We start from the raw sequence: 57,671 nt of genomic DNA on the forward strand, positions 1-57,671 counted from the left end.
TGGTCCATCAATTAGGAACGATGCCCATAATGTAGGATTCTCTTTCAGAAAACGACCTGAAAAATGACGGCTAGGCAAACAATGAATTGTCATATCTGCATTGATGGTATAATCTTCATCCCAATCCAATTCGATGATTCTATTGGCAGGATATCCCCAATATTCCAGATATTCACCTACACCTAATGGACATACCACCTTATTTACTTTAGACTGAAGTTGTGTTACTGTACCATAATCCAAATGGTCCCAATGATCGTGAGTGATGACAAGATAATCAATACTCGGCATATCATTTGGAGAATAGATATCAGTCCCCTTGAATGCTTTGAACATAAGTGACATGGGGAACTGGCTTGTTAATACTGGATCCACCAAAAATCGTTTTCCACCCACTTGAAGCAAATAAGATGAATGACCGAACCATACAAACAAATCTTCCTGAATAGATAGTTTAGACAAATCTGTTTTTACAGCTTTTATAGGTTTGTCCGGCGTTAATCCATCTGGTTTCTTACTGGTAATAAACGACAGCATCAGCTGCCATTTACTTTTATCTGATGCCATTTTGGGGGTAGGCTCCAAATTGGCAAACTTACCATTGTGGTAGTGGGGAGACTGGCGAATGCGTTCCAAACGTGCCCCTTGTGGAAGTCGTCCAAAACTTGGATGCTGCAATACTGAGAATATACCTATTGCTATTACCGATAAGCTACAAACAAAAATTATCATTTTCTTATGTTTCATACTTACTTTAATATCTTGTACTGGTTATCATCAACTGCTTCCAGCCACTCATTGCCTGCATCATTACCAACTTTTGTTGTATAAGTAAGATGCTGGAACCAAGAATCCTTAGCGGCTCCATGCCAATGCTTGGCCTCTGCTGGGATAGAAATAACAGTTCCCGGAATCATCTCAATCGCCTCCTTTTCCCATTCCTGATACCATCCACGTCCGGTAACACATATAAGCACCTGTATGCTATTGTGGTGAATGTGCCAGTTGTTGCGGCAAGCGGGTTCGAATGTTACATTAATAGGGCCACCATTATTGGCATCCATAGGAGCAAGATAGCTCTTTCCTATGAAATATTTGGCATATCCATCATTGGGTTCACCGATAGGATAAGGCGTTGACATCTGGAATTCTTCCTTTGTCTGAGTCTCTGATGTCCAGACCTCCTTGGCTATGTTGAAGACTGCCCATGCTTTTGGCCAGCCTGCATAGAAAGCAGCATGTGTAATAACTTCTGCAAGCTCTGCACGGGTAACGCCATTTGCCTTGGCGGTCATTAAATGATATTTCAAAGATGAGTCGGTGATCCCCTGAGCCATCAGGGAGAGTATTGTAACCAATGAGCGGTTGTGAAGGCTCAATTTGTCTTGGCGATTCCACACTTCTCCAAAGAGGACATCATCATTCAGATGTGCAAATTCCGGAGCAAATTCTCCCAGTGCCGCACGTCCGGCAGTCTGCTGAACTTCTTTCTTCATATTTGTCTGTGCATTTACGCTGGATACTGCTATATACATCACCAGCAATATTGTTATTAATTTCATTCGTAATTTACTTTTCATGTTCAAGCTCGTAATCACGAGAACCTACGTTTAGCCTTTGAGTCCAATTTGTAAAATACATGATCTGCTATAGTCTGACGATGCTTGTCTGTTGTTTATCTGTTTCTGACATTCTTCAATCGTTATTATTTCAAGTTCGTTTTGTAGAATTGTTCAATCTTATCAAAAGGAATGATGTTTATCTGGTCGTACAAGTCTGTATGGCTGGCTCCAGGAATAATAATCAGTTCCTTGTTGTATCCCTTCAATTTCTTGAAAGCATCTTTGCTGAAATAGCAAGAATGTGCTTTCTCACCATGAATCATCAGCACAGCATTACGGATTTCATCGCTGTAGGTTAATATAGGCATATTCATGAACGACAAGGAATGCGTCTTGTTCCAACCACCATTGGAGTTTAGGCTACGGGCATGATAGCCACGTGGGGTTTTGTAATATGCATGATAGTCTTTTACAAACTGAGGCGCATCAGCTGGCAGTGGATCGACTACACCACCACTCAAGGCATAGCTGCCATTCTTATAATCCTCGGTACGCTGTGCATTGAGTTGTTTGCGAAGTTCATATCGGGCATCGGCATCCATGGAGTCAAAATAGCCTTTTGCATTCACACGGGTCATGTCATACATGGTGCTGGTTACAGTAGCTTTGATTCTTGTGTCGATAGCAGCAGCATTGAGAGCCATTCCTCCCCAGCCACAGATACCCAAAATACCGATTCGTTCTGGATCTACATTCGGCTGAACGGAAAGAAAGTCTACAGCTGCACTGAAATCTTCGGTATTAATATCCGGAGATGAAACATAGCGAGGCTGACCTCCACTTTCTCCTGTATATGAAGGGTCGAAGGCGATAGTAAGGAAACCACGTTCAGCTAATGTTTGAGCGTATAAGCCCGATGATTGTTCTTTAACCGCACCGAAAGGACCACTGACAGCAATAGCAGCTAACTTGCCTTGTGTATTCTTAGGTGTATACATATCGGCAGCCAAAGTAATGCCATAACGATTATAGAACGTTACTTTCTTGTGCGATACTTTATTGCTTTGTGGAAAAGTTTTATCCCATATTTGTGTCAATTGTAATGTTTCCATTTTTACTGCTTTATTGATATTTTTTTGTGCAGTGGCTGTCAGGCTCATAGCCATTATCACGACACTTAATGTTGTTTTGATATTCATTTGTTATTTATTTTTTTGTCAAATGTGATGGCAATATCTCTTGAGCCTACAGCTGTAGCTACTCCTTGCGGATTATCCAGTTTCCCGATTCGGGTATAGCTATAGGAAGAGCTGAAGCTTTGATAGAACAGTACTATGCCTTAAGAACCATATAGCATAATGTCGCTTCCGTGAATGGTTCCAGGATAATAGGAAGATGTGGATCTTATTTCTACAGGAAATCTCTCGGTCTAAAGAAAACACGTCATTGACAATACCAATACTATTTTACTGAATAGTCTTGCCCAATTCATAAGCCTCTTTCAATGCAGAGTGCCCTTCAATGTCGCCTTTACTATTTACACCACCGGCAAAGACAACCTTCTTTAGTGTTGCTTTCCCAAAACAATCTACCCATCCTTGAGTAGCTTTTACGGTTCCTTCCACTGTGCTTGGCTCATCTTCTGCAGCTGTGGCCAACAGATAAATATCTCTGAACTTGTAGTCCATTGAATAGAGTGGATTGGCTCGGTCAATCATCGTCTTCATCTGTCCGCTCACACAATAGTAATAGATAGGGGTTGCCCATACAATCACATCTGCCTGAAGCATCTTTTCACGTATAGGTTCTGCATCATCCTTGATAACGCAGCGATGCGTTTGCTGACAAGTCATACATCCACGGCAGAATTGGATGTTCTTTCCAGTGAGGCTGACTTCCTCTACATGGTTTCCTGCTTCAATGGCACCTTTGATAAACTCATCGGCCAAATGGTCGGAATTGCCACTCTTGCGAGGGCTCGTTTTAATCACGAATACGTTCTTCATCTTTATCTTTTTATTTGAATTGTTGTTGATAAGCTGCCGGAGTAACTCCGTAGCGTTGTTTGAAAAGTCCGCTGAAATGAGTGCGATTTTTGAAACCTACCTCATAATAGACAGTAGATGGCTTTACTTTGGTATCCCGAAGCAGGTGACAAGACAGTTCAAGTCGCTGTTCTATGAGCCATTTCTGAGGGGATAGGTCGCTGATTTTAGAAAAGTCACGCTTGAAAGTAGCAAGACTTCTGCCAGTATAGGATGCGAACTCTTCCATAGTCAAGTCTTCCATGTAGTGTTTTTCCATAAAAGCGAGTAGGTCAATCTTCCAACTTTCGTAGAAATCGAATAGCGTTGGATACATTCGCTCATCAATATCCAATAAGCACTTTATGGCTTCGTTCTGTTTCTCTCTAATCGTCTCTTCATCAAGGTCAATTCCTTGATCAGCGTAAGGTTTGAGGGACATGAACAGACTATCCACCTTTATATTATGTGGAAGTGGAACGCCCGGAGAATAGATTGGATGAGAATCCATAGGCAGCCGTTTGCCTGTCAGATTCTCGCTGAAAAAATCACGAAGTAGCTTATTGTCAAGCGCTATGGCAATGGAACGGAATGGAGTGTCTCCATCTGACATTTTTTTCATTCCTGCCAAGCAGTTACGATGCCAGAATATATAGTCACCAGCATGAGCTTTGATATGTTCGGTTTCCGTTTCAATAGTCAGAATACCTGAATAAACCATCATCAGTCCATGAGTCGGCAACCTTTTATCGCAGAACATATCATGCGTTATTTCGCTGAAGAAAATCGCATTGTTACAATTGCGTATGTTTATTGAATCAGTCATAATTCTGTTATAAATAATACTTTATGCTGCAATATTACTTCTTTCCTTTTCTAAAGATGTCGCTCTGAGGTTCAATTATTGTCTCTGCCTGTTTTTTTAACAGAATAATCGGACTTATTGGGTAAAGTTATATGACCGCTCATGTGATCGGTTCCAACTTTTATTATGTTTTCTATCTATGACCGTACCTCGTATTCATTCCTTACATTCTGTTTTAATTGAATTATATTATTTGTACTCTCTTAAATAATTCAAGTATTTGTACGATAATACAAGCATTTGTACAATAATCATTTTAGCTATGATGACACAAATATAAATTTGCAGTATAAATATAATATTAGAAAAAAGAGGCATATTATTTAAAATTCTGTACTAATATTGAGCAGTTTAAATTTGACTCTGACTATTGTACGATAAATATCATAATAAATAATCTATGAAAAAGAAATTTAAATTTTTAGTTTTATTTTTTTGCACTTGTCTTTCAGTATCTACATCAGCAAAAGATCTTTTCCCTGATGGCTCTATAGTTCCTGATTGGTTCCGACAAACAGAACTTACAGACATAAGTAAGTTAGGTAAACAGTATCGTATTACAGATTATGGTGTAGTAAATGATAGCTCTTTACTTCAGAAAGATAAGATTCAATCTGTAATAGACAAAGCTTATCAGAATGGCGGAGGAGTTATCATAATACCAAAAGGTACTTTTTTGACCGGCTCATTATTCTTTAAACCTAATACGCATTTATATATAGAGAATGGTGGTAAACTTAAAGGTAGTGATGATATTAGTGACTTTGATATTCTAACAACTCGTATGGAAGGTCAGACATTACAATATTTTGCTGCTTTAGTTAATGCTGATAATGTAGATGGATTTACGGTATCTGGAGAAGGATGCATAAATGGTAATGGTTTACGTTTTTGGAAATCTTTTTGGTTGCGTAGGAAATTCAATCCTAAATGTACTAATATGGATGAAATGCGTCCAAGACTTTTATATATTTCTAATTGTAAAGATGTTCAAGTATCAGGTTTGCATCTAATGAACTCTCCATTTTGGACAACTCATTTTTATAAGTGTGAGAATGTAAAATTATTGAACCTAGATATAACTTCTCCTTCAAAACCTGTACGTGCTCCAAGTACTGATGCAGTTGATATCGATGTTTGTACTAATTTTCTTATAAAGAATTGTTATATGAATGTTAATGATGACGCTGTCGCTTTAAAGGGTGGTAAAGGTCCTAATGCCGATAAAGATGAAAATAATGGTGCTAATCGTAATATCATAATAGAGGATTGCAAATACGGTTCAACTTGTCATAGCACGTTAACTTGTGGTAGTGAATCTATACTTAATCATAATGTAATCTTGCGTCGTTCTACATCATATGGAGCTTCCATTATTCTACATCTAAAAATGCGTCCTGATACACCTCAACATTATGAATATATTCTTGTTGAAGATATCAAAGGAAGTGCAAAAGTTATGTTAAGTATTAAACCATGGAATCAATTCTTTGATTTAAAAGGAGAAAAGGATATAAAATTATCTTATGCCAATGATATAGTATTAAGAAATATTGAATTGGAATGTAATAATGCTTTTGGAGTAGAGAAATCTGATCAATATAAACTTTCAAACTTTGTTTTTGAGAATATGGATATAAAAACCGAAATTAATGAAGTTGACAAATTGAAAGTGATAAATAACTGTACTTTAAATAAAGTAATAGTTAATGGTAAGAAATATAAGTAATTGACTGTTCAACCACAGACACATCTTTAGATGAAAATGGGTGTTTTACACTCGGCATACCTGACTTTAGTGATAAGGAATCTTTTTTTATAGAAGCATTCAACAAGAAAGGAGAGGAAGATGTGTATACCTATAGGATAGAAAGCGACACACTGCTAGGGATGATGAATTGGAATAGGGTACTAGAAATATCTGTTGGGCATGATATAAGGCTGTCAGATTCAGGAACGTTTGGGTTCGATAAAATAAATGATATCCCGGAAGTGGTGATTGAGGCAAAGGTAAAAGCTGAGAAATATGTTCCTACAAATAGATTCTATTCAACACGTTATATAGATGCTGAACAAATGGAAAAGTCCGGCATACAAGATTTCAAGCAGTTGATACAGAAATTTTATGGCTTTATGAATTTGGTTACTACTATTGATAAAAAAACAGGAACTATATCATATAGGCTGAATAATAATAGAGGTTTCTCAACTTTTGGCAAGTCTAATGGCATTAAAATATTGCTTGACGGAGTTACTATCACAGCAGACGAAGCAATGAATCTTAATATTAACGAAATAGAAACAGCTGAACTTTTGGCACCTTGGCAGACAATACGATTGATGGGTGGGGTTGGAGCTATGGATGGTGCTTTTGTTTTGAAAACTAAAGGTGTGAAGCGACAAAATATACCAGCGAAAGGTATTTTCTATACTCCTATAGGCCTGTCTAATTTAAGGTGTATGAAACAAAATTGGGAGTATCGTATGCCCCAAAAAACTGGTACATATAAGATAATTATAGATGTTCTTTCTGCAAAGACTGGTATCGGTACTTATGAAAAAGAGATTCAAGTAACAGATTAGTTTATTCAAAGCATTATAAAATCCACGACATATACCACTTATGCCTGCAAATAAACTTATTGATTTTAATATTATACAAAGTTCTATAATACTTTAGCGTCATGACCCTTGTTTATTATAATATTCTGCATTGTACTAATTCTATATTAAGTAAAAGAATTAGAAGATTTTTTCCTTAAATATAAGTTGGCAATAAATTGATATAGGTTCTTACAAGGATAAGTATAAATAATAAAGACTCAATCCGTTACTTTGGTGATTTAGAGGATCAACTGTTTTCATTGTTCTGAAAAATGAATCATGATAAACTATTCAACCGATCATGATTAGTTGGTCAACCGATCATGATTCATTGATAGACCGATCATGATTGGTTCATTATCCGATCATGACAGATTTTGCGACACAGATTAATCGAGCGTTTTATTAATAACCTTCAGATTTATAGTAAATTAAGGCTAGAAAATTACTTCATTTAATCTCTTAGAACTATCTTGCAAAAAAAATAAATAAAATTTATTTCAAATTTTATGTCACAAAAATAGTATCCCCACGTATATAGTGTAGAAACAAGAAAAAATGAATATTCAAGAGTTCACGACAGAGGTAGAGTGTTTACGGCCTGTACTTATAAAAGTTGCTCAGAGATACATCAGTAATAGCAATGTAGCAGAGGACATGGTGCAGGATACATTTCTTAAGCTGTGGCAGATGAATGATGAACTAAAACCACCGATGACATCGCTGGCGAAAGCTATAGTTCATAATCTGTGCATGGACTATCACCGTCATAACAACTCTTTAAATATTGTCCAGGAGAATTCTATTGGAGATATAGAATATGAAAATGATGATCATGAAAGGATTGAAAAACTAATCAAGGTGGTTAATTCCTTACCTGGATTGCAGCAGAATATTTTAAGACTACGCCATATGGACGGTATGAGCATGGAAGAGATTGCAAAACTTATAGGAAGTAATGAGGTGGCTGTACGTAAAGCATTAAGCAGGGCACGTATGGCAGTGATGAAAGAATATGTTAAAGTCGATTGATATGGAAAATTATAATATAAGAGAATTGGTAGATAGATTCCTTCAAGCCGAAACAACGCTTGAGGAGGAGGAGAGATTATATGAATTCTTCCAAAAAGATACATTGCCTGAAGATTTGATGCAATATAAAGAGATGTTCATGGCTTACTCAGTGTTGAGGTATGATAAGAATAGCTTACACAAAGGGGAAGAGGTTGACCAGAGTGCAGTAGTCTCTATTGAGAATGATGGCAATTCTGATAAATCAGGAAAAGGCAAAAAGAGAATTTTTAGTTTATATAAGAAAATTTGTATTGGAATAGCAGCCTCTCTGCTAATAGGAGTTTTAGGTTTTTCAGCATACCGACATTATGAAGTGAATAGACTTGAAAAATTGTATGGTGGTAGTTATATGATTATCAACGGGGTAAGAATAGATGACCTGACAAAGATTGAGCCTGAGATTAAGGAAGGTATAAACAAAGCTGCAGCGATGGAAAAACTATGCGACTTGAAGGCAAAGCAGGATGATATAGAGAGTCGTATGATAAATAGTATCAACGACAAAAAAGAAAGAGAATATATACAGAAATTATTGTGTGATTAATAAAGTTATGATATGAATAAATTGTTTCAAATTGTTTTTTTGCTGTTTGGTTTCTGCCTGAACTCGTTCGGGCAGAACTCAATAGACGAACTGATTGGAAAATATTCTACTATGGGTAACTCGACTTACAGCTCAATAGTTAAACGTGACCCGCAGACTAAGAAGGTGGTGAGCGTATACAACGAACTAAAGTTGAGTAACAGTTTCTCAGGGGAAGCACATCGATTCAAAAAAGCTTTTGAAGATGAGGCTAAAAATGCAGATTCACAAGAGAAGAATGTAAAAGGAAATACCGTAAACTATCTTCTTAGATATGAGAATGAGAATCAGGCCAGACTATATATGATGGAGTATGATTCAAATCGTGGGTTTTTAACTAATATCACTGTTTCTATAATAATTAAAAATAAGAAAAGATGAAAAAGTATTTATTGACACTATTACTTGCTATATTTTGTATACAAGGTTCTGTAGCTCAGTCGGACTCGTCTATGTCTAAGAAAATTGACAAAATGGCTAAAAAAATAGAAAAAGAGGCTTTGGAATTTTCTCAAAAAGATATTAATCTCAATATAGATATGAATGAGATATCCAAAAATATTAAGGAGAGTTTATCCGGTCTTAATAATATAAGTGACTTTATGGATAATGACCTAAACAATGAAGTGAGTAAGGAAGAAAGAGTAGAGAAAAACTATGATCTTAAAAACTTCACCTCAATTAAATGTAGCGGAATAGCAAAGATTATCTATACACAAGGAAATAAATATGAGGTAAAGGTAAAAGCTACAAAATCGTTTATGGATAATCTTACCATTAAAGTTGAGAATGGAGCCTTAATTATTGACCTTAAGAAAGGGGACAAGACTAATTTATCAGGCAAAAATTTCATTGAGAATTTAGAGATAAACGTATCTTCTCCAACACTTCAATCTGTATCTATAGGAGGTGTTGTAAAATTCTCATCCAAAGCGATAAAAGGAGATAGCTTCGAACTTAATGTAAGCGGTGTTGGTAGGGTGGATTGTCCTTCATTAGACTTTGCCAAGTTTGTATCAAAGGTATCGGGTGCCGGATCTCTTAATGTAGCATTTAAAGGTGAAAGTGCTTATATCTCCAACTCTGGAGCTTCAAGATATACATTAAATGTTGATTGCAAAGAACTTACAGTAAAAAATTCAGGTGCTGGCAGTATGAAGATTTCGGGTACAGCTGATAAGACAGATATAAATTCTTCAGGTGTGTCAGATATAAATATATCGGAATTGAACAAATTCTAATAAAGTAAAACGCTTTTCATAAATCTTTATATAATTAAAAATCCCTCATAGACTTAACGTTTATGGGGGATTTTGTATATAGTAATAAGTGAATAAATCATTTACTTTATACCGTTTCTCTTAAGAAGTGCATCTATTGTTGGTTCACCGCCACGGAAACGTTTGTATAGTGTCATTGGATGTTCTGTTCTTCCCTTCTCCAAGATGTTGGTACGGAAAGATTCTGCAACCTTTTTGTTGAATATACCTTTCTCTTGGAATACTGAGAAAGCATCAGCATCGAGTACCTCAGCCCATTTGTAGCTGTAGTAACCTGCCTGATATCCACCACCAATGATGTGACCGAATGAACTTGCCAAACAATCTCCTTCAACAGGCTCTATTATGCGTGCAGGAGCCATAGCTTTTCTTTCGTATTCAGCTACATCTTCTGTCAATGGTTCTGTACGAGTATAGAGTGCCATATCCAATAGTCCGAAACTAATCTGACGAAGACATCCGTAAGCTACGTTGAAGTTTTCTGAATCCTTGATACGCTGAATCATCTCTGTAGGGATAAGCTCTCCGGTTTTATAGTGACGAGCGAATGTGTTAAGGAATTCAGGTTCACTTGCAAAGTTCTCCATAATCTGTGAAGGGAGCTCAACAAAGTCCCAATATACATTAGGGCTTGCAAGTGATTGATATTGTACCTTTGAGAACATACCATGTAGAGCATGTCCAAACTCATGCAAGAAGGTCTGTACTTCATCGTAAGTGAGTAGTGATGGAGTGTCGGCTGTAGGCTTAGTGAAGTTGAGGACAATCATCACCTGTGGACGAGAGTCAACACCTGTCTTTGAATCAATCCACTGACCTTTCAGTCCGTTCATCCATGCACCCTGACGTTTTCCTTCACGTGGATGGAAATCGGCATAGAATACAGAAAGGAACTTTCCATCTTTATCAAAGACTTCGTAAGCCACTACATCTTTATGATAAACAGGGATGTTCTTGTTCTCCTTGAATGTGATGCCATATAGCTTGTTTGCCAATTCAAATACACCCTTCTTTACTTGACTAAGTTCAAAATATGGGCGAAGCATCTCATCGTTGATATTAAACTTTTCAGTCTTAAGTTTTTGAGCATAATAGCTAAAGTCCCAAGGCATAAGTTCAAAATCATTTCCTTGCTCTTTGCGTGCATAATTTCTGATCTCTTCTACCTCTTTCAATGCTGTAGGCTTGTAAGCCTCAAGTAACTGGTTCTCCAGTTTGTAAACACCGGCACTGTTCTTTGCCATACGCTCTTCAAGATTGAAGTCAGCGAAGCTCTTATAGCCCAGTAACTGAGCAGTATATAGCTCATTGTTTACAATAGTGCGAACCAAGTCCAATGTGTTGTTCTCATTGTTCTGTGTATTTTTGGTCACATTGGCCATGTATATCTTTTTGCGTAGTTCTCTGTTGTCAGCATATGTCAGGAATGGTCCAAAACTTGGATATTGAAGGGTGAAGATCCATCCCTCTTTACCTGCAGCTTTTGCCTCTTCAGCAGCTGTTGTAATAACATTCTCTGGGAGACCTTTAAGGTCATTTTTGTTTGTTATCAACATCTGGTAATCATTTACAGCTTTTAGCATCTTCTCATCATATTGCAGAGAGGCAATACTCTGATTTTTTGTTATCTCACGATACTTAGCTTTGTTCTCTTCGCTTAGGTTTGCACCACTGCGAGTGAATCCTTTATATGTATTCTCAAGAAGTGCAAGCTGCTGTGTGTTTAGCTTTTCTTTCTTGCGATTGTCATATACTGCTTTTACACGAGCAAAAAGTTTCTCATTCAGACTGATGTTATTGCTGTGCTCGCTTAATAGTGGCATAAGGACTTGTGCCAGTTTCTGCATCTCGTCGTTTGTCTCTGCACCCATAAGGTTGCTGAATACGCTTGCAACTTGTGTCAGAAGCATTCCACTATTATCAAGTGCCAATATGGTGTTCTTGAAATTAGGTTTCTCCGGGTTATTTACAATGGCATCAATCTCAGCATATTACGTTTTATACCTTCACGGATTGCAGGCTCATAATGCTCATTTTTTATTCTATCGAATGGAAATGTTTCATGAGGGGTATTATAAGCCTGGAAGAAAGGATTTACAGAATCTTTGTTATCCATAGCGTGACTCATTGTGAGTGATAGTGAAAATAGAAAAAATGGAATAAATAACTTCTTCATATTGTAAGTTAATTTTTATTTAGTTTTATCAATGTTAATCTTTTGCCTATTAATTCTTATGGTCGTCAAAATTATAATATTCTTTTAGTTCAGACAAATAAAAATTACATAACTATTCATGAAAAGATTCATGAATAGTATGGTTTCTTATAAAGAATGCCATTATAAGAAACGTGTTATGATTCGTTTGAATTAAAGTCTTGACAGCTTTTTCATCTTGTCAAGTTCGGTGTTGTAATCATTCACGATCTCTTGGATAACCTCTCCAACACTTTTTATTTCATGAATAGTTGATGCTATCTGTCCAATCTCAAGTTCTCCTTCGTAAATATCTCCTTCGAAGATACCCTTTTTGGATCTACCTTTTCCAAGTATTTCACGGAGTTCATCAACAGTAGCACCTCTATCTTCTGCCTCGGCAATCTTCTGATAAAACTCATTCTTTATCACACGTACAGGAGTAATTTTTTTCAGAACTAACTGTGTATCTCCCTCATTAAGTCGTAAGCATCTGTCCTTAAAGGTGAAGTCGGCAGAGCTCTCTTCTGTCAGATCAAATCGGGTACCCATCTGTACACCGTCGGCACCGAGTGCCATTGCAGCGAGCATGCTTTCACCAGATGCTATTCCTCCGGCAGCAATGACAGGTATAGAGACACATTTCTTTATTTGTGGTATAAGACACATTGTTGTGGTCTCTTCACGGCCATTGTGTCCACCTGCTTCAAAGCCCTCTGCAACTATTGCGTCGACTCCGGCCTCTTCACTCTTTATAGCAAACTTACTGCTACTTACCACATGAACAACAGTTATGCCGTTATTATGGAGTTTCTCAGTCCATGTCTTTGGGTTGCCTGCAGATGTAAATACTATCTTAACACCGCTATTTATTACGATATCAACTATTTTTTCAATCTCAGGATAGAGTAATGGTATATTTACTCCGAAGGGCTTGTCTGTCGCTGATTTACATTTATTGATATGTTCCTGAAGAGTTTCCGGATGCATAGAACCTGCACCAATGAGTCCTAATCCTCCATTGTTGCTTACTGCTGCAGCTAACCTCCAGCCACTACACCAAACCATTCCACCTTGTATTATAGGGTACTTGATTTTAAAAAGGTTGCATATTCTGTTCATAATAGATAAAAGATTTTCTTTAATAACAAAGATGAATACTTTTTTGTTGGAATTGCTATCAAAGAAGCAAAAAATACATAACATCTCACATCTGTTTATTAAAACGTGCTTAAAATCCATATATTTGCACAATTATTTTCGAATAGTAATAATTAAGAAATTTAGTAGATGTTACTACAGCTGTTTTTTGTTTTAGTTGCCATTATATTGGGAGCGAGGCTTGGTGGAATAGGTTTGGGTGTGATGGGTGGAATAGGGTTAGCCATACTCACTTTTGTTTTTGGCTTGAAACCAACTGCACCACCAATTGATGTGATGCTGATGATTGCTGCTGTAATATCTGCTGCATCTGCCATGCAGGCTGCCGGTGGACTTGACTATATGGTTAAGATGGCAGAAAAGCTACTAAGAAGAAATCCGGATAGAGTAACTATACTTAGTCCATTGGTGACATACTTCTTTACTTTCCTTGCCGGAACAGGTCATGTAGCTTATTCTGTACTACCTGTTATAGCAGAGGTTGCACGTGAGACGAAGATTCGTCCTGAACGTCCTCTTGGTATTGCAGTTATTGCTTCTCAACAGGCTATTACGGCAAGTCCCATATCTGCTGCTACAGTTGCACTTCTAGGCCTACTCTCAGGATACAATATCACCCTTTTTGACATATTGAAAGTATCTATTCCGGCTACTTTGATTGGCGTTATTGTAGGTGCAATCTGCTCAATGAAGGTGGGTAAGGAGCTTATGAAGGATGAAGAATATCTGAAACGCATTGAGATGAAGATGATTGAGGAGCGCGAAGTAAAAATTAATGAAGTAAAGGATAAGTTCAAGGCTAAGATTTCGGTACTTATCTTTATTGCAGCTACCTTCCTTATTGTACTCTTCGGCTCACTGCCATCTCTTCGACCATCATTCGACGGAATAGCACTCGACATGCCTTCACTAATAGAAATATTGATGTTATCTGCTGCTGCTATTATTCTGTTAGTGACAAAGACTGATGGTATCAAAGCAACTCAAGGTAGTGTGTTCCTTGCAGGAATGCAGGCTGTGATAGCAATATTTGGTATAGCATGGATGGGAGATACCTTTATCAATGGAAATATTACAGAACTCACAGCATCTATTAAGGATGTGGTACAGTCAATGCCTTGGCTATTCGGGCTGGCACTATTTGTTATGTCCATTCTTCTCTACAGTCAAGCTGCTACAGTGAGAGCAATAGTTCCATTAGGCATTGCTCTCGGAATATCTCCATACATGCTTATAGCACTCTTTCCAGCTGTGAATGGTTACTTCTTTATTCCTAACTATCCAACTGTGGTTGCTGCAATAAACTTTGACCGCACAGGCACAACAAGAATAGGTAAATGGGTTCTTAATCACTCATTTATGATGCCTGGACTTGTAGCAACAATTGTTTCTATTATTGTTGGATTATTACTGATACAGCTATTATTCTAAATTTGCTCAACAAATTCTTCAGGATTTGTTTTCTTCTCTTTGCGGAAGATTTTGTCGATTATAAGTGCTATAGAACCATCGCCTGTAACATTACAAGCGGTGCCGAAACTATCCATGGCAATATAGAGGGCAATCATCAATGCCAGTTCACTCTCACCGAAGTGCAGCATTGAAGCCAATATTCCAAGGGACGCCATTATAGCTCCTCCAGGTACTCCCGGTGCAGCAACCATTGTTATTCCCAACATAAAGATGAATCCTGCAATCATTGGAAAATCGTAAGGTAGTCCTTGCATAATCATAAGAGCAAGGGCACATGCTACAATCTTTAAGGTACTACCCGAAAGATGTATTGTTGCACATAGAGGTATAACAAAACCTGCGATATCTTCATTAACACCATTTTTTATTGTCTGCTTCAGTGTAACAGGTATTGTTGCAGCTGATGATTGTGTTCCAAGTGCTGTAAAATAAGCAGGTAGCATTTTTAATAGTAGTCTAAGAGGGTTTCTCTTAACTATTACTCCGGCAATAGTGAATTGCAGGAGCAGAACAAAAATATGAAGTAGGAAAATTATTCCTATAATCTTAATAAATACGGTGAGTACGCTGAATACCTGTCCCGAATATGCCATATTAAGGAAAATACCGAGTATATATATTGGTAAAAGTGGTATTATTATGACTTTTATAGTCTTCATAACAATCTCTCTGAAGTCATTAAAAACATTTTTCAGATAGTCAGTACTTAAATAGGCTATACCGATACCTAGTGTAAATGAGAGAATAAGTGAGGTCATAACATCCATGAGAGGTGGAATGGATACAGTGAAAAATGGCACTAAATCGTTGGCCTTACTTATATCTGTCATCGATGTTCCAGGTTTTATAATTGATGGGAATATTGCATCACTGGTTGCATAAGAGATGAAACCTGATAGCAAAGTCATAGCATAAGCAAGTATCGTAGTAATGACCAACATACGTCCTGCCTCCTTACCAATATCTGCTATAGCAGGTGCAACAAGACCTACTATGATAAGAGGTATCATAAACCCAAGGAACTGACTGAAGAGCGAGTTAAATGTTACGAAAATTTTAATAACTGTTTCCGGAAGAATGTTTCCAAAAATAATACCTAAAATAATTGCAATTATAATTCGAGGCAGAAGCCCTATCTTGATTTTTTTCATTTTACAAAATTAATGGAATAAAATTAATTAAAATTCATAATTATAGAACAAAATTGTAAATAACAATGTTATCATTTAAAATAGCACAACTATGGAAAAATTGGATATTGCACTTTTAGGACTAGGTGTCATGGGTCAGAATTTGGCTCTAAATATGGACCGCAATGGTTGGAAGGTTGGTGTTTGGAATAGACATACATTCGAACCTTTTGATAGACTTGCTGAGTTTATTACAAATAAAGCAAAAGGAACAGGCATTTTAGGCTTTGGTGAACTTGACTCTTTGATGAGCCAACTAAAAACACCAAGGGTAATATTTCTTATGGTCAAAGCAGGCGATCCTGTTGATGAAATTATCGATAACCTATTGCCTTTGCTAGAAAAAGGTGATATTATAATCGATGGAGGAAACTCTTATTTCAAGGATACTGAAAGACGTGTTAGGGATCTTGCTGAACATAATATATCCTTTGTAGGATGTGGTGTTTCCGGAGGTGAGGAAGGAGCTTTGAATGGAGCATCTATAATGCCTGGAGGAGACTATAAAGCATGGCCTGTTATTAAACCTATTCTTAAAAGCATCGCTGCTAAGGCAGAGGATGGAACTCCTTGTTGTGATTGGGTTGGCCCGGGAGGTGCCGGCCATTACGTAAAGATGGTACACAATGGTATTGAATATGGAGATATGCAGTTGATTGCAGAAGTCTATTATGCAATAAAGCATCTTCTTGATTATGACAATGGGCAGATAGCTGAGATTTTCCAGGAATGGAACAGTGGCAGGCTAAAGAGTTATCTGCTGGAGATAACAACAAAGATACTTAGACATAAAGACTATTCAGGTCATTATGTGCTTGACCTTATTCTGGATACTTCAGGCCAGAAAGGCACTGGAAAATGGAGTGCAACAAATGCACTTGAGATGGATACGCCACTCGATATAATAACTTCGGCTGTATTTGCAAGAAATCTTGCTTCAAATAAGGAGTTGAGAAGCGTTATGCATAACCACTATAACTTAAACGAACATACTCCTGTATACGATGGAAAAGATTTGATATCAATACTCGAGAGTAGTCTTTATGCTGCAAGACTTGTAGGTTATGCGCAGGGCTTTTCATTGATGCACGTGGCTAGTGAGGAGCATAGATGGAATCTTGACTACTCATCAATTGCTCTAATTTGGCGAGCAGGATGTATCATTCGTTCATCATTCCTTAATGAAATAGCAAGTGTTTACAAGGAATCACCATTTATTCAGAATCTTCTGCTTGATGATGATTTTAATAGGGCAATAAAGAGTGCTCTTCCACAGTGGAAGAAAGGTGTCTCTTATATGTTGAAGGAGGGATTCCCGGTTCCTGTGATGTCAGCATCATTGAACTATTTCCTCGGCCTTGTTACGAAAAACTCGAATGCCAATATGATTCAGGCTATGAGAGACTATTTCGGAGCTCACAGTTTCGAGAGGGTAGATTGTCCTAGAGGTGAATTCTTTCATGAAAATTGGTTAGACACAGAAAATGATTCGTAATTATGAACATGCCTAAATCGCTTTTTCTAGTTATTTTCGGTGCTTCGGGTGATTTGACAAGGAGAAAACTTATGCCATCATTGGTTAAGATCTTTTTTCAAAAGAGGTCTCCCGAGAATTTTGCTATAATAGGCACCGCACGAAGTGTTTATGATGACGAATCGTATAGGGGATATTTGCGTCAATATCTACAGACTTCGCCTTCTTTGTCGGAAGAGGAGAGGGGGTGCATAGAAGATTTTTTGAAAATAGTCTATTATCAGACTATTGATCCTGCTGAATGTAGCAGCTATCTGATGCTTGATGCAAAGATTGAAAGCCTATCGACAGAGTACGATAACTCTGGCAATTTGCTATTCTATCTTGCCACTCCACCTTCTCTATATGAGATTATTCCTGAGTGCTTGAGTAAAAGTGGAATATTGAAGAAGAAAGGTCTTAAGAGAATCATTGTAGAGAAACCTTTCGGATATGATTTGAAGTCTGCAAAGAAACTGAACTCAATCTATTCTAAATATTTCAAGGAGGAGGATATATACAGAATTGACCATTTCTTGGGTAAGGAGACTGTACAGAATATAATGGTTACTCGTTTCGGCAGCACGATATACGAGCCTATATGGAACAGAAACTATATAGATTATGTAGAGATAACTGCTGTTGAGAATATGGGTATAGAGAATCGTGGTGGCTATTATGACCATGCCGGAGCTCTGCGTGATATGGTACAGAACCATCTAATGCAACTACTTGCCCTGACTGCCATGGAACCTCCTGCTCGTTTCGACAAAGACAGTTTCAGAAATGAGGTTATAAAAGTGTATCAGTCTATTTCAGATTTTTCGGAATCATACATAAAAGATAATATAATTAGAGGACAATATACTGAGAGCGAGACAAGTAAAGGTTATCGTCAGGAAAAGGGAATTGGAGCAGACTCCCGTACAGATACATATATTGCTATGTGTCTATATATCGACAACTGGAGGTGGGAAGGTGTGCCATTCTTTATCCGTACAGGAAAGAATATGCCTACTAAAGTCACAGAGATAGTTGTACACTTTAAACCTGCTCCATTAAAGATGTTCAAGCTCAGAGATGAGCATAGATCGGGTGAGAAACTGATTTTGCGTATACAGCCAAATGAAGGTATAGTACAACGCGTAGCAATGAAGAGCCCGGGATCGGGTTTCTTTCTGGGTAATATGGAGATGGAATTCAGCTACGAAAAGAGCAGGTATAATACAGGAGATGCATATGTACGCCTTATAGAAGACAGTATTGCAGGCGATCCTACTCTCTTTACCCGTCAGGATGCAGTGGAACAGAGTTGGGAGATGTTTGATAAGATACTTGAATATTGGGACAAACATCCTGATACTCACCTATATGGATATCCAGCCGGTACTTGGGGACCTAAGGAGGCTGATGAATTGATAGCCAAGGTTGGTGCTGAATGGACTAATCCTTGTAAGAACTTAACGAACAGTAACTTATATTGTGAATTATGACAGAAAACTATTTCCTTTCACCAAAAGAGGCAGCACAAAGTGTCATTACTACCATATTGGGAAGTATGGATCAGAGTAACAGAATCTTTAATATAGCTCTTTCAGGAGGTAACTCTCCTGCAATGCTTTTTGAGGAGTGGGAGAGAAGTTATAATGTATATACAGATTGGAATAGAATACGTTTTTTCTGGGTAGATGAGAGATGTGTGCCTCCTACAAGTACAACCAGTAATTTTAAACTGGCCTATGATCTGTTACTCAAAAAGGTTGATATAAAGTGTGAGTATTATCATAGGATATTGGGAGAGGATAATCCTGAAGATAGTGCTAAAAACTACTCATCATTAGTAAAAGAAAATGTTAAAAGTGTGGATGGCATACCTCAATTCGATTTTGTACTTCTTGGTATAGGAGATGACGGACATACCTCTTCTGTATTTCCAAATAAAATGAGCCTGCTATCCTCTGAGAATTTGTATGATGTGATGAAAAATCCATACGATAACAGCTTAAGGGTTGGTATGACAGGAAGATTGATGATTAATGCTCTTAATACAATTTTCTTTGTCATTGGTAAGAAAAAGCATGATATAACGCATAAAATACTTAAAAAAGAGAACTTTAACAGCTATCCTGCTGCATATGTATGGAATAAGGCAAAAAATGCGCAACTATTTGCATCATTCAAATAGATTGACATAACAGAGATAATTGATTTCTTTACCGTAACATAGCTTTTAATACATCTATAGCTATGTTACGGTCTTTTTTTGCCATATTAAAATCGTATGATTTTATCAGTAAAAACAATAATATAAATCTTTTGTAAAAAAAAGTTCTACTTTTATGTTACGTTTTTAGAATAGTCACGTTTATAGTTATAAAAGATAAAGGTTATCCGAGCATGAGTGAACAGACACTGATTTTTACATTTACTGAGTTGAGAAGAGGATTCTTGCGACTGGCTTCGCATTTTCTTCCCAATGAAGACGATGCTAATGATGCAATTCAGGATGCCTTTTGCAGACTATGGCCACGAAGAGATGAGATTAATACAAAGGAAGAGGCAGAAGCTCTTACAGTTACGACAGTGAAAAATCTTTGTATAGATGCATTACGGAAAAAGCATATAGACACAGTGGAAATAGAGGAGTGGAGAGATGCAGAGATAACTGAAGCAGCAGATGAGATTATAGAGAGGGAAGAGAGGTTCAGACAAGTTAAGAGCATCATAGACAAAGAGCTTTCGCCACTGCAAAGAGATATTTTTTATAAAAAGGAGTTTGAGGATATGAGCGTTGATAATATTTCAAAGGAGTTGGATATGCAACCAACTGCTGTAAGAATGCAACTCTCGCGAGCAAGGAAAACAATTAGAGAATGTTATAAAAATCAAAATAGCTATGATACTGAATATTGATAAAAACATAACATATGGTCTTTCTCAGGAAGAGATTGATTGTATTATAGAGAAATATTTTGATGGAGAAACAACTGATAAGGAGGAGAAGCTGCTTCTGCGCTTTCTAGCAACTCCTCAGGCAGAGGATAAAAGATATAATGAGATAAAGGCAGTGATGGGATTTGTTGCTGTCGGTAAGAAAATATATGAAAAGAAGATTGAAAAGAGCAGTAAGAAAATACTCTCTATTCGTCCCTACAGATGGATTGCAGCAGCTGTCATTGGATGCATCATTGGCACTGCCGGCTGGAAAATTGTCGACAACCAGCAAAATGTATGTGTAGCGTATATAGGTGGTGAGAAATGTACTGACCCACAGTTGGTCATGTCTCACGTAAGGCAATCTCTTCATTCTATTGATTATGAAGAGTGTAAAGGTACGGTAGACAATCAGTTAAATGATATCTTCTCTACCATAAGTAATGATAATGATTATGACAAGAACGAGTAAAATATATGATTAAACGGATAATATTATTGATGTTGCTTGTATCTCTGACCATGGGGATTAGTGCTCAGGAGGGGCTTGGAATAAACCAACTCTTTGGCAATCGTTACAGAAATAATCGTAATGCTATAGAGGTACTTGTTAAGGGTAAGGAACTTAAAGATTATGATCTCTCTTTGTTCAGAAGTCTCACTGTGAAATATAGTCCTGATGAGGCCAAGGTAATAGAGAAATTGGTTACGGCTGATGCAAAGGATGCAGTAGATAAGGAGACGGGACGTATAGGAGGAAACTTATACTTTGGTTTCTACCAACTGCAACCTGCAAAGGGAAAACATCGCTATATATTCTTTAGAAACAACTTCCTGAGAAAGAATCAGGAGCCTGAGGTTACTATAGTATATATGGAAGGAAACACCACATTAAAAGAATTAAAAAATTTATTTAAATAAGATAGTTATGAAAAAGATACTACTATTATTAATTGCATTTCCTGTAATTACATTTGCCAGAGGATACAACGAGAATAACGATACAACAATAGTTATCAATAAGCCTGAGCAAGTAACTGTTAACCAAGATAATTCAAAGTTATCTATTGAGGTTAAAGGTAACAATGGCAATACTGATTATTACTACAAGACCGAGATGAGATCTTCTGAGGATGCTTTCTTCTCATCTGAAGAGAGTTTCGACGATTGGAATTTTAAAGTACCATTTTTGAAAAACAAGAAAGATAGAAATCATAGATGTCATTATGATTCACCATCATTGGGCAATTTTGGCGTAGGATTGGTTAATGCAGTAAGTGCTGCCCCGGGTGTGGATGTAGACATGGCAGCATCGTATGAGTTTATGATTGATCATCTGATCTCTTGGGAGTACAATCCTTGGAGAAATGGTAGCTCTTTGTCAATAGGATTTGGTTTTGACTGGAGGAATTATAGAATGACATCAAAGAATATGTTCTTCAAAGACAATAATAATATTGCGATAGGGGCATATCCAGAAAATGCAGATGTTCAGTTCTCAAGAATTAAGGTATTCAGCCTTACTGTTCCTTTGACCTATACACAGCATATTTACGATAAGGTATATTTAAGTCTTGGCCCTGTTATCAATTTTAATACTCATGCAAGTTTAAAGACACGATATAAAATTGATGGAGAGAAGGTGAAAGATACAGATAATAATGTTCATCAGTCTCCTATTACTGTTGACCTGATGGCAAACCTGAGATTCAAGTCTGTGGGATTATACTTTAAGTATTCACCAACCAACGTTCTTGATACAGATTATGCTCCTAAATTCAAATCTATGTCAGCCGGTCTAACATTCTTTTATTAAAAATAGAGTTTCAATATAATTGTTTTTTTGCTTTGTCATAACAGGAGTTGCTTGTAATAAAGTAACAGGCAGCTCCGGTATATGGCAATATAGATTCAATCAGTTACAACGAACTTTAATGATCGAAGATTCCTTTATCGGCAATAGATTTGTTTAACTCTTCAAGTTTCTCTTCAGTTCTTCTAATCTTTGCGTTAAGATCTACTACATGCCCTTTTCTGCTCTTATTCAAATCTATGCCCTTCTTTGATTCTGGTGAAGTTTCATTTTTATCTGAACAATCTTCTTTAGAATCCAGTTTTTTGGCTTTGAGATCTTCCTGAATAAGACTGTCGTCATTAGGTACATTCTCTTTTTCCATAGCTTTATTTTTTTTAGTTACTCCATCTTATTAATAAACAAAGAATTTAATGTAATGTTTATTATAACTCTCTTAGTTTAGTTTTTGACAGTGACTTATGTTATTCGTCACAAAAACTAGGCAGTACATCACAATCTTTTGTGGCATAATATGCCGTTTCATACTTTTACAGCAAAATAATACTGGTTATGACACTAAATTCATCAAAAAAACATCTATACTATATAGATCTATTAAGGGTTTACCTTACCATTTTGGTTTTCTATCATCATTCGGCAATCTCTTTCGGAGCATCCGGAGGGTGGTACTATAAGGCGAAAGAGTTGGTAAGTAGCAATGTTGAAGGATTACTCTCTATAAATATGGGAATAGATCAATCATATTTCATGAGTCTTTTCTTCTTCATATCTGCATTCCTTATGCCTGCATCGTATGACAGAAAAGGCACAAAAAAGTTTATTAATGATAGGATAAAGCGACTTGTTATCCCTTTGCTAATCTTTTTTTTCATTATAAATCCTCTGTTGAATTATTGGATATACGACTCAAAATATGAGGTAGGATTTGGCCCAATGTGGTTTGTGCTTACTCTTATATTATTTGAATTGGCTTATGTAGCCTACAGAATAATAGATAAAAGGATTTATATACCTTGGTCTCTTCCAAACATTACTCAAACTCTCTTCTTTATCATCTTTATGGGCTTATGGGCATTTGTAGCACGTCTATTTTTTCCAACCGATTATAATTTCATTGGGTTGAATTTGGGATATTTCCCTCTTTATATTGGTATGTATTTTTTGGGAATTATTGCTTACCGAAACAATTGGCTTGATCAGATTAAATTGAAAGATGGATATAAATGGTTGTTAGCAATAATATTCATTATCATGCCCCTGTTTCTATTATCCCTTAAAGATTGTCCTAATGGGAGTTTGATAAGCGGAGGCATTAACAAATTTGCTAGAGCATATGCTTTCTGGGAACCCGCTATGTGTGTAGCTGTCTGTTATTTCTTGTTGGCATTTACTCAGCGCTATTTTAATCGTAAATATGTACTTGTGGATTGGCTTTCAAAGCAGTCGTATTCATTCTATATTATACATCCTGTAGTGCTTGTTGGCTGTACCTTTTTGGTAGAGATGATACCAGTAGCACCACTACTAAGATTTGTGATATTATTGTGTATAGGTATACCTCTCTGTTTTATAGCAGGTTATCTATTCAAAAGATTTCTCGGCATCTTTAAAATAAATGTTTAAGTTGTCCGTAACCGTCAAAAAGCATATCTTTATGATATAATTTGATAATAATACGGACAGTATGAAATTAAAAAAGACTCTTTTGGTTACATTTTCACCAACTCGCACTTCTTATAAGATAGGAGAGGCTATTGCAAGAGGATTGGGAAATGAAGAGATAGATATTATGGATCTCACACTATATAATGATGTTCCATCTATAGATATTTTAAAAGAAACTTTAGTTATATTTTCTCTTCCGGTATATGGTGGATCTATAGCGCCATTAGCTATGCAACGACTCTCAGAACTAAAATCTGATGGCGCTTTAGCAGTAACTGTGGTCTTATATGGCAACAGAGCTTTTGAAAATGCGTTAACGCAGCTTGACTCCTTTGTTTCAGAAAGAGGATGTAAGGTGATAGCCGCTGCCGGTTTTGTAGGAGAACATTCATATAGCAATTCTAAATATCCTATTGCCGCCGGGCGACCTGATGAAAGAGATATCGCATTTGCTCAGACATTTGGTGAAGATATATCAAGAAAATAGCATATGCTAAGGATCAAGATTCTATTTGTGCTGTCAAAGCAGAAGATATAGCACTTCCTGAACAGTCACAAGATGAGATGAATTCATTCTTTTCTGAGATAAAACAGGCAAAGATTGATGGTATTCCATTTCCGCTAGGACCAGCTACCGATGAAAATTTGTGTACACACTGCGGCATATGCGCGAACAACTGCCCGATTGAGGCAATTGTTGAGGGAGATGAACTTAATACAGATTATTCAAAGTGTATAAAGTGTTGTGCATGTATTAAACTTTGTCCTGAAAATGCAAGAAGTATAGATACTCCATATTCACATTATCTGAGCAAATATTTTGGCATAAGAAAAAATGCAACAGTAATTCTATAAAATAGAATTCTGTTGCATCACTAATTTTGTTGATGTTACAACTTACCTATCATTTCGTATGGGTAATTTGTTACATATTTCTTTCCATCCTTTGTGGTAATGAGAACGAGACTATTGAGGTTTATAGCCCAAACTCTAAAATTGCCGATTTTTGTGGAGTAGTAGTGTCCCCAATATCCAAATAGTCCACCATTACCAAACTTGCGGATGCTATTTCTTAGCTCTTTCTTACTGATAATAGTTATATCTTCTATATTATTGATTACTACCGATCCATATATCTTATTTATTCTGACAAATCCTTTGCCTATAGATATTGACAAGAATGATTGCGATAATGTATAGGCAGCAAGTAGGAATATCAAACCTATTACTATTATTGTATAAGTAATTGTACTTGTATTGATAGTTGAAACTACTGATACAGTAACTAGAATTAATAGTATTGCAATAGTAAATATCAATGTAAAAGGGTCAGGTCTGAAACGATAGGTCATGTAATAATTATCTTTTCTATTCATTATGAGATGATTGATTAATATATTTACCACAATATTATTATGAAAAATGATACATAGCAAATATTTAGGTAAAATATAGCTGTTAGCATATATATTTTTTTAGGAAATTATATTTGCAAAAGCTGTAACTATTAATCAGAGGGTATATAAAAAATTGAGTGCCCCTTACTTTCACTAAAGTGGGACACTACAACACAAAAACTAAACTGTTACAGAAGTTTCACAACTCCATTATTTATATACAAAAGTAATATTATTTTTATAAATGACAAATAAAAAGAAAATTCTTATATCTTAAAAATCGATAAATAGGGACTTATACTATACTGAATGTTGATTTAAGTATAGTAAAAAATCTTTCTTATAACTTTCAGAAACAGGAATGTAATCTTTGCCAAAAACAATTCTTCCTCTATCTATTACTTTTATTTTCTGCTTTTGTACAATGTAGGAACGGTGTACTCTAATGAATTTATCTGAAGGCAATTTCTCCTCCATATTCTTAATACTAACAAGAGATAATATTGCTCTTGTTTCACCTTCCAAATGTATTTTGATATAGTCTTTTAAACCTTCGATATATAAGATTTTATCTATAGGAATTTGCAATAGTTTATAATCGCTTTTTACGAATATAAAATCATTATCAACAGTTCCGGATTTCTCTTCTAAAGAACGATTCTTCATCTCAAACCAATTTACAGCTTTGTTTACTGATTGTATAAAATCAGTATAACTGATTGGCTTTAATAGATAGTCCAAAGCATTTACTTTATAGCTATCTATTGCATATTGTCCAAAAGCAGTAGTGAAAATAATGCGAGTCTCAGGATTGACCATTGTTGAAAACTCAAGTCCATTAATTTCAGGCATCTGAATATCAAGAAACATGATATCTATAGAATCAATAGAAGATATATTTTTCATTGCAGCTACAGCACTGGAATACTCACCGACAAGTTTTAGAAATGGAGTCTTTTCTACATAACTTTTCAGAAGTTCCAACGCTAAAGGTTCATCATCTATTATAACGCAGTTTAGTGTCATAGTTATTCTGTTTTAATTACTAATGTAGATTTGTACGTTTTACCATCTTCAACAACTCCATTATTCCATATGTATTTCCCAGGATAGAGCAGTTCAAGACGCTTTCGAACCTGTTCAAGACCGATTCCACTTCCGCTCTTATCATGTTCATTTTTAGGATGGTTACTGTTTTGGATATCGCATACCACTTCACCAGTGATAGACGTACTTACAGAAATATTAATAGAACTGTCTTCAACAGGACTTATACCATGCTTAAATGCATTCTCGATAAGTGAAATAAATATTAGCGGAGCTATAAGAATATCTTTTCTATTTACATCTTCAAAGTTGACATCAACTGTTACATTCTTGGGAAGTCTTATCTTCATAAGAGCAATGTAATTGCTTAGAAACTCAACCTCTTTTTCCAAGGGAACAAATGTTGTTTGGTTATCGTAAAGAACATGTCTTAAGAGTTTACTTAATTCTTGCACTGCTTCTTGAGCTTTATCACTATTGAATGCTATTAGAGCATATATATTGTTCAGAGTGTTGAGAAGAAAATGAGGGTTTAGCTGGTTCTTAAGATTCATCAGTTCCATTTCACTCTTCTCTCGCTCTGACTCTACCAGTCTCTTCTCTGCCTGACGCCAGCGAAGGCTTGTTTTTATTGCTGCTCCAAGCCCCGCTGAGAATATCAGAAGTATAATGTCGCGTAAATAGAATATCCATATTGGCGGCATATATCTGCGTGCTCTTGGCGGGAGAGGTACCGAGACACTCTCAAGCCATAGATGCAGAATTAGATATACAGTACCAATAACTATTACATTGCTGATAATATAACCTTTTACATTGTTTTTGAACAGATACTTAGGAACCAACCAAAGGTAGTTCATGTAGAATACCACGAACAGGGCAATTGGCACAACAGAATGATTTATATATTGTTGCCAGTTTATGTTATTTATGTTCCTGTCGAAAAAGACAAGAGGGAACAGGAATATCAGTAGCCAACTTACAATGTGTATTGTAAGTTCCAGTGGCTCCCTTTTATTGTTTAAGTTCTTCATTGTCATACGCAATTAATGGTATATTTACGCAAATATATACAATTATTCATAACGTATAGCCTCAATCGGATCAAGATCAGCTGCTTTCTTTGCAGGATACCATCCAAAGAATATACCTGTTATTGTACATACCAAGAAACTCAGAAGTACACTCCATGGCTGAATAAATATGGGCCAGTGTGCTAGGAACTTAACAGCAAAGCTTGCTCCTATACCAATTAATACACCTATTATTCCTCCGGTAATACTTATCAATATTGCTTCTATAAGAAACTGAGAAAGAATATCAACACCTCTGGCTCCAACACTCATTCGAAGACCAATCTCACGGGTACGTTCTGTAACGGAGACATACATGATATTCATAATACCAATTCCACCAACTACAAGTGAGATACCTGCAATACATGCCAGAAGAGTGGTCATAAGATCAGTTGTTGAGTTGAGCATTGAACTGAGCTCCTGCTGACTTCGGATATTGAAGTCGTCATCATCGCTATCTTTTAGTTTATGATTTTTGCGCAGTATGGTAGTAATTTCATCTACCGCTTTTTCGGTCATATCTTCTGTAAGTGCTGATGCATTGATTCCTTGCAGATAAGTAACAGCAAGTATTCTCTTCATAACAGTAGTGTAAGGAGCTAGTACAATGTCATCTTGGTCCATACCCATACTATTGTATCCTTTAGAGTTTAGAAGACCTATGACACGGAAAGGTATAGAGTTGAATCGTATGACTTTTCCTATAGGATTGCTACCGTCAGGAAATAGATTATCGGCAACAGTCTTTCCTATAATACAGACCTTAGCACTGGATTTTATATCCTGATCAGTGAAAATATCTCCATCTTTTATAGAAAGCTGACGTATTTTCATGTAGTCACTGTTGACTCCATAAACTGTTGAAGGAGTATTATTCGCTCCATAAATTAGCTGTCCGCCACTGTTTACTGAAGGGCTTATTGCACTGATCAACTTAGCCTCGCTCTGTAAAGTTTGGAAATCTTCCATTTTTAGTGTCTGCATGGCACTTGCATCTTGACGTACACCGCCACGCATATCAGCTCCGGGACTTATCATTATCATGTTTGAACCCATCTCGGCAATCTGTTCCTGAATACTTTTCTTTGAGCCTTGTCCAATAGCTAGCATGGTTATTACAGATGCTACGCCAATAATAATGCCCAACATTGTAAGGAATGCTCTGAGCTTATTGTTGCTCAAAGCCCTTAATGCTATTTTAAGCAGGTTTGTTCCGTTCATTATTCTCTATTTTGATATTATAAATCTGCAGGCAATGGTAAAGCATCTAGTGCTGCCTGCGCACTTAAAATAGTAGGATTTATTACATCCTCTTTTACTCTTCCATCTCGTAAAATAATATTCCTACTACTATAACGAGCTATTTCGGGATTATGTGTAACAAAGATTATACTACGTCCCTGTTTATGTAGTTTCTGAAAGAGGACCAAGATCTCGTATGAGGTTCGTGTATCCAGATTTCCGGTAGCCTCGTCAGCAAGAATAACTGCAGGATTGTTGACCAATGCTCTGGCAATGGCTACTCTTTGCATCTGACCACCTGACATCTGATTTGATTTATGCATAAGTCTGTCACCTAGTCCCACATCATTTAATGATGAGATAGCTCTACTTTTTCTTTCGGATGAAGATATAGATGCGTTATACATTAACGGAAGTTCTACATTCTCTATGGCAGTAGTCTTTGCCAAAAGGTTGTAACTCTGAAAGACGAATCCTATTTTTCTATTTCTCAGTACAGCTCTTTCGTTTTTGCTCATACTTCTTACCGAGACACCATCCAGATAATATTCTCCGCTAGTAGGAGTATCAAGACATCCCAAGGTATTTAGTAAGGTTGACTTTCCAGAACCTGATGTACCCATGATAGTTACAAATTCCCCTTGTGCGATACTGAAAGAGACATTTCTTAATGCATGTACCGTCTCATCGCCAACGACAAAATTGCGACATATATCATGTAATTCTATTACTGATTTCATAATTTAATAGATTAAATTAATTCTATTTCTTTGCTCCCGGACGACTTGGCATAAATGGGCTGCTCTCTTTATTCGTGTCCTGAGTAGGCATATTTGTCATCATTTGTTGTGATGATATATCAAGCACTACTTCTGTTCCAAATTCTACACCACTGATAATCTGAGTATTTATTCCATTTGATATTCCGGTTGTAACAGGTATTGCAGTGTACACATCTCCATTTTTAGTCCAAACCTTCTGTTTTGAATTGCAATCTTTAATTGTAACATTCTCACCTAATAACATTTTGCTTGGAGTGAAACGCAAAGCCTTTGATGCTACAAATGAGACATCATTTAAATCTATAGTGTAGATGTTTACATTAGCTGTTAGTCCAGGCTTAAGTTTCAAATCAGGATTATCAGCGGAAATAACTACTTCATAGGTTACCACATTACTTGTTGTTGCAGCTTCAAGACGTACCTGAGTAACTTTTCCATTAAATGTATCATCTGGATATGCATCTACAGTGAATGAAACTCTTTGTCCAACTTTAACACCACCTATGTCTGCCTCATCAACATTTGCCACAACCTGCATCTTTGTAAGGTCGGCAGCTATAGTAAACAGAGTAGGGGTTGAGAAGCCTGCTGCAACAGTCTGTCCTTCTTCAACAGCACGGTTTATAACAACACCATCAATAGGGGAAGTGATTGTTGTATATGCAAGATTCCTTTGAGCCTTTGCAAGATCGGCTTTGCTACTTTCGTATGAACTTGTTGCCTTCTGATAATTGTACAAAGATTGTTCGTAGTCAGTATCGCTTATAAGTCCTTTATCATGAAGTGCCTTATTACGTTGATAGTTCTTTTTTTGATAGTCGAACTCAGATTTGTTGCCATCGAAAGATGCCTGTCTTGATTTAAGATCACTCATCAGAGTTACTCTATCCATCTCAGCAATAACCTCTCCTTTTTTAACGGTTGAGTTATAGTCAACATATAGTTTGTCTATTATACCTGAAACCTGAGTACCTACTTCGACCTTTGTTACTGGTTCTACAGTACCGGTAGCTGTAATTGAATAATCAAGATTTCCTTTCTCGACCTTTGTCATCTCTACAGTAAGCTTGCCCTTTGTACTTTTGCCTGAGAACATGAAGTAACCTATTGCGGCACATGCTAAAATAGAGCAAGCAATAATTAATGTCTTTTTTGTTTTCATATATAATTCTTATTTATTTGTCTAACTGACTATTTATCTATTGAATTAACAGGGTCTTGTCCTGCATAGAACTCCAACAATGATCTGTTGAGTATTGCCATATACTTAGCCTGTATCTTCTCCTGACTAGCACTTAGCAGATTATTCTTTACGGTAAGAAGTTCAACAATATTTTTCATACCTAAGTTGAACTGCTCGTTCACCATATTGAAACTTATCTGTGTACTCTCTAACTTTGATTTGGCAGCCTCGAACTGTTGTTGTGCATTCTTAGCATCAAGCCACATACTCTCAATCTCTTTATAAAGACCCTTTTGTTTGTTTAAAAGTTCCAATTCATAATAATCTTTCTGCATCTTAGCTTTTTCTACAGAACTTTTGGTCTCTCTGTTGTTGAAGATTGGTATACTTAAGGTAAGACCAATCTGATTGTTTAACCCGTATTTTATCTGGCTACCGAAACTCTTGTCGTTTGTACTTACATTATTTGTAGCTGACGAAGCACTTAGGCTTAATGTAGGATAATATCCTGCTTTTGCTATTGAAACACTTAAATCAGAATTTTCTACACTCAGTTTTCCACTCTCTATCTCCGGACGACTTGAAAGAGCAATGTTGTAAATCTCTTGTTTATCAGGCAAAGGAGTAATAACTCCGACGTCATCAAGTTGAGGAAGTGAAAGTACCATCTCTTCTGAGTTGTCTATCTCAAGTAACTGTTTAAGCTGTAGTTTGTAGTTGTCGAGTGATGACTGTGCTGAAATGACTTGATACTCATCACTGCTTACCTGAGCTGAGAGTTGTGCAAGATCTGCTTGTGAAATACTTCCTGCACCATAAAGTTGTTTTCCTCTTTCGTACTGTGCTTTGCTTAACTCAACAGTGCTTTTGTTTATTGTGACTGATTCATTGGCATAAAGAATCTGAATGAAGAGCTGAGTTATCTGCTCCTTTAGTGAGTTCTCAGTCTGAGCAACAGTAAGACCTGCAATTTTACTGTTTATTTTCTGCTGCTTGATGTTGTTTAAGTTTTTATTGCCATTCCAGACAGTTAGTCTTGAACTAAGAGAGTAATTGCCATTATAAGTTGTCTTTTTGTTACTGCTTATAACTTCACTTCCGCTAATCATATTGCTATTCTCACTATATGGTCTGTTGACAATAGATTGTGAGGTGCTGAATGAGAGGTTTGGAAACAGAGCTGCCTTCGCACTTTTTACATCAACTTCACTCTCTTGTAGTGAAATCTTGTCCTGTTGCAGCTGAATGTTTTTTTCAAGTGCATAATCAATACACTCTTTCAGGGTCCATTTCTTGTTCTCTTGTGCTTGAAGAGAAGTTGTTGCCAATAGGGCAAATACAAGGTATGTTACTGCTTTTTTCATTATTAATTCTTTTAATTTTCAGTTTCAAAGGTATAACAGCAACATTTTAGCAACAAAATTTATAGATTCACGTGTTATATTTATAGATAGAGTCTTGTTTTTTACCGATAAATGCTATTTTTATACTTTATCATAAAATTGTTTGTATGAACAGAATAATAAAGAATATATTCACTTTCTACTATTCCGGTTTTAAAAGTATGACTTGGGGTAGAGTATTGTGGGTTATAATTATTATCAAACTCTTTGTTCTTTTTTTTATTTTAAAATTGTTTTTCTTCAAGCCCTATCTTCAAGATAAGACTCCTGAGGAGAAACAGGAAGCTGTTGGAAATGAATTAATATATCGTTCAGAATAATCTTTTATATAATAGTTATGATTGAAACAATAGAGGCTTCACTTATCGATTGGTCTAGGGCCCAATTTGCAATGACTGCAATGTACCATTGGCTATTTGTTCCACTAACACTTGGTTTGGCCATGGTTATAGGAATCATGGAATCACTATATGTATATACAGGAAAAGAGTTTTGGAAAACTACTGTAAAGTTTTGGATGAAGCTCTTCGGTATTAACTTTGCCATAGGAGTAGCCACAGGTCTTATTCTTGAGTTTGAGTTCGGTACTAACTGGAGTAACTACTCCTGGTTTGTTGGTGATATTTTTGGTGCACCACTGGCAATAGAGGGAATTTTTGCCTTTTTTATGGAGGCAACATTTATTGCTATAATGTTCTTTGGATGGAACAAGGTGAGTAAAAGATGGCATTTGGCATCTACATGGCTCACCGGATTTGGAGCAACATTCTCTGCATGGTGGATATTGGTTGCAAATGCATGGATGCAGTACCCTGTTGGTATGAAGTTTAATCCTGAGACTGTAAGGAATGAAATGGACAGCTTTCTTGAGGTTGCTTTATCTCCTGTTGCTGTTACAAAGTTTATGCACACTGTTCTAAGCTCATGGATAGTAGGTGCTCTGTTTGTTGTTGGAATAAGCTGCTGGTATCTGCTAAAAAAAAGGAATGTAGACTTTGCAAAAGCAAGTATACGTGTCGCTGCCATTTTTGGACTAGTTGCTTCTCTTATCACTGCTGTCTCCGGAGATAGTTCGGGTGTTCAAATTGCAAAGAGCCAGCCAATGAAACTTGCTGCTGCTGAAGGACTATATGAAGGTGGTACCGGAGTGCCTTTCACAATAGTAGGTGATCTGAAGGTACCAAAGGTGCTCTCTTTTCTTGCAACACATGATTTCAACGGATATGTACCTGGAATAAATAATATATTGCGTGGTGACTATACGACACCAAAAGGAGAGAAGGCTCTTTCTGCAAAAGAGAAGATAGAAAAAGGGAAGATTGCAATAGCTGCTCTCGATACATTTAGAATTGCAAATAAGGCTGGTGACAAAGCTGTGGCAGAAAAATATGAGAAGGTACTCGAGAACAATGTGAAATATTTCGGTTATGGTTTCATAAAGAATGAAGCTGATCTTGTTCCACCTATAGATATTGTTTTCTGGTCATTCAGGGTAATGGTTTATCTTGGAGCCTATTTCATACTCTTTTTCATTGTAGTTCTATGGTATCTTTATAAGGATACATTTACAAAGCGCAAATGGCTTCAGATAATTGGATTGTGGAGCATACCTCTTGGCTATATCGCGAGCCAAGCAGGATGGGTGGTTGCTGAAGTGGGAAGACAGCCATGGGCAATACAGGACTTGCTTCCTGTAGGTGCTTCTGTTTCGAGACTTCAGACAAGCTCTGTACAAATTACATTCTATATATTCTTAATTATATTCGCTATCTTACTTATTGCTGAGATAGGTATATTGGTTAAGGCAATAAAGAAAGGTCCTGAGCATTAATTGATTACATAACTAAAAATATTGATTATGGATTATATATTTTTACAACACTATTGGTGGTTTCTTATATCATTGTTGGGTGCTTTGTTGGTGTTTCTACTCTTTGTACAAGGTGCAAACTCATTGCTGTTTACCCTTACTCATGATGAATCATCACGCACTCTGCTGATTAATTCCACCGGTCGTAAATGGGAGTTCACATTTACTACACTTGTAACATTTGGAGGAGCCTTCTTTGCATCTTTTCCACTATTTTATTCAACAAGCTTCGGAGGAGCATATTGGCTTTGGATGATAATACTATTTACCTTTGTTCTTCAGGCTGTTTCGTATGAGTTTCAGTCTAAGCTGGGTAACTTTTTAGGCAAAAAGACCTATCAGGTTTTCATCGTTATAAATGGTATGATCTCACCCTTCCTACTAGGATGTGCTGTTGCAACATTCTTCAATGGCTCTGCATTCTTTGTGGATAAATCGAATATTGGAAATGATATAATGCCTATTATTAGTGGATGGGCAAACAACTGGCATGGCATTGATGCACTATTCAATCCATGGAACGTTGTACTAGGACTAGCGGTATTATTCCTGTCAAGAGGGCTCGGATCACTCTATCTCATTAATAATATTAATAATGATAAATTGGAATTGGCTTGTAGGAAACAGATTAAGAAAGATGCAGTAGCTTTCCTTATATTCTTTCTAGCTTTTATCGCTAAAATATTCCTTGCAAGTGGATTTGCTGTGAACCCATATTCAGGTGAAATATATATGGAGCCATATAAATATATACAGAATATAATAGATATGCCACTTCTGTCTTTAATCTTTATTGTTGGAGTTCTGGCTGTACTTTATGGTATTTTCAGAGGAGCATTCGTTAAAAGCGCTAAAGATGGTATATGGTTCTCAGGTATTGGGACTGTACTGACTGTACTTGCACTATTAGTTTCTGTTGGATTTAATAATACATCATATTATCCTTCATCAATAGATATTCAGAGTTCGCTTACATTGGCTAACAGTTGCTCAAGTGAGTTTACTTTACGTACAATGTTTTATGTGTCTCTGTTTATTCCTGTTGTCCTGATATATATATTCTTTGCATGGAGGGCAATGGATAGAAAGCAGATCTCTTCGAAGGAGCTAGATGAGGAGGAACATACTTATTAAAAACAGTTATTCTGTTAACTGTTTATGCAAACAAAGGTAAACGGTTAACAGGAAATTGTTAAACATAGTTTACTTTTTGCACTTTTTTGATGTCATCTATTGCAGATATCAAAATGCCCGTATATTTGCATTGTGTTTTTCATAGTATTAGATTTAAGGTTAACAAAGGTTGGGTCAAAGCGTTGACCCTTTTTTTATGTCTATACCTCTCATATACAATTTCAAGAGTATAAAAAAGTCCTTGCTACAATCACTTGCAACAAGGACTAAAGATTTTGTAGTAAATATATAGTTATTCAGTAATCTCTATTATGTTACCTTCTATTATTGAAATTTGACTCTCATAATATCCGTCACCGGTAGTCCTAGGCCCGGAAATTACATTGTATCCGTCTTTCGATAGTTCACTGGTAAGTTTGTCAACTTTCTTTCTGCCACCTAAGCTGAAAGGGAGGTGATGATATCCTACACCTATTTTCTCTTTATCGGATAAATTTAATTCAGGCCTTGTCATTATTTCAATTCTCGTGTTATCTTCAAAAGATATGAAATAACTCATGAATCCACTCTTTGTATTGTGATATTTATCCCCGGCAGTTCCGTTGAAATATTTAACAAAGAAATCTTTCATGTTTTCAAGTTCATGAGTATATATTGCTATGTGATCTATCTTCATTTATCTATTTTTTTTACCAATAAGTACATTTTGATTAAGCCATTCGTGTATAAGCTCATCATATAACTTAAGAGCAGCATATGCTATGCACATTGCAATAATTAATATAGATATTGCAACCATAATGTGTTGCCCCATTGGCTTATCCCTATGTTTTGCAGCCCATGTTAACATCACAAAAATAATAAATGAACACTAAAATCCACGTTTTACATTGATAAGTTTTCCTACTCTATAGATAAGAAGTCCACAGAAAAATGGGAAAAGAAGACGAATTAACACAACATATAACTGGTCGGGAGTGATTCACCATCCACCTATGACTGTGTATGCAGGATAGTTGCCACTAGGGAAAACTCCGAATTGGTGTATCACCAAGCAGATATTCAAAAGTCTGTGCCAACAGTGGTAAAAATATTTGATTTATAATATATACAATTAGATTATTTGCTATTTTTGCAGCCTTTATAAATAATCTAAGGATATGAAGAAAAAATTATTATTGGCACTATTATTGATTATTGGCATTTCTGGTAGTGCACAGAACAGTAAAGGCCTTTTTCTAAAACTTGGTCTTGGCTGTTCAGATATGATCGAAGACCATACTGATATTAATTCTAAACCTGAGTTTTCATTCAAATTTGGTGGTGGTTATGAATTTCAGATAAATAAACATTTCGGTATTGAACCAGCTTTGATGTTTACTCATAAGGGAACAAGGAGCATATCTCTTTTCAACTCTCAGATTATGGAAAATAAAGAGAATTTGAATCTCTATTATCTCGAGATACCTCTTTCTGCAGTATTTCATGTCACTCCATCTCTATCACTCAATGTAGGACCATATTTCAGCTATCGTTTTGCAGATAAGCAGGGCAAGCTTCCACAGGAATATCTTGAGTCAAGTGATGCAGGCGTTCAATCAGAATTACGTTATCATATTGGATCACTCTTTATCGGAGCAGAAGCTTCTGCAGGAGTTCTCGGCCATTTATGGAGAGCAGAGGGTTGGAATGGTAATAATCAGCCTGGGTTGCGTAGTCTGAATTATGGTTTCACAATAGGGTATAAACTATAAAAATAAAAAACATCCTTGATACATTAAAAGTATCAAGGATGAGATAAAAAGCTTTGCTTGATTATTTTGTCAAATTCATAATAGTTATACAATCTCAATTCCCTGTTGAGCACATAATTCAACTCCTAAGTCTTTGAGTTTGAATTTCTGTATTTTCCCGCTTCCTGTCATAGGGAATTCCTTTATAAAGAATATATATTTTGGGATTTTATAGTGAGCGATTTTACCTTTACAGAACTCGCGTATGTCCATATCGGTTAATTCTACTCCTTCGTGAGCAATTATAAATGCTCCAACCTGTTCTCCATATTTCTTTGATGGGATACCGGCTACCTGTACATCCTTAATCTCTTTAATCTGATATAGAAACTCTTCAATTTCACGTGGGTAGATATTTTCTCCACCACGTATAATCATATCTTTTATTCGTCCTGTGATTCGGTAATTACCATCTTTGTCTTTTATTCCTAAGTCACCTGAGTGAACGAATCCATCTTTATCAATAGCTTCAGCAGTAGCTTCAGGGTTATTGTAATAGCCTTTCATATTGTTATAACCGCGATTACACATCTCTCCCTGAACACCAACCGGACACTCTTCTCCTGTCTCTGGATCGATGACTTTTACTTCTGTGAATTCAAAGTCACTACCAACAGTATTGCAGCGAACATCAAAATCGTCGTCAATTCTTGATTGAGTCATACCTGGAGATGTCTCTGTAAGTCCATAGACACTTGTAACCCTCATAAACATTTCATTCTGAACTCTCTTCATAAGTTCAACAGGGCAAAGAGATCCTGCCATGATACCTGTTCTTAACGAAGACATGTCGAACATATTGAACATAGGGTGATTAAGCTCAGCTATGAACATTGTAGGAACGCCATATAAAGCTGTACATTTCTCTCTATGAACTGATGCAAGTACTACCAAAGGGTCGAACTTCTCCACCATAACCTGAGTAGATCCATGGGTAAGACAGTTCATTGTTGCCAATACCACACCGAAGCAGTGGAATAGGGGGACACAGCAGCATAACTTATCGTTGTTGGTGAATTTCATATGCTCACCAGTGAGGAAACCATTATTTGCTATATTATGATGAGAAAGCATAACACCTTTAGGGAAGCCTGTTGTTCCAGATGTATACTGCATATTTACAGTGTCATGGCATGATACCTGTTTCTTAACTTCATTAAGCTTTTCATCATCGTAGTTATCTCCAAGCATGAGAATCTCGGAAGTATTGTACATTCCTCTATATTTCTCCTGTCCAATAAAGATGACATTCTTCATCTCAGGGAAGTTCTTACTCTTAAGGTATCCTCTCTGTGAAGTACGAAGTTCAGGCAACATTGAGTAAACCATCTCAATGTAATTGTCGCTACCACGGTCACCATTAACTATACAAAGTGTGTGCATATCGGAATTCTTGCAAAGATATTCCAATTCGGCCTGTTTGTAGCTTGTATTTACAGTAACACATACAGCACCTATCTTAGCGCAAGCGTAGAGGAATGTCAACCAGTCAGGAACGTTTGGTGCCCAAAGTCCGACATGTTTGCCTCTTTCAACTCCGATTGCCAATAGGCCTTTTGCTACGTTGTCAACTCTTTGATTAAACTCTTTCCATGTAAATCGCAGGTCACGATCTGAATATACTATATACTCTTTGTCCGGAGTTGTCTTAGCCCAATACTCAAGCCAATCTCCAAGAGTTCTGTTTGATAATTCCATCTTATTGATTATATTTTCAAGGTTCATCATTATACAATGTCATCCAGATAATACTTTAAGCCGGAGTATATACTACAGCAAGTATTTTAGCAGCATTACCATTGCTTCCATGTACATGATGTGGAACTATTGAGTCGTAGTATATGCTATCACCTTTCTTTAGCTGATATTTATTTTTGCCATGTATAATTTCTATCTCACCCTCAACAACATATATAAATTCTTCGCCTTCATGTGAAGATACAGAATATGATTGCTTATCTTCTTTCACGATATCGATAATAAAAGATTCCATATGTCGGCCGGCTTTTGATTTCGATAGAGAATGATATAACATGTGTTTTTTTGCATCTGATGCTCCATTCGAGAAGTTTATCTCGTTGTCACAGTCGCACTCTCTTGTGACAATAGGACCTAGTTCCTGTTGGTCGTCAAGGAAAGTTCCAAGTCTTACTCCTAAGACTCTGGCAATTTTGATAAGAGGAGACAAACAAGGTATCTGCTCATTCTCTTCAATTCTTTTAACCTCTTCTCTGTCAAGACCTGAACGTTCAACTAGTTCATCAAATGTAATTTCCTTTAAAGTTCGTACTGACTTTATTTTGCTTCCAATATTAATCGATTTATCCATTTTTTCTATCAAATAATACGAATTTGTAGTTAATTTAATAGCAAAGGTAATAAATAAAAAGCTAAATTGTAATATTATTGATCGAAATGTTATTAAAATATTAAAAGCATATAAATTCTGTACGAACTTTATCTGGATGTTTTATTATTAAACAAGTTGTAAGTAGATTTAAATCAACTTATTTCAGTGATGGCTTTGTTGGAGAAAAGTGACTATGTATAATTTTCCACTCTTTTTCTTCTGTAAAGTAGTAAATCTCTGTACAGTTTTCTTTCCATACCATATCGCCTGCAAACATATGAAGATTGAAGCTCAACACGGCCATGTTACCATTCAACTGAACCTTTGGATTGATTATATCAAAGCGCTCTACATAAACTTTACCTCGCATAGATTCATATAATTCTTGAATCTTCTCCCATCCATCCAATCTGAAATCAGTAGATGGATCGAAGTAAGTGAAATCATTAGAGTATAGGTTGAGATAAGGCGTTGGATTGCCTTTCAACCATGCTTCCATAGCATTTTTGCTTAATGCAATTATTGTTTCGGACATCTCTTTTTTCTCCATGGTATCATTTTTATTCAATTATAAAGTTCTCCGAGCCATAATAACTATAAAATCGTCCACTAATAGCTGTAAATTTCAAGACACAATAGTCAGGGTCTGTCACTCCCTCTTTATAGTACTCAGTGTCACCATCTTGCCATATCATCTCCTTATGCTTTGCATCTGTCAGTACTTCAACGACTCCTTTTAACATTATCCCTTTGAAATTGTCACAATCGCAAAAGTATAGGCATGACTTGTTGTTCTTTTGGAATTGTGAGACTCTCATCGAAGATGTATTTGTTGTCAGATAGAATGTTCTCAACCCTTCCCTTTTTCTAGCCATAAGCATTGCTTTCATGTTTGGAAATCCCTCTGAATCAACTGATCCAATAAATACTACCTTCTGTTGTTTTACAATATTTTCAATTGTACTGATTATATTCTCCATAATTTTTTTCTACAAATATAATTATGTTCAATAGTATGGGTATAGTATTAATCAATGTAGAAATGCTACTTTTCAACGCATTATGCTATTTCTATACTCTAAAGGAGTCTGTTTAGTCTCTTTTCTGAATACTCTTGTGAAATATGAACTATTATCGTAATTCAATTTATATGAAATTTCAGAAACAGAGAGATCTGTATATGACAGGAGCTTTTTAGCCTCTTCAATAATCTTATTCTTAATGAAGCATTTGGGGCTAATCTCCAGACTTCTCTTTACAATCTCATTTAAGTAGTTTGGCGTTATGCATAGCGCATCAGAGTAGAATTTGGTATCATGATAAAGATTGTAGTTCTTTTCAACAAGTTCTATGAAATCTTCAATATATCTTTTGTGATGATTATCTTCTGTGGGTTGATGTTCTTTAGAATATTCTCGGTTCAACAACATCAGCATCTCGTATAGTAACGCTCTGAGTATGTGCCTGTCTTTTGATATTTCTTCATTAATCTCTTCTATTAGATTATTTATAAGTCGCTCTATCTTAGGAAAGATTTTTCCTAAGCTGATAACCTTTGTAAAGCTATTGATTTGGAAAAAGGATAGTTTTTCAATAAATGATGAATCATTGAAAAAAGAATGAAGAAACTCTTTCTCGAAAATTATAGCGAAACCCTCAGGGTAATTCTCTACATCCCATGCACGTATATCATTTGGCTTTGAGAAAATTACATCTCCCTTAGTTAGTGAGTAGGAGTGATTGTTTATGGAAATCTTTCCACTGTCGCTTGTTATTAATGTAATATCATAGTATGATAGTTTATGTATTGGAGTATTACATATATATTTACTAATGCTTTCCAAAGATACTACATCAATTAGTAGCTCTTCTCCATATTTATTTTTATAGAAATTATATTTAGGTATGGATTCCATAAATATGTTTTTTGCAAATATAATAAATGCTTATTGGTTTTTATCATATGCATTATAGAATGAAATATCATTATTAATTTCTTATCTTTGCCAATGAAGTATAATGGGGCAGGAGCAAATGCTTATATTATCTTCTTGAAAATTATTAATGTACACAATAATTTATAAATATGTTCTCAGGTATAATAGAAGAGTATGCAGAAGTTGTAAGAATTGTGAAGGATCAAGAGAATCTTCATCTTACATTAAGATGTTCATTTGTAGATGAACTTAAAATTGATCAGAGTGTAGCACACAATGGAGTATGTCTTACTGTAGTAAGTTTACAAGATGCTACCTATACTGTCACAGCTATGAAAGAGACTATTGAACGCTCTAATATAGGTCTGTTGGCTGTTGGTGATAAGGTGAATGTAGAGAGAAGCATGATGATGAATGGTCGTCTTGACGGGCATATCGTTCAGGGACATGTTGACCAGACTGCTGAATGTATTAATATAGAAGATTCTCAAGGAAGTTGGTACTTTACCTTCAGATATAAGTTCGACAAAGAGATGGCAAAAAGAGGATACATCACTGTAGATAAGGGTTCTGTAACTGTTAATGGAGTGAGCCTTACAGTATGTAATCCTGCTGATGACACATTTCAAGTTGCTATAATTCCATATACATACGAACATACAAACTTCCATACATTTAAAATAGGAAGCATTGTTAATCTGGAATTCGATATAATTGGTAAGTATCTTAGCCGTATGATGAAATTCGCATAATAAAAGTGAAGAGACCCTTGAGGGTCTCTTTACTTTTATATACTTAGTAAATATCTTTCAAAAGTATATTGTCAGTGTCTTTGTAATATTCTTTTTTAAATCCTTTTAAAGTATCCCAGGCCTTATTCGACTCATTCATCCTGATCTTAAAATCTTCAGATCCTTTCGAGTCAATCTTATTAATTAGCATTCCAACGCTTAGTTTGTTTATATCAATAGCTGGAATATATGCCATATGGTCTGTCTCATTGTTTACAGGAGTCTCCTTTATAACATTAATATCTATTAGTTCATAGATAATCTTGTTGACCAGTTTAATTGGAATTTTATGACTTTGGCTCAGATCATCTGCAGTATATGGCGGCTTTTCTGTCTGAAATCTTTTACATATTAAAGACATGATGAGTATACAAAGAAAATCATGATATCTTCTGCTTATATTTTTTATCTCATTATTAAAATAGTAGTTTTTTATATTCTGCGATACATATGACAATTCTGCACCAAAAAGGCATATACTCCATGTAATCTGTGTCCACAGAAGGAACATCGGTATAGCAGCAAAACTACCATATATGGCATTATATCGTGACACCCATATCTGACTGCCAATATATAAGTACTGAAAGAATTGTGCAGCGCTACCTGCCAGAATGCCAGGTATTATGCAATGCTTTAGTTTGACCCTTGTATTTGGCATATAAGAGTAGAGAGCAATGAACATCAGCCATATAATAAAGAAAGGAATCAGATTCAGGCTTAACTTCAGTACAGGACCAACGATAATGAATCCATCCATTTTGTTTATCATTGTACTCATGAATATAGATATACCACTTGATAAAACAAGGAATATAGGAGTCAACAGAAGCATAGAGAAGTAGTCTGTCATTTTTCTATATATGGTACGTGGTTTTTTAACCTGCCATATTGTGTTGAATGTCCTTTCAATATTATTAATCAACGTCAATATTGTCCAAAGCAACATTATTAGACCTACACCAATGAACACTCCGCTCTTAGTATGAGATAGGTATGAGTCAATAAATCCCAATATAGTTGTCATGGCTGGAGTCTGTGCACCGAAGCCATTTTTCATTTGAATTTCAAGAAGGTTTGAGAAACCTAATCCTCTTACAATAGCAAAGAGGATTGCAAGTAAAGGAATAATAGAGAATAGAGTATTATAGGTAAGTGCTGAAGCTCTTACGACGAGTCGTCCTTGCGTAAACTCTTTTATAGATATTATGAGTATTTTTATGGCGTCGTAAAGTATTCTACGAGGTTTGCTAACCTCGTCTTCTGTAATACGCCATATCCCAACATTCAGGAATGAGCGAATTCCTTTAATCTTAGCCTTATCCATATCTCTGTAAATATAAAAAAGAAACAGATAATCTATAAGCCGGGTTCTGTACTCTATTTCTAGAGTGTCTGTCATTTATCTACTTCCGTCGTCACCGACGGCCTCTAGCGGTCTACCCTCCGACGTCGGGCGAGCAGCCCTAATAATGTCGGTATACATGACCTTACAACTCCTAAGATGCACAGCTTGTGTGTCGCCACACAACTGGTAGGCTCTTACTCTACCTTCTCACCCTTACCAGAGATGACTCTTTGGCGGTTATTTTCTTCTGCATTACTCCACCCTCACAGACAGCTTTCTGTTAGGAAGTAGGATGCTCTAAGTTGCCCGGACTTTCCTCTTTTACCTTGCGGTACCAGCGACAGACCGATTTTCTGTTTCCTCGGTGCAAAGGTATAACTTTTTCTCCAATAAGAACTTTTGTGGAACAGTTTTTGTAGTAATATTTGTATAATCATTTTATTTTTTCATATGCAATCATTAAAAAAATGATACTATTTGCGGTTAATCACCGTTAATGCATTGGTGAATAATGTTAAAAGAGGGAAAAAGTCTGTATAATTGTATACATCAAATGGTTTTTTCTATTTATTTAGCGTTGTGAATGTTAAATAAGAAAATGAAATTAACAAATAAATAGATAATAAGTTATGAAAACAACAACTAAAATTGTACTTGGAGCAGCAGTTGTAATTGCTGTAAGTGCCGGTGCGGCCAGTGTGACTACTTATGCTATGATGAAACCTGACCAAAAGAAAGCATTGGCGTTCGATGATATATTTCAACAAAATCCAGACGTTAGATTAGCAGCATTAAATGCTGGTGATCTAAGACCGGTAGATCTTACAGCAGCAGCAGAGAGTTCTGTTCATGCTGTTGTTCATATCAAATCTACTCAGTCTGCTAAAAAACAAAATGTTGTGGTAAATGATCCCTTTTACGATTTTTTCGGTGACATATTCGGAAATCGTGGAGGTGGCCAACAGCAACGTCAGGTTGAAACACCCGAAAGAGTAGGTGTTGGTTCAGGTGTTATTATATCAAGAGATGGATATATTGTAACAAACAATCATGTTATTGATGGTGCTGATATAATAAGTGTTCGCCTTAATGACGGTCGTGAGTTTCAGGGTAGAATAATTGGTACCGATCCTAGCACAGACCTTGCTTTGGTTAAGATTGAAGGAAAAGATCTGCCAACTATACCTGTAGGTGATTCTGATAAATTAAAAGTAGGAGAGTGGGTACTTGCTGTCGGCAATCCATTCAATATGACCTCGACAGTAACTGCTGGTATTGTCAGTGCTAAGGCACGTTCTTTAGGAGTATATAATAATGGAGTTGAATCTTTCATTCAGACTGATGCTGCCATTAATCAAGGAAACAGTGGTGGAGCTTTGGTAAATGCCAGAGGTGAGCTTGTTGGTATAAATTCTGTTCTTTACTCTCCGACTGGGGCATATTCAGGATATGGTTTTGCTATTCCTACTACCATCATGACAAATGTTATAGCTGACTTGAAAGAGTATGGAGCTGTACAAAGAGCTATTCTTGGAGTAAAAGGAAGAGCTGTAAATGATGAGCAGCAGACAATGAGTGACGAAATGAAGACTAAGGTTAAAAATCTAGGAGCTATCGATGGAGTGCTTATTAGAGAGATTATTGATGGAGGTTCAGCTGCAGGTCAGTTGAAAGTTGATGATGTGATTATAGGTATTGATGACAAGAAGGTGAAGAATTTTGCAGAACTTCAGGAAGAGCTGGCAAAACATCGTCCTGGTGATAAGATAATGGTTAAGGTACTTCGTGATAAGAAGGAAAAGGATATTTCACTAGTATTAAAGAATGCTCAGGGTAATACTAAAGTCGTAAAAGTTGCAAATATGGACATTTTAGGTGCTGCTTTCCGTGAACTTCCTGATGATATGAAGAAGCAACTTAATCTATCAAATGGTATTCAAGTTACAGGAGTGACAGATGGAAAGATGAAAGATGCTGGTGTAAGAAAAGGCTTTATAATTCTAAAGGCAAATGGACAGGTTGTAAATAGTGTAGAAGATATTCAGGAGATAATGAAGAGTGCTACTCAGTCTACAGATCAGGTTCTCTTCTTAAGTGGTGTATTTGCGTCCGGTAAGCGTGCTAATTATGCTGTCGATTTAACTCAAGAATAGATTTTAGTTTTCAATAGGTAAGTTAAAGATGCATAGAATAACTATGCATCTTTTTTAGTAATAAGTCATTTATTTAGATCAACAGGTGTAATTGGTGATCACTACGTGACTTTGGGGATTTAACAAATCCCTATTTCTCCTTGATAAATAATATTATATTTGTTTTATGCAAAGTAAAGAGAGGATCAATTATTTTCATTGTTAAAAAACTAATCATGATAAACTGTTCAACCGATCACGATTCATTGTTCAACCGATCACGACAGATTTGCGACACAGATAATAGACCGGTTTCATGTACAGAAACAGATGCAGGGACTGACCAATGCCGGTGCTGAATCATTTAAAGCAAAACTAAAATCTTTCAGGGCTATATTCAGAGTAGTTGATGATGTAAAGTTTTACTTATTAAGGGGTACTAAACTTTATGCTTAATTTGTTAAATCCACAAGAATAGTAACTGAACCGTAATTGGTTAAATATTTATTGAACAAAAGTTACATAATATCATTTTTATTCTATAACTTTGCACCTCATATTTCATTACAGATAATGAGACAATTAAAGATTACAAAAAGTATCACTAACCGTGAGAGTGCCTCTTTAGACAAGTATCTACAAGAGATTGGTCGAGAAAACTTAATTACTGTAGAAGAAGAGGTTGAACTCGCACAGCGAATCAGAAAAGGTGACCGTATAGCGCTCGAAAAGTTGACAAGAGCCAATCTTCGATTTGTTGTTTCTGTTGCAAAACAGTATCAGAATCAGGGACTTAGTCTTCCTGACTTGATTAATGAAGGCAATTTGGGCTTAATAAAAGCAGCAGAAAAATTCGATGAGACTCGTGGTTTCAAATTCATTAGTTATGCTGTATGGTGGATCCGACAGTCGATACTTCAAGCATTGGCAGAACAGTCGCGTATCGTTCGTCTTCCTTTGAATCAGGTTGGTTCACTGAATAAAATCAGTAAGGCCTTTTCAAAGTTTGAACAAGAGAATGAACGTCGCCCATCTCCAGAAGAGTTAGCCGATGAACTTGAGATCCCTGTTGATAAGATTTCTGATACACTCAAAGTTTCTGGTCGTCACATTTCTGTTGATGCACCTTTTGTTGAAGGTGAAGATAACAGTCTTCTTGATGTCTTAGTAAACGATGATTCGCCTATGGCTGACCGCTCATTGGTTAATGAATCACTATCTAAGGAAATAGATCGAGCACTTTCTACGTTAACTGAAAGGGAGAAGGAGATAATCCAGATGTTTTTCGGTATTAATACGCAAGAAATGACGTTAGAAGAGATCGGCGATAAATTTGGCCTCACACGTGAGCGCGTTCGTCAGATCAAGGAAAAAGCAATACGACGCCTAAGGGCAAACTCTCGTAGTAAGCTGCTTAAGTCCTATTTAGGATGATCATTCCCAAAAAGGTTATTTGATGCACAGAAAAGTAATTATTACTTTTCTGTGCATTTTTTTATTTATTTACCTACTTTTTTTTTATTTTCTCTATTTATATCTACTTTTGCTTGAAATAATATATTAGAAAGAATATGAAATGTTTTAAAACACTTAGCGTACTATTTTTCGTGCTTCTATTAAGTTCTGCATTCACTTTAAAGGATAAAGGGCAAGTATACATTGCAGGAGTAGCCGCATCTTTTTCTGATTCTATTGTCTATTTTACAGATATACAGACTGTCGATAGTGTTGTGCTTGATAATCATGGTTTCTTGACTGGCCGTGCACGACTAAGTTCTCAACTAAAAACCTATTTAGAAGATAAAGAGTCTCTTCCAAACAGAGTATGTCTTGTCTATTTCTCCGAGAACCGCGATAAGCTTGAAAAACAGATTAAGAAGATTAAGGAGAAATATATCAAGAGCAAAAAATCATATATTCGTGAATTGAGTTCTGAATCATTCAAGTTTTCTAAACCGGTAATAGAAGAATAATTCTTTACAATGAAAAAAATCCTTATTCTCTTTTTATCAGTAGTTCTATTTGCTTCTTGTTCTCATAGCAACGATGAACCTGAGGTAATCAGTTCTGATAGAACTGTATTAGCATATTTCTTGACTAAAGATCTTTCTGAATTACAGTCCAATGTTGTGTCTATATTCGAAGGATTGCAGAAGACAAAAGAAGCTTCTACGGCATTGATTTATTGGGATAATAGGGATTATAACTCTTCAGTAAGTGTTCCTTCTATATTAAAGTTTACTTCTGATGGAAATGGAAATGTAAACAACATATCTCAAATTAAATATAAGGAGGACTTAGCTAAAAGCACTAATATGTTTAATTTGGTTATTGGTTATGCTGATGTAGTTCGCCAATATTCAGCTAATCAGCAATCAACTGATAAAGATGTGATGACCACTGTGTTGAAAGATATGATAAGTCTTTCTTCTACCAAAGGTTATGGATTGATATTCGGATCACACTCTGAAAGTTGGATACCATCACCTAATGTGAAACTCAGTAGTCGTGCTTTTGCAAGTACCTATGAGAATCAGTTAGATATCATCGAGCTTAATGAAGCTCTAATTAATGTTTCAAGAAAATTCGATTATATATTGATGGATGCATGTATGATGGGGAATATAGAGGTAGTCTATGAACTTCAGAATACATGTGACTACTTTATTGCGTCTCCAATGGAGGTACCTGGTATTGGCTTTCCATATTCAACTATAATACCGGATCTGTTCAGTGATAATGTAAGCGATTATACAACTAATATATGTAATGCATATTCAACCTACCATGCTGCTGAAGGGCACTGGGGAAATTGTATAGCTGTTAAATGCAGTGAGGTGCCAGTGCTTACAAATGAGTTGAATAGATATATAACCAGCTATTCTCCTATAGATCTCTCTACAGTGCAACCCTATTTCAGTTCAACAACAAATTCTGGTAAATATATTGGACTATCATATGATATCCTTGATTTTGTTAATAAGTTGACGAGCAACACAACTCCTTTCTCTTTTATTAATCAGTTGAAAAATACAGTTGTTGCTAGATCATTTGTTACTACTTCATCAGTTACGGGTTTTCCATCATTTATTGGTGTAGATACAAATTCTCTGTGTGGTATGGGTATGTACATACCCATTGCATCAAAAAGCACATGGAATTCATATTTAAAACAACTTCTTTGGGGAGATGCATCAGGTTGGGCTGACTATATAACTAATAACAATTTATAGTATAGTTGTCACTACTCTTTCTTTGTTGGAAGGATGAAAGTAGCAAGTTCATTGCCTGTTGTGTCGGAGCTATATTTATATATTATAGTAACTTCGTAATCCTTGAATTTCTTCATATCTACAGAGTTATCCATTGCATCAATAAGGGAGGATTTAATCTGATTGTAGTTTTTATGCAACAGCAAACTGTCATCAAGTATACCTGATGCTGTATAAAAGTATGTCATTGAATTCTTCTCTCTATTGTAGAAGGTACTGTCTAATATTAATAATGAGTCTACTCTTACAGGGCATAACTTATTTATTTTCTTTGAATTATTTTCGAGAATATCTGCTTTCCTCTCTTTACCACATCCCGTTAAAAGTGTGGAGATAATTAAAATAGCAATAAATAGGTATTTCTTTTTCATAATCTATTTTGTAATTTCGGCAAAAGTAAAATATATAATGAACTAATCAAAAGTTTTTTTACTTCTTTAGTCCAAAATTATAATGCATATGAGTAATATTCTTACAGAGCTAAAAAACAAAAAACATAAACGTTATCTCGGAGGTATGGATTTCTTTCGATACGTTGGTCCGGGACTTCTTGTTACTATAGGATTTATTGATCCGGGAAATTGGGCTTCTAATTTTGCAGCAGGATCAGAATTTGGTTATGCATTACTTTGGGTTATTACCCTTGGAACTGTTATGTTGATCATTCTTCAGCATAATGTTGCCCATCTTGGTATTGTCACAGGATTGTGCCTTAGTGAGGCTGCTACCCAGTACTGTCCTAAATGGGTATCACGCCCTATTCAGATATCTGCAATGTGTGCCTCCATATCTACTTCACTTGCTGAGATTATTGGTGGCGCCATCGCTTTGGAAATGTTACTTGATATTCCTATAATATGGGGGTCAATCCTTACTACCATCTTTGTTTTCATAATGCTCTTTACAAACTCTTATAAGAAGATTGAAAAAGCTATAATAGCATTTGTCTCTGTAATAGGACTATCTTTTCTTTACGAACTTTTTTTAGTAAATATAGATTGGCCTGTTGCAATTAGGTCATGGGTAACTCCAACTATTCCCAAAGGAAGTATGATTATAATAATGAGTGTATTGGGTGCTGTCGTTATGCCACATAATCTTTTCCTTCATTCAGAGATTATACAGAGTCATGAGTACAATAAGAAGGATGAAAAGCAGATCGAGAGGGTCCTTAAGTATGAGTTCTACGATACTATGTTGTCTATGATAGTAGGATGGGCCATAAACAGTGCAATGATACTTCTCGCCGCCGCTACATTTTTCCAGAACAACATAGTAGTTACTGAACTTGAACAGGCTAAGTCTCTTTTATCGCCACTCCTGGGTAATAATGCTGCTGTAATATTTGCTTTGGCTCTTCTTATGGCAGGTGTATCATCAACTATAACCAGTGGTATGTCTGCCGGCTCTATATTTGCAGGTATGTTCAATGAATCGTACAATATAAAGGATATTCACTCAAAAGTGGGCATTATCATCTCTTTTGGTATTGCTTTGTTATTGATTTTCTTTATCGGTGATCCTTTTAGGGGCCTGTTAATTTCTCAAATGGTATTAAGTATTCAGCTCCCATTTACTATGTTTCTTCAGGTAGGCCTTACATCTTCTCATAAGGTTATGGGTAAGTATGCTAATTCGAAGTGGAGTAATGTTGTGCTTTATTCATTAGCTATTACCGTTACACTTCTTAATATTATATTGTTATTTGGAATGTAAATATGAGGTAAATACATTATTATGTTGAATTAACTCTTTTTATTCTTTGAAAAAGAAGAATAGTTTCCATTTTAATTTTTTTTCTTTGTTAACCTATTTGTATCTTTGCCATCTATATATTTATGATGAACTATGATAGGTAAGAAAAGTGTTGTAGCATTGTTTGATTTCGATGGTGTTGTAATGGATACGGAATCACAGTATAGTAAATTCTGGAATGCTAAAGGAAAAGAATACTTTCCGAATATAGAGAATTTTGGAGATAAAATAAAGGGACAGACTCTGACTCAAATTTGTGACAGATATTTTGACGTCGATGCCAAAAGAAGAATTGAAGAAGAACTTGACCGTTTTGAGGAGTCTATGATATTTGACTATATCCCTGATGCACTCCCATTTATTAAAGAACTAAAGAAGCATCAAATAAAAATCGGTATAGTTACAAGCTCAAACGAGAAAAAGATGAATAATGTGTACAAGGCACATCCGGAGCTGCTGGAACTTGTAGATAAAATTTTTACAGCAGAAATGTTTTCCCGTTCTAAACCTAACCCCGATTGTTTTTTGCTTGGAGCTTCATATTTTGATACAAAAGTTGAAGATTGCATTGTCTTTGAGGACTCTTTTCATGGACTTGAAGCAGGAAGAAAGGCAGGGATGTTTGTTGTAGGCCTTTCTACAACGAATAAAAGAGATGAAATAATCGATAAAGCTGATTATGTTATCAGCGATTTTACCGGTTTTAATTACGAAAAACTAATTAAATTACTATAAAGAAATAAACTTATTAATTTAAAAGAATATAATTATGGCAGGATATATTTCAGGTGATACAAGAAAGGTTACTACCCATAGACTTATTGAAATGAAGCAGAGAGGAGAGAAGATCTCAATGCTTACTTCATATGACTATACAACTGCTCAGATTGTTGATGGAGCTGGTATAGATGTTATTTTAGTAGGTGATTCTGCATCTAATGTTATGGCTGGAAATGTTACAACTTTACCTATAACGCTTGACCAGATGATTTATCATGGTAAATCTGTTGTAAGAGGTGTTAAAAGAGCGCTTGTTGTTATAGATATGCCTTTCGGAACATATCAGACTTCGGACTTTGAGGCCGTTACCAATGCAATCAATATCATGAAAATTACACATTGCGATGCATTAAAACTTGAAGGCGGAGAAGAGATTATTGATGCTGTGAAGAAGATTATTGCAGCTGGGATTCCAATTATGGGACATCTAGGATTAATGCCTCAATCAATTAATAAATATGGTACATATACTGTAAGAGCAAAGGATGATGAAGAGGCTGAAAAACTTATCCGCGATGCTCATCTTCTTGAAGAAGCTGGATGCTTTGGTCTTGTTTTAGAGAAGATTCCAGCAGAATTGGCTAAACGTGTTGCTGATGAACTTACAATTCCTGTTATAGGAATAGGTGCAGGCGGCGGTGTAGATGGACAGGTTCTTGTTGTTTCAGATATGCTTGGAATGTCAAATGGATTTAGTCCAAGATTTCTTAGAAGATATGCAAATCTTCATACAATAATGACTGATGCTATTCAGCAATATGTTAAGGATGTCAAGGATAGTGACTTCCCTAATGTTAACGAACAGTATTAATAAATTTATCTGGCAGAAATATGTTTGACGATCTGTTTTATCCAAAAGAAAGGAAAGGCCTTTGGACCAAAGAGATGATTCTTTTATCTCTTTCAAACTTTTTTTTGTATATCTCGCTATATATATTTCTGCCTTCATTACCATATTGGTTGACAAATCAATTTGGTTATAGCCTAGTTATCAGCTCAATAGTTATGGCATCTTTTGCTATAGCTATATTTATTCCAGGCCCGTTCAATAATTACCTACTAGATGCATTTAAAAGGAAAAAAGTAGCCTTCTGGTCCTTTGTATTATTGGGGTTGTCGGCTTTAGGATATATTGGTGCGGTATCATTATGTATTGTCTTGGCACTGAGAATAGTTCAGGGAATTCTTTTCAGTATTATTACAACGACGACCAGCAGTACTTTATTAATAGATATTACGCCTACGAATAAGAGGACAATAGCAAACCTCACTTTCACACGCGTAGGAAGGTCTGGCATGATGATTGGTGTTGTAATAGGAATTTATCTGTTAGATAACTATGAGGTTAATATGTTGTTCTATATAAGCGCTGCCCTTACACTTTTATCATGTTTTACTATACTGTTTATTAGGGTACCTTTCAGAGCACCATTGAAACCATCTTTTTTCTCACTAGACAGGTTTCTTCTACCTAGAGTTCTACCTGCTGCTGTGAATATGATTTCTACACCTATAATATTGGGAATATTGATAACAATGTTGCAGGTGAATGTTTCATTTCTGTCGCTTGCATTAGGCTTTACTATAGGATTTATACTTATGCATGTTCTCTTTAAAAACCTTCAAGGTAAGTCAGAATTGGAATTAAGTACTTCATTAATAGTTATAGGTTGTCTACTTATAATGATTACTTCTTCTATTATTATATCATATATTGGTTATATCTTACTTGGAACAGGGTTGAGTATTGCAGCAAACAGATTCTATGTCATTATTATAAGCATGCCGCTTCATTGTGAAAGAGGTTCAGCAAATAATACATACAATCTGATATGGGAGTTAGGAATACTTATTGGTATAGTGATAGGCTTTTCTTTTGATGGCTCAACTATCGCTGAATTATTAGTATCAATAGCTATAGCCTTAATCTCTCTTTTTCTTTATGAATTTAAAATACACAAGTGGTATTACTCGCTAATGGATAATAAATAAACATATATTATAAAAGAATATGGCAGACGATAAGAAAATTATATTTTCGATGGTAGGCGTAAGTAAGGCCTTCCAGGCGAATAAACAGGTATTGAAAAACATCTACCTATCCTTTTTTTACGGTGCAAAGATCGGTATTATCGGTCTTAACGGATCAGGTAAATCAACTTTGCTTAAAATTATAGCTGGCTTAGAGAAGAGCTATCAAGGTGAAGTAGTATTCTCACCAGGTTATTCTGTAGGCTATCTTGCTCAGGAACCACATCTTGACGATACTAAGACTGTAAAAGAGATTGTTATGGAAGGTGTTCAGGAGATTGTAGACATTCTGGCAGAATATGAAGAGATAAACAATAAATTCGGTCTTCCTGAATATTATGAGGATCAGGATAAGATGGATGCACTTTTTGCCCGTCAGGCTGAGTTGCAAGATAAGATTGATGCAACAGATGCATGGAATCTTGACAGTATGTTGGAAAGAGCTATGGATGCTCTGAGATGTCCACCTGAAGATCAACCAGTAAAAAATCTTTCTGGAGGTGAGCGTCGTCGAGTTGCTCTTTGTCGTCTTCTTCTTCAGAAACCTGATATATTATTGCTCGATGAGCCGACCAACCACCTTGATGCAGAGAGTATCGACTGGTTGGAACAGCATCTACAACAATATGAAGGTACAGTTATAGCTGTTACTCACGACCGTTACTTCCTTGATCATGTTGCAGGATGGATTCTTGAACTTGATCGTGGTGAAGGTATTCCTTGGAAAGGTAACTACTCAAGTTGGTTGGAACAGAAGACTAAGAGAATGGAGATGGAGGAGAAGGTTGCAAGTAAACGTAGAAAGACTCTTGAGAGAGAGCTTGATTGGGTACGCCTTGCTCCAAAAGCTCGTCAGGCTAAAGGTAAAGCTCGTCTTAACTCTTACGACAAACTTATAAATGAGGATGTTAAGGAGAAAGAGGAGAGACTAGAGATATTTATTCCTAACGGACCTCGTCTTGGTAATAAAGTTATCGAGTCAATCGGAGTATCTAAGGCTTATGGTGACAAACTTCTTTTCGATAACTTGAACTTTATGTTACCACCTAATGGTATTGTTGGTGTAATTGGCCCTAATGGTGTTGGAAAGACTACTCTTTTCCGTCTTATTATGGGATTGGAAAAGGTTGACGGAGGTACATTCGAGGTTGGTGAGACAGTAAAATTGGCATATGTTGACCAGCAACATAAAGATATTGATCCAGAGAAATCTGTTTATCAGGTTATAAGTGGTGGTAATGAGTTAATTCGTCTCGGTGGAAGAGATATTAATGCCAGAGCTTACCTAAGCCGTTTCAACTTTTCAGGTGCTGATCAGGAAAAGCTCTGCGGTATGCTTTCCGGTGGTGAGAGAAACAGACTTCATCTTGCTATAGCATTGAAAGAGGAGGGTAATGTACTTCTTCTTGATGAGCCAACTAATGATATTGACGTTAATACTCTTCGTGCTTTAGAGGAAGGCCTTGAAGATTTTGCAGGATGCGCTGTTGTAATCAGTCATGACCGTTGGTTCCTTGATAGAATTTGTACTCATATCCTTGCTTTCGAAGGAAACAGTGAGGTGTTCTTCTTCGAAGGATCATATACAGAATATGAAGAGAACAAGATGAAACGATTGGGTTATGAAGAACCTAAGAGAGTTCGTTATCGTAAACTTATGGAATAAATATAGTTATATAAAGAAGGCTGACCGTTTATTATGGTTGGCCTTTTTTATCAATTATTATCGCTAAATTACGAATAGTTATTAATGGTTACTTTCATTTGCTATAGAATAGTAAATTACATTTAAAAAATGTAATCTTTATGTAACAATCATACAAGATTAAATATATATCTTTGTGCGTATTTTAATAATCAATAAACTTAATTAATTAAAATTTCATGGCAAAAAGAATGCGATTTATTCTTTCCACACTTATTGTTTTAGTAGTGATGACAGCTAAAGCACAGGTTACCACATCCTCAATAAGCGGAAAGATAACAGACAGTAACAAGGAAGCTATCATTGGAGCTACTATTCAGGCAGTTCATGAACCTTCAGGTACTCACTACGGTGCAATTACAAACATTGATGGCCGTTACTCAATTCAGGGTATGCGTGCAGGCGGACCTTACAAAGTTGAAATCTCGTACATCGGTTACAAGACTGAAATTATCAAAGGTATTACGCTTAACTTAGGTGAGACAGCGAATGTCTCTTCACAAATGTCTGAATCTTCAGAATTATTGGGTGAAGTGATGGTTGTTGGAAGAGCTGGTCTTGATGCTACAAAAACAGGAGCTGCGATGAGTATTAATGCAAACGAGATTGCTCGTATGCCATCTATTACTAATAGCATTGCAGATATTACTCGTTTGAATCCACAAATCAGTGTTTCTACTAGTGGTGCTATGTCTTTTGCAGGATCAAACAACCGATACAACTCATTTATGGTTGACGGTGCTGCAAATAACGACGTGTTTGGATTGACTTCTAATGGTTCTAATGGTGGACAGGCAGGTGCACAACCTCTATCAATGGAGACTGTAGAACAAATTCAGGTAAGTGTTGCTCCATTTGACGTTCGTCAATCAGGATTTACTGGTGGTGCAATAAATGCTATTACCAAATCAGGAACAAATGAGTTCCATGGCAGTGTATATGGTGACTGGTTGAATCAATCATTAATAGGTAGTAAATATAAAAGAATTGATGGTACTACAAGTCAGGCTTATGAAGATGAAAAAGAATATCGTTATGGCTTAACTGTAGGTGGACCAATCATAAAAAATAAATTGTTCTTCTTTGCAAACTATGAGAAGTCAAACAAAGAGTATCCAAATAACTATGGTCTAGGTTCTGAATTATCAAAAATTGATGAGGCTGAAGCAAAAAAAGTAATAGATAAGATTAACGAATTGGCTGCAGCGCAAGGTGTAGAATATAATACAGCAATTGTTAATCCTAAGAACTATACTAAATCTGATAAGGCTGGTTTGAAGTTAGACTGGAACATAAACGATATGCATAAAGCATCTTTCCGTTGGAGTTTAGTTTCTGCTAAACAGCTTAACAGCAATAGTTCAGCGTCAAGCTTACGTGCTTCTAATAACCAATATGATTTCGTTTCTAAAACAAATACATTTATTGGTGAGTTGCAGAGCCGTTTTTCTGATGTGTTAAGCAACGAAGCTCGTCTATCTTACGTACGCGTTCGTGACGAAAGACAACCTTATGGCGATCCAGCTCCACAATTACAGATCTCTAATGTTGGTGGTGGAACTCTCTATTTTGGTACTGAATACTCTTCAGGTGCAAACAGCCTAAATCAAGATATCTACACTTTGACAGATAATTTGACTTGGAATCTTGGAAGACATTCATTGACATTTGGTACAAACAATGAATTATATACATTCGAAAACTTATTTATTCAGAATATTTATGGTTCATATGCATTCAACAATGTTGATGATTTCTTAGCTGGTAAGATTAAAACATTCCAATATGGACATGCAAATACAGATGTAACAGGTGATCCTCGTTGGGCTGCTAAGTTCTCTTCTGCTCAAGTAGGTTTCTATGTACAGGATAAATTTGATGTAAACGATAATTTTCAGTTAACATATGGTTTACGTGCTGATATGCCATTCTCTTTCGATACTCCTTTAGCTAACGAACCATTCAATAAGTTTGCAGCTGAAAAGAATTGGGGAGTTAAGACTGACCAAAAGATAAGCAGCGCACCATACTGGTCACCACGATTCGGTTTCCGTTGGAACATCAATGGTGATAACAAGTATATCCTTCGTGGTGGTGCAGGTATCTTTACAGGACGTATACCTTTCGTTTGGTTGAGCAACAACTTCTCAAACACTGGTATCCAGATGACATCATTCTATGCATCAAATCCTAACATTCCAGTTCTTCTTGATCCAACCAAACAAACAGACCAAGAACCACTTCTAAAAGCTGATGGTAACCAGACAATCAACGTATTCGACAAAGACTTCCGCTTTGCTCAGACTGCTCGTTTCAACTTAGCATTAGATTTCGAACTTGCCGGTATCAACTGGACAGCTGAAGGTATCTATTCTAAGACTATAAATGATATCGTTTATAGCGATCTATCTCGTGACTTGAACGGTAAGACAGTTGGTGAAACTTATACAAATATGGCATACGATGTACGTCCAATGTTTGATAGAGTTACAACAGGAACTGCTTTCTCAAATATATATATGCTTAGCAACACAAGCAAAGGTTACTCATACAACCTTTCTATCATGGGTACTAAGAAGTTTAATTTCGGTCTTGATTTGATGGCATCTTATGCATACTCAGTATCAAAATCTCTTAACAGTGGTACTTCTTCAGTAGCTAAATCAAACTTCCGTTATAACTATACTTATAAGAATGCAAACAGC

General features: G+C 36.1%; 57 protein-coding genes, 1 other RNA gene and 1 pseudogene (2 of these 59 cut by a window edge). 32 read left to right on the forward strand and 27 right to left on the reverse strand.

Annotation, left to right across the window (positions count from 1 at the left end; genetic code table 11):
- From JCM15092_RS03340 to JCM15092_RS03360, 6 genes are all read right to left on the reverse strand, one after another.
- Nucleotides 1-747, reverse strand: the 5' portion of a protein-coding gene (locus JCM15092_RS03340) for an MBL fold metallo-hydrolase (protein WP_024993421.1). It extends 318 nt beyond the left edge of the window; the window shows 747 of its 1,065 coding nt (coding positions 1-747); its start codon is at nt 745-747; its stop codon lies off the left edge, out of view.
- A gap of 2 nt (nt 748-749) precedes the next feature.
- The gene (locus tag JCM15092_RS03345) at nt 750-1,562 is read right to left on the reverse strand and encodes a carboxymuconolactone decarboxylase family protein (protein WP_148296589.1); all 813 of its coding nucleotides are present in this window, start codon (nt 1,560-1,562) and stop codon (nt 750-752) included.
- A gap of 143 nt (nt 1,563-1,705) precedes the next feature.
- Nucleotides 1,706-2,722, reverse strand: coding sequence for an alpha/beta hydrolase (locus JCM15092_RS03350; protein WP_439645897.1), 1,017 nt, complete (start codon nt 2,720-2,722; stop codon nt 1,706-1,708).
- Nucleotides 2,723-2,757: 35 nt separating this feature from the next.
- Nucleotides 2,758-2,898 (reverse strand): cyclophilin-like fold protein, encoded by a 141-nt coding sequence (locus tag JCM15092_RS17885; RefSeq protein WP_159101368.1) that lies wholly within the window; start codon nt 2,896-2,898, stop codon nt 2,758-2,760.
- A 130-nt stretch (nt 2,899-3,028) separates the two neighbouring features.
- The gene (locus tag JCM15092_RS03355) at nt 3,029-3,568 is read right to left on the reverse strand and encodes a flavodoxin family protein (protein WP_024993424.1); all 540 of its coding nucleotides are present in this window, start codon (nt 3,566-3,568) and stop codon (nt 3,029-3,031) included.
- A gap of 10 nt (nt 3,569-3,578) precedes the next feature.
- Entirely contained in the window at nt 3,579-4,412 is an 834-nt protein-coding gene (locus JCM15092_RS03360) for a helix-turn-helix domain-containing protein (RefSeq protein WP_024993425.1), read from the reverse strand.
- A gap of 439 nt (nt 4,413-4,851) precedes the next feature.
- On the opposite strand from JCM15092_RS03360, the gene JCM15092_RS03365 reads away from it, so the two are divergent.
- From JCM15092_RS03365 to JCM15092_RS16475, 6 genes are all read left to right on the forward strand, one after another.
- Nucleotides 4,852-6,180, forward strand: a complete 1,329-nt coding sequence (locus JCM15092_RS03365) for a rhamnogalacturonidase (protein WP_024993426.1) — start codon at nt 4,852-4,854, stop codon at nt 6,178-6,180.
- Between the two features lie 161 nt (nt 6,181-6,341).
- Complete coding sequence (locus tag JCM15092_RS03370) at nt 6,342-7,034, forward strand: Plug domain-containing protein (protein WP_024993427.1); 693 nt, start codon at nt 6,342-6,344, stop codon at nt 7,032-7,034.
- A gap of 579 nt (nt 7,035-7,613) precedes the next feature.
- Entirely contained in the window at nt 7,614-8,087 is a 474-nt protein-coding gene (locus JCM15092_RS03375) for a GFO_1088 family ECF-type sigma factor (protein ID WP_024993428.1), read from the forward strand.
- 1 nt (nt 8,088) lies between these two features.
- Complete coding sequence (locus JCM15092_RS03380; protein ID WP_034541508.1) at nt 8,089-8,673, forward strand: PG0215 family putative anti-sigma factor; 585 nt, start codon at nt 8,089-8,091, stop codon at nt 8,671-8,673.
- 12 nt (nt 8,674-8,685) lie between these two features.
- The gene (locus JCM15092_RS03385; RefSeq protein WP_024993430.1) at nt 8,686-9,093 is read left to right on the forward strand and encodes a DUF5024 domain-containing protein; all 408 of its coding nucleotides are present in this window, start codon (nt 8,686-8,688) and stop codon (nt 9,091-9,093) included.
- Entirely contained in the window at nt 9,090-9,953 is an 864-nt protein-coding gene (locus JCM15092_RS16475) for a GIN domain-containing protein (protein WP_084488435.1), read from the forward strand. The genes JCM15092_RS03385 and JCM15092_RS16475 overlap by 4 nt, the downstream gene beginning before the upstream one ends.
- A gap of 101 nt (nt 9,954-10,054) precedes the next feature.
- Here JCM15092_RS16475 and JCM15092_RS14775 read toward each other — a convergent pair.
- Together JCM15092_RS14775 and JCM15092_RS03400 are read right to left on the reverse strand one after the other, a co-directional pair.
- Nucleotides 10,055-12,108 (reverse strand): annotated as a pseudogene (locus JCM15092_RS14775) (M3 family metallopeptidase).
- 252 nt (nt 12,109-12,360) lie between these two features.
- Complete coding sequence (locus JCM15092_RS03400) at nt 12,361-13,308, reverse strand: NAD(P)H-dependent flavin oxidoreductase (protein ID WP_024993432.1); 948 nt, start codon at nt 13,306-13,308, stop codon at nt 12,361-12,363.
- 168 nt (nt 13,309-13,476) lie between these two features.
- Between JCM15092_RS03400 and JCM15092_RS03405 the strand changes: the two genes are divergently transcribed.
- Nucleotides 13,477-14,778 carry an anaerobic C4-dicarboxylate transporter family protein gene (locus JCM15092_RS03405; protein ID WP_024993433.1) on the forward strand — a complete coding sequence of 434 codons (1,302 nt, stop codon included), beginning with the start codon at nt 13,477-13,479 and terminating at the stop codon, nt 14,776-14,778.
- Here the strand turns inward: JCM15092_RS03405 and JCM15092_RS03410 are convergent.
- A complete protein-coding gene (locus tag JCM15092_RS03410; protein ID WP_024993434.1) occupies nt 14,775-15,971 on the reverse strand; it encodes a dicarboxylate/amino acid:cation symporter in 1,197 nt (398 codons plus the stop codon). The two genes, JCM15092_RS03405 and JCM15092_RS03410, sit on opposite strands and share 4 nt — an antisense overlap.
- Before the next feature lie 91 nt (nt 15,972-16,062).
- On the opposite strand from JCM15092_RS03410, the gene gnd reads away from it, so the two are divergent.
- The 7 genes from gnd to JCM15092_RS03445 all read left to right on the forward strand — a co-directional run bounded on the left by gnd (nt 16,063) and on the right by JCM15092_RS03445 (nt 22,273).
- Nucleotides 16,063-17,505, forward strand: coding sequence for a decarboxylating NADP(+)-dependent phosphogluconate dehydrogenase (gene gnd / locus JCM15092_RS03415; protein WP_024993435.1), 1,443 nt, complete (start codon nt 16,063-16,065; stop codon nt 17,503-17,505).
- A 2-nt stretch (nt 17,506-17,507) separates the two neighbouring features.
- Entirely contained in the window at nt 17,508-19,016 is a 1,509-nt protein-coding gene (zwf, locus tag JCM15092_RS03420; protein WP_024993436.1) for a glucose-6-phosphate dehydrogenase, read from the forward strand.
- The gene (gene pgl, locus JCM15092_RS03425; RefSeq protein ID WP_034541510.1) at nt 19,013-19,708 is read left to right on the forward strand and encodes a 6-phosphogluconolactonase; all 696 of its coding nucleotides are present in this window, start codon (nt 19,013-19,015) and stop codon (nt 19,706-19,708) included. The genes zwf and pgl overlap by 4 nt, the downstream gene beginning before the upstream one ends.
- A 212-nt stretch (nt 19,709-19,920) precedes the next feature.
- Nucleotides 19,921-20,436 carry a GFO_1088 family ECF-type sigma factor gene (locus tag JCM15092_RS03430; protein ID WP_024993438.1) on the forward strand — a complete coding sequence of 172 codons (516 nt, stop codon included), beginning with the start codon at nt 19,921-19,923 and terminating at the stop codon, nt 20,434-20,436.
- Nucleotides 20,420-20,929, forward strand: coding sequence for a hypothetical protein (locus tag JCM15092_RS03435; RefSeq protein WP_024993439.1), 510 nt, complete (start codon nt 20,420-20,422; stop codon nt 20,927-20,929). Before JCM15092_RS03430 ends, JCM15092_RS03435 begins: the two co-directional genes overlap by 17 nt.
- Nucleotides 20,930-20,934: 5 nt before the next feature.
- The gene (locus JCM15092_RS03440) at nt 20,935-21,378 is read left to right on the forward strand and encodes a DUF6108 family protein (protein ID WP_034541511.1); all 444 of its coding nucleotides are present in this window, start codon (nt 20,935-20,937) and stop codon (nt 21,376-21,378) included.
- Between the two features lie 7 nt (nt 21,379-21,385).
- Entirely contained in the window at nt 21,386-22,273 is an 888-nt protein-coding gene (locus tag JCM15092_RS03445) for a hypothetical protein (RefSeq protein ID WP_024993441.1), read from the forward strand.
- A 115-nt stretch (nt 22,274-22,388) separates the two neighbouring features.
- Here JCM15092_RS03445 and JCM15092_RS03450 read toward each other — a convergent pair whose 3' ends face one another.
- A complete protein-coding gene (locus JCM15092_RS03450) occupies nt 22,389-22,634 on the reverse strand; it encodes a hypothetical protein (protein WP_024993442.1) in 246 nt (81 codons plus the stop codon).
- Between the two features lie 188 nt (nt 22,635-22,822).
- Between JCM15092_RS03450 and JCM15092_RS03455 the strand changes: the two genes are divergently transcribed.
- From JCM15092_RS03455 to JCM15092_RS17415, 3 genes are all read left to right on the forward strand, one after another.
- Nucleotides 22,823-23,896 (forward strand): acyltransferase family protein, encoded by a 1,074-nt coding sequence (locus tag JCM15092_RS03455; protein WP_084488437.1) that lies wholly within the window; start codon nt 22,823-22,825, stop codon nt 23,894-23,896.
- A gap of 61 nt (nt 23,897-23,957) precedes the next feature.
- On the forward strand, nt 23,958-24,425 hold the full coding sequence (locus JCM15092_RS17410; RefSeq protein WP_051532473.1) for a flavodoxin family protein: 468 nt from the start codon (nt 23,958-23,960) through the stop codon (nt 24,423-24,425).
- 77 nt (nt 24,426-24,502) lie between these two features.
- Nucleotides 24,503-24,793 (forward strand): DUF362 domain-containing protein, encoded by a 291-nt coding sequence (locus JCM15092_RS17415; protein ID WP_051532474.1) that lies wholly within the window; start codon nt 24,503-24,505, stop codon nt 24,791-24,793.
- A 35-nt stretch (nt 24,794-24,828) separates the two neighbouring features.
- Here JCM15092_RS17415 and JCM15092_RS03465 read toward each other — a convergent pair whose 3' ends face one another.
- The 7 genes from JCM15092_RS03465 to JCM15092_RS03495 form a co-directional block, all read right to left on the reverse strand.
- Nucleotides 24,829-25,314: a PH domain-containing protein gene (locus tag JCM15092_RS03465; RefSeq protein WP_024993444.1), complete on the reverse strand. Its 486-nt coding sequence runs from the start codon at nt 25,312-25,314 to the stop codon at nt 24,829-24,831.
- A 321-nt stretch (nt 25,315-25,635) separates the two neighbouring features.
- Nucleotides 25,636-26,361, reverse strand: coding sequence for a LytR/AlgR family response regulator transcription factor (locus JCM15092_RS03470; RefSeq protein ID WP_024993445.1), 726 nt, complete (start codon nt 26,359-26,361; stop codon nt 25,636-25,638).
- A gap of 2 nt (nt 26,362-26,363) precedes the next feature.
- Nucleotides 26,364-27,416, reverse strand: a complete 1,053-nt coding sequence (locus JCM15092_RS14785) for a sensor histidine kinase (protein ID WP_034541518.1) — start codon at nt 27,414-27,416, stop codon at nt 26,364-26,366.
- 42 nt (nt 27,417-27,458) lie between these two features.
- Nucleotides 27,459-28,679: an ABC transporter permease gene (locus tag JCM15092_RS03480; RefSeq protein WP_024993446.1), complete on the reverse strand. Its 1,221-nt coding sequence runs from the start codon at nt 28,677-28,679 to the stop codon at nt 27,459-27,461.
- 17 nt (nt 28,680-28,696) lie between these two features.
- The gene (locus JCM15092_RS03485; RefSeq protein WP_185091804.1) at nt 28,697-29,440 is read right to left on the reverse strand and encodes an ABC transporter ATP-binding protein; all 744 of its coding nucleotides are present in this window, start codon (nt 29,438-29,440) and stop codon (nt 28,697-28,699) included.
- Nucleotides 29,441-29,462: 22 nt separating this feature from the next.
- A complete protein-coding gene (locus tag JCM15092_RS03490) occupies nt 29,463-30,644 on the reverse strand; it encodes an efflux RND transporter periplasmic adaptor subunit (RefSeq protein WP_024993448.1) in 1,182 nt (393 codons plus the stop codon).
- Between the two features lie 29 nt (nt 30,645-30,673).
- On the reverse strand, nt 30,674-32,029 hold the full coding sequence (locus tag JCM15092_RS03495) for a TolC family protein (protein ID WP_024993449.1): 1,356 nt from the start codon (nt 32,027-32,029) through the stop codon (nt 30,674-30,676).
- 146 nt (nt 32,030-32,175) lie between these two features.
- Here JCM15092_RS03495 and JCM15092_RS03500 point away from each other — a divergent pair, with 146 nt between their 5' ends.
- From JCM15092_RS03500 to cydB, 3 genes are read left to right on the forward strand one after another with little or no spacing between them, the layout of a single operon-like run.
- Nucleotides 32,176-32,388, forward strand: coding sequence for a DUF4492 domain-containing protein (locus tag JCM15092_RS03500; protein ID WP_024993450.1), 213 nt, complete (start codon nt 32,176-32,178; stop codon nt 32,386-32,388).
- A 17-nt stretch (nt 32,389-32,405) separates the two neighbouring features.
- Entirely contained in the window at nt 32,406-33,899 is a 1,494-nt protein-coding gene (locus JCM15092_RS03505; RefSeq protein WP_024993451.1) for a cytochrome ubiquinol oxidase subunit I, read from the forward strand.
- Nucleotides 33,900-33,926: 27 nt separating this feature from the next.
- Nucleotides 33,927-35,072, forward strand: coding sequence for a cytochrome d ubiquinol oxidase subunit II (cydB, locus tag JCM15092_RS03510; RefSeq protein ID WP_024993452.1), 1,146 nt, complete (start codon nt 33,927-33,929; stop codon nt 35,070-35,072).
- A gap of 292 nt (nt 35,073-35,364) precedes the next feature.
- Here cydB and JCM15092_RS03515 read toward each other — a convergent pair whose 3' ends face one another.
- On the reverse strand, nt 35,365-35,748 hold the full coding sequence (locus JCM15092_RS03515) for a VOC family protein (RefSeq protein WP_024993453.1): 384 nt from the start codon (nt 35,746-35,748) through the stop codon (nt 35,365-35,367).
- A complete protein-coding gene (locus JCM15092_RS17185) occupies nt 35,749-35,922 on the reverse strand; it encodes a hypothetical protein (RefSeq protein WP_204367505.1) in 174 nt (57 codons plus the stop codon).
- Between the two features lie 310 nt (nt 35,923-36,232).
- Between JCM15092_RS17185 and JCM15092_RS03525 the strand changes: the two genes are divergently transcribed.
- A complete protein-coding gene (locus JCM15092_RS03525) occupies nt 36,233-36,826 on the forward strand; it encodes an outer membrane beta-barrel protein (RefSeq protein ID WP_024993454.1) in 594 nt (197 codons plus the stop codon).
- An 84-nt stretch (nt 36,827-36,910) separates the two neighbouring features.
- Here JCM15092_RS03525 and JCM15092_RS03530 read toward each other — a convergent pair whose 3' ends face one another.
- The 5 genes from JCM15092_RS03530 to JCM15092_RS03550 form a co-directional block, all read right to left on the reverse strand.
- The gene (locus JCM15092_RS03530) at nt 36,911-38,563 is read right to left on the reverse strand and encodes an AMP-binding protein (protein WP_024993455.1); all 1,653 of its coding nucleotides are present in this window, start codon (nt 38,561-38,563) and stop codon (nt 36,911-36,913) included.
- Nucleotides 38,564-38,618: 55 nt separating this feature from the next.
- Nucleotides 38,619-39,194 (reverse strand): helix-turn-helix domain-containing protein, encoded by a 576-nt coding sequence (locus JCM15092_RS03535; RefSeq protein ID WP_024993456.1) that lies wholly within the window; start codon nt 39,192-39,194, stop codon nt 38,619-38,621.
- 178 nt (nt 39,195-39,372) lie between these two features.
- Nucleotides 39,373-39,765 (reverse strand): YybH family protein, encoded by a 393-nt coding sequence (locus JCM15092_RS03540; protein ID WP_024993457.1) that lies wholly within the window; start codon nt 39,763-39,765, stop codon nt 39,373-39,375.
- 10 nt (nt 39,766-39,775) lie between these two features.
- Nucleotides 39,776-40,195, reverse strand: a complete 420-nt coding sequence (locus tag JCM15092_RS03545) for a pyridoxamine 5'-phosphate oxidase family protein (RefSeq protein ID WP_024993458.1) — start codon at nt 40,193-40,195, stop codon at nt 39,776-39,778.
- A gap of 72 nt (nt 40,196-40,267) precedes the next feature.
- Nucleotides 40,268-41,131, reverse strand: a complete 864-nt coding sequence (locus tag JCM15092_RS03550; RefSeq protein ID WP_024993459.1) for an AraC family transcriptional regulator — start codon at nt 41,129-41,131, stop codon at nt 40,268-40,270.
- A 170-nt stretch (nt 41,132-41,301) separates the two neighbouring features.
- Between JCM15092_RS03550 and JCM15092_RS03555 the strand changes: the two genes are divergently transcribed.
- The gene (locus JCM15092_RS03555; RefSeq protein WP_024993460.1) at nt 41,302-41,904 is read left to right on the forward strand and encodes a riboflavin synthase; all 603 of its coding nucleotides are present in this window, start codon (nt 41,302-41,304) and stop codon (nt 41,902-41,904) included.
- Nucleotides 41,905-41,947: 43 nt separating this feature from the next.
- Here the strand turns inward: JCM15092_RS03555 and JCM15092_RS03560 are convergent, their stop codons facing one another.
- A complete protein-coding gene (locus JCM15092_RS03560; protein WP_024993461.1) occupies nt 41,948-43,270 on the reverse strand; it encodes a YihY/virulence factor BrkB family protein in 1,323 nt (440 codons plus the stop codon).
- Between the two features lie 19 nt (nt 43,271-43,289).
- An RNA gene (rnpB, locus tag JCM15092_RS16500) (RNase P RNA component class A) lies at nt 43,290-43,648 on the reverse strand.
- Between the two features lie 272 nt (nt 43,649-43,920).
- Between rnpB and JCM15092_RS03565 the strand changes: the two genes are divergently transcribed.
- The 4 genes from JCM15092_RS03565 (at nt 43,921) to JCM15092_RS03580 (ending at nt 48,656) form a co-directional block, all read left to right on the forward strand.
- Complete coding sequence (locus tag JCM15092_RS03565; RefSeq protein ID WP_024993462.1) at nt 43,921-45,444, forward strand: trypsin-like peptidase domain-containing protein; 1,524 nt, start codon at nt 43,921-43,923, stop codon at nt 45,442-45,444.
- A gap of 552 nt (nt 45,445-45,996) precedes the next feature.
- The gene (locus JCM15092_RS03570; RefSeq protein ID WP_024993463.1) at nt 45,997-46,857 is read left to right on the forward strand and encodes a sigma-70 family RNA polymerase sigma factor; all 861 of its coding nucleotides are present in this window, start codon (nt 45,997-45,999) and stop codon (nt 46,855-46,857) included.
- A gap of 137 nt (nt 46,858-46,994) precedes the next feature.
- Complete coding sequence (locus tag JCM15092_RS03575) at nt 46,995-47,396, forward strand: hypothetical protein (protein ID WP_024993464.1); 402 nt, start codon at nt 46,995-46,997, stop codon at nt 47,394-47,396.
- A gap of 9 nt (nt 47,397-47,405) precedes the next feature.
- Complete coding sequence (locus tag JCM15092_RS03580) at nt 47,406-48,656, forward strand: clostripain-related cysteine peptidase (RefSeq protein ID WP_024993465.1); 1,251 nt, start codon at nt 47,406-47,408, stop codon at nt 48,654-48,656.
- Nucleotides 48,657-48,667: 11 nt separating this feature from the next.
- Here the strand turns inward: JCM15092_RS03580 and JCM15092_RS03585 are convergent, their stop codons facing one another.
- Nucleotides 48,668-49,066, reverse strand: a complete 399-nt coding sequence (locus tag JCM15092_RS03585) for a DUF8479 domain-containing protein (RefSeq protein WP_024993466.1) — start codon at nt 49,064-49,066, stop codon at nt 48,668-48,670.
- A gap of 88 nt (nt 49,067-49,154) precedes the next feature.
- On the opposite strand from JCM15092_RS03585, the gene JCM15092_RS03590 reads away from it, so the two are divergent.
- The 6 genes from JCM15092_RS03590 to JCM15092_RS03615 form a co-directional block, all read left to right on the forward strand.
- Nucleotides 49,155-50,411, forward strand: a complete 1,257-nt coding sequence (locus JCM15092_RS03590; protein ID WP_024993467.1) for an Nramp family divalent metal transporter — start codon at nt 49,155-49,157, stop codon at nt 50,409-50,411.
- Nucleotides 50,412-50,543: 132 nt separating this feature from the next.
- Nucleotides 50,544-51,185, forward strand: coding sequence for an HAD family hydrolase (locus tag JCM15092_RS03595; RefSeq protein WP_024993468.1), 642 nt, complete (start codon nt 50,544-50,546; stop codon nt 51,183-51,185).
- Between the two features lie 34 nt (nt 51,186-51,219).
- Nucleotides 51,220-52,041 (forward strand): 3-methyl-2-oxobutanoate hydroxymethyltransferase, encoded by an 822-nt coding sequence (gene panB, locus JCM15092_RS03600; protein WP_024993469.1) that lies wholly within the window; start codon nt 51,220-51,222, stop codon nt 52,039-52,041.
- Nucleotides 52,042-52,061: 20 nt separating this feature from the next.
- The gene (locus tag JCM15092_RS03605; protein WP_024993470.1) at nt 52,062-53,222 is read left to right on the forward strand and encodes an MFS transporter; all 1,161 of its coding nucleotides are present in this window, start codon (nt 52,062-52,064) and stop codon (nt 53,220-53,222) included.
- 19 nt (nt 53,223-53,241) lie between these two features.
- Nucleotides 53,242-54,927: an energy-dependent translational throttle protein EttA gene (gene ettA, locus JCM15092_RS03610; RefSeq protein WP_024993471.1), complete on the forward strand. Its 1,686-nt coding sequence runs from the start codon at nt 53,242-53,244 to the stop codon at nt 54,925-54,927.
- A 218-nt stretch (nt 54,928-55,145) separates the two neighbouring features.
- Nucleotides 55,146-57,671 carry the 5' portion of a TonB-dependent receptor gene (locus JCM15092_RS03615; protein WP_024993472.1) on the forward strand. 639 nt of this gene lie beyond the right edge of the window, so 2,526 of the gene's 3,165 nt are visible here — the first part of the coding sequence; it begins with the start codon at nt 55,146-55,148; its stop codon lies beyond the right edge, outside the window.

This window comes from Phocaeicola paurosaccharolyticus JCM 15092 (assembly GCF_000613805.1).
Lineage (GTDB): Bacteria > Bacteroidota > Bacteroidia > Bacteroidales > Bacteroidaceae > Phocaeicola > Phocaeicola paurosaccharolyticus.

Bases quoted from the DNA above. Each gene is read 5' to 3' on its own strand.
- JCM15092_RS03345 (WP_148296589.1), bottom strand. From the start codon at position 1,562: ATGAAATTAATAACAATATTGCTGGTGATGTATATAGCAGTATCCAGC.
- JCM15092_RS03350 (WP_439645897.1), bottom strand. From the start codon at position 2,722: ATGAGCCTGACAGCCACTGCACAAAAAAATATCAATAAAGCAGTAAAA.
- JCM15092_RS03355 (WP_024993424.1), bottom strand. From the start codon at position 3,568: ATGAAGAACGTATTCGTGATTAAAACGAGCCCTCGCAAGAGTGGCAAT.
- JCM15092_RS03360 (WP_024993425.1), bottom strand. From the start codon at position 4,412: ATGACTGATTCAATAAACATACGCAATTGTAACAATGCGATTTTCTTC.
- JCM15092_RS03365 (WP_024993426.1), top strand. From the start codon at position 4,852: ATGAAAAAGAAATTTAAATTTTTAGTTTTATTTTTTTGCACTTGTCTT.
- JCM15092_RS03370 (WP_024993427.1), top strand. From the start codon at position 6,342: ATGATGAATTGGAATAGGGTACTAGAAATATCTGTTGGGCATGATATA.
- JCM15092_RS03375 (WP_024993428.1), top strand. From the start codon at position 7,614: ATGAATATTCAAGAGTTCACGACAGAGGTAGAGTGTTTACGGCCTGTA.
- JCM15092_RS03380 (WP_034541508.1), top strand. From the start codon at position 8,089: ATGGAAAATTATAATATAAGAGAATTGGTAGATAGATTCCTTCAAGCC.
- JCM15092_RS03385 (WP_024993430.1), top strand. From the start codon at position 8,686: ATGAATAAATTGTTTCAAATTGTTTTTTTGCTGTTTGGTTTCTGCCTG.
- JCM15092_RS16475 (WP_084488435.1), top strand. From the start codon at position 9,090: ATGAAAAAGTATTTATTGACACTATTACTTGCTATATTTTGTATACAA.
- JCM15092_RS03400 (WP_024993432.1), bottom strand. From the start codon at position 13,308: ATGAACAGAATATGCAACCTTTTTAAAATCAAGTACCCTATAATACAA.
- JCM15092_RS03405 (WP_024993433.1), top strand. From the start codon at position 13,477: ATGTTACTACAGCTGTTTTTTGTTTTAGTTGCCATTATATTGGGAGCG.
- JCM15092_RS03410 (WP_024993434.1), bottom strand. From the start codon at position 15,971: ATGAAAAAAATCAAGATAGGGCTTCTGCCTCGAATTATAATTGCAATT.
- gnd (WP_024993435.1), top strand. From the start codon at position 16,063: ATGGAAAAATTGGATATTGCACTTTTAGGACTAGGTGTCATGGGTCAG.
- zwf (WP_024993436.1), top strand. From the start codon at position 17,508: ATGAACATGCCTAAATCGCTTTTTCTAGTTATTTTCGGTGCTTCGGGT.
- pgl (WP_034541510.1), top strand. From the start codon at position 19,013: ATGACAGAAAACTATTTCCTTTCACCAAAAGAGGCAGCACAAAGTGTC.
- JCM15092_RS03430 (WP_024993438.1), top strand. From the start codon at position 19,921: ATGAGTGAACAGACACTGATTTTTACATTTACTGAGTTGAGAAGAGGA.
- JCM15092_RS03435 (WP_024993439.1), top strand. From the start codon at position 20,420: ATGATACTGAATATTGATAAAAACATAACATATGGTCTTTCTCAGGAA.
- JCM15092_RS03440 (WP_034541511.1), top strand. From the start codon at position 20,935: ATGATTAAACGGATAATATTATTGATGTTGCTTGTATCTCTGACCATG.
- JCM15092_RS03445 (WP_024993441.1), top strand. From the start codon at position 21,386: ATGAAAAAGATACTACTATTATTAATTGCATTTCCTGTAATTACATTT.
- JCM15092_RS03450 (WP_024993442.1), bottom strand. From the start codon at position 22,634: ATGGAAAAAGAGAATGTACCTAATGACGACAGTCTTATTCAGGAAGAT.
- JCM15092_RS03455 (WP_084488437.1), top strand. From the start codon at position 22,823: ATGACACTAAATTCATCAAAAAAACATCTATACTATATAGATCTATTA.
- JCM15092_RS17410 (WP_051532473.1), top strand. From the start codon at position 23,958: ATGAAATTAAAAAAGACTCTTTTGGTTACATTTTCACCAACTCGCACT.
- JCM15092_RS17415 (WP_051532474.1), top strand. From the start codon at position 24,503: ATGAATTCATTCTTTTCTGAGATAAAACAGGCAAAGATTGATGGTATT.
- JCM15092_RS03465 (WP_024993444.1), bottom strand. From the start codon at position 25,314: ATGAATAGAAAAGATAATTATTACATGACCTATCGTTTCAGACCTGAC.
- JCM15092_RS03470 (WP_024993445.1), bottom strand. From the start codon at position 26,361: ATGACACTAAACTGCGTTATAATAGATGATGAACCTTTAGCGTTGGAA.
- JCM15092_RS14785 (WP_034541518.1), bottom strand. From the start codon at position 27,416: ATGAAGAACTTAAACAATAAAAGGGAGCCACTGGAACTTACAATACAC.
- JCM15092_RS03480 (WP_024993446.1), bottom strand. From the start codon at position 28,679: ATGAACGGAACAAACCTGCTTAAAATAGCATTAAGGGCTTTGAGCAAC.
- JCM15092_RS03485 (WP_185091804.1), bottom strand. From the start codon at position 29,440: ATGAAATCAGTAATAGAATTACATGATATATGTCGCAATTTTGTCGTT.
- JCM15092_RS03490 (WP_024993448.1), bottom strand. From the start codon at position 30,644: ATGAAAACAAAAAAGACATTAATTATTGCTTGCTCTATTTTAGCATGT.
- JCM15092_RS03495 (WP_024993449.1), bottom strand. From the start codon at position 32,029: ATGAAAAAAGCAGTAACATACCTTGTATTTGCCCTATTGGCAACAACT.
- JCM15092_RS03500 (WP_024993450.1), top strand. From the start codon at position 32,176: ATGAACAGAATAATAAAGAATATATTCACTTTCTACTATTCCGGTTTT.
- JCM15092_RS03505 (WP_024993451.1), top strand. From the start codon at position 32,406: ATGATTGAAACAATAGAGGCTTCACTTATCGATTGGTCTAGGGCCCAA.
- cydB (WP_024993452.1), top strand. From the start codon at position 33,927: ATGGATTATATATTTTTACAACACTATTGGTGGTTTCTTATATCATTG.
- JCM15092_RS03515 (WP_024993453.1), bottom strand. From the start codon at position 35,748: ATGAAGATAGATCACATAGCAATATATACTCATGAACTTGAAAACATG.
- JCM15092_RS17185 (WP_204367505.1), bottom strand. From the start codon at position 35,922: ATGTTAACATGGGCTGCAAAACATAGGGATAAGCCAATGGGGCAACAC.
- JCM15092_RS03525 (WP_024993454.1), top strand. From the start codon at position 36,233: ATGAAGAAAAAATTATTATTGGCACTATTATTGATTATTGGCATTTCT.
- JCM15092_RS03530 (WP_024993455.1), bottom strand. From the start codon at position 38,563: ATGGAATTATCAAACAGAACTCTTGGAGATTGGCTTGAGTATTGGGCT.
- JCM15092_RS03535 (WP_024993456.1), bottom strand. From the start codon at position 39,194: ATGGATAAATCGATTAATATTGGAAGCAAAATAAAGTCAGTACGAACT.
- JCM15092_RS03540 (WP_024993457.1), bottom strand. From the start codon at position 39,765: ATGGAGAAAAAAGAGATGTCCGAAACAATAATTGCATTAAGCAAAAAT.
- JCM15092_RS03545 (WP_024993458.1), bottom strand. From the start codon at position 40,195: ATGGAGAATATAATCAGTACAATTGAAAATATTGTAAAACAACAGAAG.
- JCM15092_RS03550 (WP_024993459.1), bottom strand. From the start codon at position 41,131: ATGGAATCCATACCTAAATATAATTTCTATAAAAATAAATATGGAGAA.
- JCM15092_RS03555 (WP_024993460.1), top strand. From the start codon at position 41,302: ATGTTCTCAGGTATAATAGAAGAGTATGCAGAAGTTGTAAGAATTGTG.
- JCM15092_RS03560 (WP_024993461.1), bottom strand. From the start codon at position 43,270: ATGGATAAGGCTAAGATTAAAGGAATTCGCTCATTCCTGAATGTTGGG.
- JCM15092_RS03565 (WP_024993462.1), top strand. From the start codon at position 43,921: ATGAAAACAACAACTAAAATTGTACTTGGAGCAGCAGTTGTAATTGCT.
- JCM15092_RS03570 (WP_024993463.1), top strand. From the start codon at position 45,997: ATGAGACAATTAAAGATTACAAAAAGTATCACTAACCGTGAGAGTGCC.
- JCM15092_RS03575 (WP_024993464.1), top strand. From the start codon at position 46,995: ATGAAATGTTTTAAAACACTTAGCGTACTATTTTTCGTGCTTCTATTA.
- JCM15092_RS03580 (WP_024993465.1), top strand. From the start codon at position 47,406: ATGAAAAAAATCCTTATTCTCTTTTTATCAGTAGTTCTATTTGCTTCT.
- JCM15092_RS03585 (WP_024993466.1), bottom strand. From the start codon at position 49,066: ATGAAAAAGAAATACCTATTTATTGCTATTTTAATTATCTCCACACTT.
- JCM15092_RS03590 (WP_024993467.1), top strand. From the start codon at position 49,155: ATGAGTAATATTCTTACAGAGCTAAAAAACAAAAAACATAAACGTTAT.
- JCM15092_RS03595 (WP_024993468.1), top strand. From the start codon at position 50,544: ATGATAGGTAAGAAAAGTGTTGTAGCATTGTTTGATTTCGATGGTGTT.
- panB (WP_024993469.1), top strand. From the start codon at position 51,220: ATGGCAGGATATATTTCAGGTGATACAAGAAAGGTTACTACCCATAGA.
- JCM15092_RS03605 (WP_024993470.1), top strand. From the start codon at position 52,062: ATGTTTGACGATCTGTTTTATCCAAAAGAAAGGAAAGGCCTTTGGACC.
- ettA (WP_024993471.1), top strand. From the start codon at position 53,242: ATGGCAGACGATAAGAAAATTATATTTTCGATGGTAGGCGTAAGTAAG.